A 55699-nucleotide genomic window follows, 5' to 3' on the forward strand; every position below is an offset into this window, starting at 1 on the left:
ATGGGTAAAAAAATATTTTTAGATTATATAGGTCAACATGGAAGTAATTATCCAGTAAAATTTTTTGATAAAAACATTATAACTACTCAAAATCACAACTATTACATAAAAAATAAAAGCAAATATATTTATAATTTAAAAGATAATAAAAATCAAGGATTTTTTAAAAAAAATATAATAACATTTCAAGGACATCCTGAATCTTGTCCAGGAACAAAGGATTCAGAATTTATTTTTGATTATTTTATAAAAATGCTATGAAAAAATTATTAGTTATAGGATCTGGTCCAATTATTATTGGACAAGCTTGTGAATTTGATTATTCTGGAGTTCAGGTTTGCAAAATATTTAAAAGAAATAATATAAAAGTTATACTTTTAAATAACAATCCAGCAACTATTATGACAGATAAAAATATTTGTCATAAAATTTATATGGAAGATATAAATTTAGAAAATTTAAAAAAAATAATATTAAAAGAAAATATAAAATACTTGTATCCATGCTCCGGTGGTCAAACAGCTTTAAATTTAGCAATAAATATATCTAAAGAAAATAAAATAAATTTGATGGGAACAAGTATTAAATCTATATTAAATGCGGAAAGCAGGAGTATTTTTAGAAGATTAATGAAAAAAAATAAAATAAGAGTTTCTTTATCTTATATAGCAAAAAATATTAACTACGCTTTAAAAATAAGAAAAAAAATAATAAGAAATACAAATAAAAAAGAAATTTCAATAAGACCTTCATATACATTGGGTGGTTTAGGTGGTTCTTTAGTTAATAATTTAAAATCTTTTATAAATAATTATAATAAATGTTTGTTAATTTCAGGTAATAACGAAGTAATAATAGAAGAATCTCTTTATGGTTATAAAGAAATAGAATTAGAAATATTAAAAGACAAATATAAAAATTTCATAGTTGTTTGTTGTATTGAAAATATAGATCCTGTTGGCATTCATACAGGAGATTCCGTCTGTGTCTCTCCATTACAAACTTTAACTGATAAAGAGTATCAATATATAAGATCAATTTCTAAAAAAATAATAAAAATATTAAAAATAAAAAAAACAGGAGCAAATTTACAATTTGCTATAAATCCTAATAACGGAAAATATTTTCTTATAGAAGTTAATCCAAGATTATCTAGATCAAGCGCTTTAGCTTCTAAAGCAACAAGTTATCCAATAGCTGCAGTGTCAGCAGAAATAAGTTTAGGTAAAAAAATTTCAAATTTAAAAAATTTTACTATTAAAGATTTTGTTTCTTATTTTGAACCAAATATAGATTATAACATAATAAAATATCCAATTTTTTCTCATGAAAAATTCTTTAAAAATAACGAAATATTAAATAATCAAATGAAATCTGTAGGTGAAATAATGTCTATATCTAAGAATTTAGAAAGATCAATACAACTAAGTATTAATAATGATAACCACTACGGATTTGATAATGAAGTTTATGATAAAATAAATTTATTTAAAAAAATATATTATGCAAATAATAAGAGATTAATAAATATATTTGAATTAATAAAACAAGGTTTTTCTATAAAAAAAATAAGCATTATTACTAAAATAGACTTATTTTTTATAAAAAAAATATATAATATAGTAAAAATAGAAAATAAAGCTAAAAAAAGTAAAAATTTAGTAATAAATAAAAATCTGTTAAAAGATTTAAAGATAAATGGATTTAGTGATATTAGAATATCAAAAATTATTTCTTTAAGATGTAAAAAATTAATTCATTTAAGGAAAAAATTATCAATAATTCCTTCTTTTATAAAAGCAGATGGTTGTTCAAATGAATACGAAAATAAAAATAACTATTATTATTCCGAGTATTTTTGTAAAAATGAAATAAAAAATTACAAAACAATATTAATAATAGGTTCAGGTCCAAATAAAATTGGACAAGGTATAGAATTTGACTACTGTTGCGTTCATGCGCTTAATTTTTTAAAAAAAAATAAAATAGGTTCTTCTGTTTTGAATAACAATCCTGAAACTGTTTCGACTGATTTTAATTCTTCTGATATTCTTTATTTTTTACCTGTATATTTTGAAAGTATATTTGATATTTATTTAAAATCAAACATAAAAGGATTAATATTGCAATTTTGTGGACAAGTAAGTAATTACTTACTAAAAAAATTAATTACTTTTAAAATTAATGTTCTTGGAACAAATTTAAAAAATATTGTTGAAGCAGAAGATAGAAAAATATTTTTTAACAAAATATATGGACTAGATATTATTAAACCAGAAAACCAAATAGTTAAAAAATCTTTAGATTTTGTTAAGCTATTTAATAACAAGTTCCCTTTTCTTATACGTCCTTCTTTTGTTTTAGGTGGTAAAGACATGAAAATAATAAATAGCGAATCCCAATTAAGATTTTACTATAAAAAATTTATAGTAAAAAGGTCTATAAACTATCCTATTACAGTAGATAAATATCTAAAAAATAGTATAGAAATAGATGTTGATGGGATAAGTAACAAAAAAAAAACCTTTATATTTCCTTTATTACAACAAATAGAAAAAACAGGTATTCATTCAGGAGATTCTTGTTCTTTTTTCCCTACTTTATTAGGAAAAAAATTAGAAAAAAAAATAATTATTATATCTAAAAAAATTTCAAGTTTGTTTAAAATAATAGGTTCATTTAATATACAATATTCGTTTAATACTTTAAATAAAAGTTTATATTTATTAGAACTTAACCCTAGAGCTTCTAGAAGTGTACCTTTTTTGTCTAAGTCTACTAATATAGATATAACATATTATTCTATGAAGTCAATAATTTTCAATAATTTTAAAAATTTTAATATTAAAAATAGTAAATTTTTTTATGCTAAAGAACCAATATTTTGTTTTGAAAAATACAAGAATAGTTTTTTAAATTTGGGGCCTGAAATGAAATCTACAGGAGAAATAATTGTATATTCAAAGAATATAAAGGAATTTATTTTTAAAATATTTAAAAATAATTACAAAATTAATATTAATTTTGATAAAATATTTATAATAGGTAATATAGATTTATATTTTTTAAAGAAAATTAGAAAAAATAATATAAAATTTTTTTTAATTAAAAATTTTAAACAAAAATACTTTATATTTAAAAATTTTTTAAGAACATTAGTTTTTATGAACAAAAAAAATAAAAAAATAAATAATATTTTTTTACAAAAAATAAAATATTATAAAATACCTTTTTTAACTGACATAAACAGGATATATTTTTTTTTATTGTCTAATAAAAATAAATATTATAATATTAATAGTATAAATGTTATAAATGAAAATAACAAATTCATATTTTAAATTAAAAAAAATTAATGAAAAATATAATTTATTAAATAAAAATTTAAGAATATTAGAACTTGGAAGCTATCCTGGCGGTTGGGATTCTTATTTAAAGGAAAAAAATATTTTTAATTTTATATCTATTGATATAAAAGATTTTAAAAACAAAAATTTTTTAAAAGGTTCTTTTAATAATAATTTTATAAAAAAAAAACTAAAAATATATTTAATAAAAAAAGTCGATCTTATATTGTCAGATTCTTGTCCTAAATTAACTGATAGCAAAAATTTAAATAAAATTTATTTAGAAAGACATTTAAAAAAAATAATTTTATTTTCTTTTGAATTTTTAAAAAGTAAAGGATCTATATTATTTAAAACTATGAACTATCTTGATAATGAAATAATATTTTTTTCTTCTAAATTTAAATATTTTAAAAGAATAAATTTTGTTAAAAAAAAAAGATCTTCTGAAGTTTTTATTTTGTTAAAAAATTTTTTAAAATGATAAAAAACTATATTCCTTATGTTTCTTATAAAGGAAATTTTACAGACATATACACTAGATTATTAGAAGAAAGAATAATATTTATAACAGGAGTAGTAGACGATTACCTAGCTAATTCTGTTGTTTGTCAAATAATATATCTAAATAATTTAAATAGTAAGGATATACAGATATATATTAATAGTCCTGGCGGTTCAATTTATTCTGGTTTTGCAATTTATGATGTAATAAAAAATTCTAAATCAAAAATTTCAACTATATGTTATGGATTAGCTGCTAGTATGGGTGCTTTTTTATTATCATGTGGTAATAAAGGAAAAAGATTTTGCACAAAAAATTCAAGAATAATGATACACCAACCTATAGGTGGAGTAAAAGGTCAAGCTACTGAAATAAAAATACATTATAAAGAAATATATTATTTAAAAAAAAAAATAATAAAAATTTTTTCAAAAAATACAGGAAGAAAAATAAAAAAAATAAAAAAAGACATAGACAGGGATAATTATATGTCATCTATAGATGCTAAAAAATACGGTTTGATTGATAAGATTATATGAATATGATTTGTTCTTATTGTGGTAGAGAATTAAATTTTACAAACAAGTTTATAAGAGGATATAATATAATAATATGTGAATATTGTTTAATAATATGTAATAAAATTATTAATGTTGACTTAGAAAAAAATCAAGTAAATATTAAAAGCTTTAATAATTTAAAACCAAAAAAAATAAAAAAAGAACTTGATAAATATGTTGTAAGTCAAGAAAAAGTAAAAAAATCAATATCTGTTTCAATTTATAATCATTACAAGAGAATTAATTATAAAAATTTGAATATTGAAAAAGATTTAATATATAAAAGTAACATAATTATGATAGGAAATACAGGATCGGGAAAAACTTTAGTAGCAAAAACAGTTTCTAAAATTATAAGTGTTCCTTTTGTAATTTCTGATGCAACTTCATTAACAGAAGCTGGATATGTTGGAGATGATGTCGAAACAATACTTCAAAAATTGCTTATTTCTTGTGATTATAATTTAGAAAAAGCAGAAAAAGGTATAATATATATAGATGAAATTGATAAAATTTCTAAAAGAAACCCTGGTAATCTTAGCAGAGATGTTTCTGGAGAAGGAGTTCAGCAATCCTTACTTAAAATAGTAGAAGGATCTATAATTAACATTAATTTAAAAAATTATAAAAAATTTTCTTTTAATGAATCAATACAAATTGATACTACAAATATACTTTTTATATGCGGTGGTGCTTTTAATGGAATAAAAAAAAAAAACAATTTTAAATCATTAATAAAAAATAAAATAAAAAATAAAAAAAAATATATTGGTTACCAAGATCTAGTAAATTATGGAATGATACCTGAATTTGTAGGTAGATTTCCAATAATAGTTTGCTTTAAAGACTTAATAAAAAAAGATTATAGAAGAATGTTAACAGATACTAAAGATTCTATAATAAAGCAATATAAAATAATGTTTTTATTAGATGGAGTAGAATTATATTTTAGTAAAAGAGCTATAGATGTTATTTCTGAAAAATCCTATAAATTATCAATAGGAGCTAGAGGTATAAGGCATATAATGGAAAAATATTTATTAAATATAATGTATTATATTCCAAGTATAAAAAAAGTTAAAAAAATATTAATAAAAAAAAATTTTTTTAAAACAAAAAAACCTTTAATTTATATAGGCGCTTAACTCATTTGGCAGAGTTTTGCTTTTACACAGCAAATGAAGGGAGTTCAAATCTCTCAGTGCCTAATGAATAAATTCTATTATTTTTTTTATAATAAATATATAAAAAAAATAATCAATAAAGGTAAAAAAATTTTAATATATGGAAAAAGAGATTTTTTAAAAATAAAATTTTGTTATTATATTTCAAAATATATTTATAAAAAAAAATTTCTTAAAATTTTTGTTAGTAAAAAAAACTATAATTATAGTATAAAATTTTTTAAAAGTATAGATTCAAAATTTATATATATAATTAATAAAGAATCAATTAAAATAATATTAGATGATTATAAAAGTTCTGTTTATAAAAGAAAATCATATTTTAATATAATTTATTGTATTGAAGATTTTAAAAAAAATAAAAATATTTTTATAAATATTATTGATAAAAATATTTTAGATTACTATATTTTTATATCTTTTTCTCCATTTTCTAAAAATTGTTTAATATCAAGTAGGGTTTATAGGATTAACTTAAGTGGTTTATACGAAATAAAACAAAATAAAATTTCAATATATAAAGAATATAAAAAACAATCTATTTTATTTTTAAAAAAAAAAATAGATAAAAATTTTTTAATTAATATAAAAAAAAATATAAAAAGTTTTTTATATTTTTTTTTATATTATTTGACTTCTCGTAAAAATATAAAAACTTTTTATTTGTTTCAAATTAAGAGAATAATAAAAAGTAAAAATGTTTATAAAACATTTTTACTTTTTATTAAAATATATTTTAATAAAAATGGATTTTTACAATAAATATGAACCTAAAAAAATTAAAAATTTTTTTGGTCATAAATATATAATAAGAATTATTAGGCATTTCAAAAGAAAAAAATTTTTTCCAAATGGATTTATATTTTATGGAAAAAAAGGAACAGGAAAAACTTCTTTTTCCAAAATATTATTTAGATATATAAACTGTTCAAAAAGTTATGACTTGTGCGGGAAATGTAAATCATGTAAAATAGATATTAATAGAAATTATGACTTTTTTGAAGTTGATTCTTCTTCTAACAGAAAAGTAGAGGAAGTAAAAAAAATTGTAGAAAATTTTAAATGTTTTCCTTTAAATGGCGTTTATAAAATAATAGTATTTGATGAAGCGCAAATGTTAAGTATTTATTCTTTTAATTATTTATTAAAAATAATTGAAAATATTAAAAAAAAATTTATTTTTGTTTTTATAACTACTAAAAAAAAAAAAATACCAGATACAATAAAATCTAGATGTTTTTTTTTGAAATTTAGAAGTTTTTCTAATTTAGAAATAATTAATTACTTAAAATTAATTTCGAAAAAAGAAAAAATAAAAATTTCAAAAAAATCTTTAAATATAATATCAGAAAATTCTTCAGGAAGCTTGAGGGATTCTTTAGTTTTACTTCAACATTCACATATAATTTCTAAAAATAAAAAGATTAAAAGTAAAGTTTTTGAAGGTATTTTAAATATACCTAACATATATTTATTAAAAAATTATTTAAAAAAAATTATTAAAAAAGATAATAAATCTTTGAATAATTTAAATAAAGAAATACTAAAAAAAAAATTTAATTTAAAAAATTTTTTTTTAAAAATATTTGAAATTTCATTCTTTTATTTAATTAAATATGATAAAAATAAAAAATTTAAATATAAAAAATTTTTTAAAATCATATGTGAAACTATAAAAGATGAAATGTACTTTATTAAAAATTTTGATAATGATTATTTTTTAATAAAGTACATTAATTATTCTATAATTTCAAAATTTCCCAAAACCGGATTTGAACCGGTAAGCTTTAGCGGAAAATTTTGAATTTTCTGTGTTTACCAATTTCACCATTTGGGAAGAAGATAATAGGATTCGAACCTATGGTGGTAATACCACTTCTGATTTCAAGTCAGATACATTAAACCACTCTGTCATATCTTCACAGCTATAACTTAAAGGAAAAAGTATTTGAGTACGAATCAAAAAATATAGGTTCGAATCCTATTAGCTGTTTTATAAAAAATGTTAATAGGCATATCGAAAGGAAGAATTTTTAATATTTTAAAAAAAATTTTTAAAAAAAATAAACTAAATATAGAATCATTAAATACAAGAAAACTAATATTAAAAACTAATAATAAAAAAATAAATATAATTCCAATAAAATCTGAAGATTCTAAAATGTTAATGAAAAAATATATAAACGCATGTATAATAGGAAGTGATATGAAAAATGAAATTATTAAAAATAATTATAAATATAAAAGACTTAATTTTTTTAAATGTAAATTATCATTAATATGTAAAAAGGATTTTTTTTCAATAAAAAAAATATATACAAATAAAGATGTAATAGTTTGTACAAAATATATTAATATATCTAAAAAATTTTTAGGAAAAAAATATATTTTAAAAAAAATGTTAGGTTCTGTTGAATCTTCTTTATTAATAGGCATATCAGATTGTATAGTTGATATAATACAAACAGGAGAAACAATATGTGTAAATAATATGTTTGAAGTTGAAGAGATAATGGATATATATCCATTAATAATATATAAAAAAAAAAAAAAAGAATTAAAATATATATGTAAAAAATGTTTAATATAAGTATAAATAAAATAAAAAATATTATTTTAAAAAAAAAAAATATTATCAAAAAAAAAGTACTAAAAATTTATTCAAATATAAAAAAAAAAGGTGAAAAATATTTAAAGTATTGTATAGAAAAATATGATGGTATAAAATATAAATATTTTTTAAATAATATTAAAGGTAAAATAAACAATAATGAAAAAAAAATAATAAAAAAACTTTATAAAAGGGTTTATAAATTTCATAAAATACAATATAATAAAAATAGAATAAAAAATTGGAGTTTTAAGGATAAAAACTTCAAAGTTATATGTCAAAGAATCAATAGTTTAAAAAATATAATGATTTATGTTCCTGGAGGAAAATATTGTTATTTATCTACTCTTATTATGAATATAGTTCCTGCAATAATATCTGGTGTAAAAAACATTTACCTTGCAACTCCTTCTAAAGGTAAATGTTTTGAAAAAATTTGTTATATAAGTAAAAAGTTAAAAATAAAAAAATTATACAGAATGGGAGGTGCGCATGCTATTTTTTCTTCTGCTTTAGGAATAGGAAAAGTTAAAAAAGTTGATAAAATAATAGGTCCAGGTAATGATTATGTTAATGAATCAAAAAAAATAGTTTATGGTATAACAGGTATAGACACGTTAGCTGGACCAACTGAATTATTAATAATTTTTGGAAAAAAAAAAATAAGAAATAGAGAAATTTTTAATATATATTCACAATTAGAACACGGAAAAAATTCAAAAGTTTTTATATTATTAAATCTTAATAGACAAAAGAAAAAATTAAACAAAATATTAAATTTAAATAAAAAATTGGTTAATTTTAAAAACATATTTATAATATTATGTAATGGTTTAAAAGAATCTATTAAATTATCCAATTTAATAGCTCCAGAACATTTAATGGTTTATTTAAAAAAAATAAAAAAATTAATAAAAAAAATAAATAATTTTGGAACTATTTTTATAGGTAAAAAATCTATAGAAACAACAGGTGATTATTTTGCAGGTTCAAACCATGTTTTACCAACTTCTCAAAATTCTAAATTCTCTTCTCCTTTATCTATAAATGATTTTTTAAAATCTCAAAATATAATAAAAGTTAATAAAAAAAAAATAAACAATATATCTTTTTTTTCTTACAATTTTTCAAAAATTGAGGGTTTAAAATATCACAGTTTAAGTGCTATAAATATGATAAATAAATGATAAAACTAGACAAAATGGAATTCCCTTATAATTTTAATAAATATTTATTAAAATATTTTTTAAGATATTTAAAAAATATAAACATAAATAGATATCCTAATGTAGTTGATATTAAAATTATAAAAAAAAAGATATTAAAATTTTATAAAACAAAAAAAAAAATTATAATAGGAAATGGTTCTGATGATTTGATATCTTTTATTATTAAAAATTTTAAATATAAAAATTTTAAATTTATTTCTTCATTTTATCCAAGTTTTTCTATGTATGAAAAATATTGTAATTATTATAATGTACCTTATTTAAGGATAAATTTATATAAAAATAAATATTTTAATTTGTTTAAAATATTAAAAATATTAAAAATATATAAATGTGGTATATTTTTTATTTGCTATCCTAATAATCCTACTGGTTTTTTTTTTAATAAAAAAAAAATTTCATACATTATAAAAAATAATAAGAATATTTTATTTGTTGTAGATGAAGCTTATTTTAATTATTCTAAAAGCACTTTTATTAAAAAAAAATATAGAAATATAATTATATTAAGAACTTTTTCAAAAATTGGTTTTGCTGCATTAAGAATTGGTTTAATGTTTTGTAATAAAAATATTTATAATAGATTCTATTACAAATTACAACCTTATAATTTGAATTTTTTTCAAATATTATTTTTAAAATTTATTTTAAAATATAATGTTATTAAAAAAATTAATTTATTAACTAAAAAAATTATTAAACAAAGAAAAAAAATTTATTTAATAATTAAAAAAATAGTTTATAAAAGTAACTGTAATTTTTTTTTTATAAAAATAAAAAATTATAATGTTTTTAAAATTCTTTATAAAAAAAATTTATTTTTAAGACAACTTTTTTTTTTTAAAAAAAAGTTTTTAAGATTTTCTATATTAAAGAAAAGTTCAAATGAATACTTTTTAAGTAATATTAAAAATGAAAGAAATTTTTAAAATAAAAAGATTTACAAGTGAAACTAAAATAAAAATAAAAATAGATTTTTCAAAAAAAGTTAATTTAAATAAAATAAGTACAGGAATTTGTTTTTTTGATCACTTAATTAAACAATTAAGTTTTCATGGAAATTTTTATATTAAAATTAAAGCAAAAGGTGATTTAGATGTAGATAATCATCACTTAGTTGAAGATGTTGGAATTTGTTTAGGAAAAATATTTAAAAAAATATTTAAAAAAAGAATTATAAATAGGTATTCATTTAATTACGTACCTATGGATGAATCACTTACCAGAATAGTAATAGATGTTTGTAATAGACCAAATTTTATATTTAAATGTAGTATGAAAGGAAGTTTAAATAATGGTTTTAGTATGTTAAATGTATATGAATTCTTTAAATCTTTTTCTAATAATTCTTTAATTACTATTCATTTAAAAAATTATGGAAAAGATACACACCATAGAATAGAAAGTATTTTTAAGTGTTTAGGTTTATCTTTAGGAAATATATTAAAATTAAAAAGAAATTTTAAAATTTCAACAAAATGAAAACTAGTATAATAGATTTTGGTGCTGGTAATATTAAATCAATATTAAATTCATTAAAAAGAATTTCAAAAGATATAAAAATTTCAAAAGATATAAAAATTTCAAAAGATATAAAAAATATCATAATACCTGGTCAAGGTAATTTTAATGTTTTATACAGAAATATAAATAATATATTAAGTATTTTTAATTTAAAAAAAATTATTAGAAAAGGATATAATATATTAGGTATTTGTTTAGGTTTTCATTTATTTTTTGGAAAGAATAATGAATCTAACATAAAAGGACTAAGTGTAATAAGAAGTAAAGTTAAAAAATTTAAATTTAAATATCTAAGAAAACCTCTTATAGGTTGGTTAATGAACTACGGTTCTACAAAAAATAGTTATATTTTTTATCATAATCACAATTATTATGTAGAAAAAAATAAAAAATATAACTATTTTGGATTTTATGGAAAATACTTTATAAGTTTTATTAAATTAAATAATATATCAATTTGCCAATTTCATCCTGAAAAAAGTTCCAAATTTGGTAATTATTTTTTAAAAAAATTTATATATGAAAATAATACCTTCAATTGATATATATAAAAATAATATAGTAAGATTATTAAGAGGAGATTTTAAAAAGTTAACCGTTTATAATATTAAATTAAAAAAGTTGTTAAAATATTTCATAAAAAAAAAAATAAGATTAATAAATTTGATAGATCTTGAAGGTGCTAAAAAAAAAAAAATTATAAACAAAAAAAAAATTTGTAAAATAATAAATATTATGAAATATTATAATATAAAATGTAACGTTGGAGGAGGAATTAGAAAATATAAACATATAAAATATTATATAAAAAAAGGTGCTAAAAAAATAATTTTAGGAAGTAATGCTTTGAAAAAAGATTTTATTTTAAAGTTAATTAAAAATTATAAAAAAAAAATAATAATTTCTGTTGATATATTTAATAATAATGTAATGTTAGAATCTTGGAAAAAAAAAAGTTTATATTATAAAGAATTCTTTAATAAAGTTTTGAAATATTACAAAGGTACATTTATTGTAACAAACATAAAATTAGATGGAACAAAAAAAGGAATTAATATTAATTTTTTAAAAAAAATTATTAAAATAGTTAAAAATTATAAAATAATTTTTGCAGGTGGATTTTCAGGAAAAAAAGACATAAAAAAATTAAAAAAAAACAAAATTTATAAAAATATAAAAGGATATATTGTAGGTAAATATATATATGAAAAACTAAAATGATAAAAAGATTAATAGCTTGTTTAGATGTTATTGGTAATAACGTAGTTAAAGGTAAAAAATTTTTAATATTCAAAAAATTTAAAAATCCATTAAGTTTATCAAAAAAATATTCTTATAATTTTATTGATGAAATAATTTATTTAAATATAAATAAAGAAAAAATAATAAATTTTTGTAATAAAATAAATAATATTTCAAAATCTATAAATGTACCTTTAGTTGTTGGTGGAAATATAAAAAATTTTAAAGATGTTAAGTTTTTATTTAATAATGGAGTTGATAGAATATCTTTAAATACAACTTTATTTAAAAATTTTAAGATAACAAAAAAAATATCAAAACATTACGGTAAACAATGTATAGTTGCTTCTATAGATGTAAAAAAAATAAGCAATAAATGGAAAGTTTTTATAAATGGAGGAAAAACAAATACAAATATAAACTTAGAAGATTGGTGTAAATACAACGAAAAAAAAGGAATAGGAGAATTTTTAATAACAAGTATAGAAAATGATGGTATGAAAAAAGGTTATGATTTAGAGATGATTAAAAAAATATCTAAAATCACTAAGGTATCTATAATACCTTCTGGAGGTGGAGGTTCAATTAAAGACTTTAAAAAAGTATTAAAAATAAAAGGTATTAATTCATTACTTTTAGCTAGCGTTTTACACACTAATAAATATAGTATAAATTACATAAAAAAAAAATTATGTAATTTTTTTTTTATAAGATGATACCTGTTATAGTACAAGATTTTTATAATAAAAAAATATTGATGCAATCCTGGGTTAATATAAATTCATTAAGAAAAACTTTTAAAAACGGTTATTCTTATTATTATTCAAGAAAAAGAAAAAAAATTTGGTTAAAAGGAATAGAAAGTTGCAATTATCAAATAATTAAAAAAATATTAATAGATTGTGATTTTGATAGCGTAATTTTTATAGTTATTCAAATAAATAAAATTTGTTGTCATTTTAAAAAAAAAAATTGTTTTTTTAATAATTATGATTAAAAAAATTATAAAAAAAATATTTTTTTCAATAAAAAAAAGAAATAGCTACTCAAAATATTTAATAAAAAATAAAGAAATACTTATTAGAAAATTAAATGAAGAGTGTATGGAATTAATAACAGAAATTTATAAAAACAAAAAAAAAAAAATAATAAATGAATTATGTGATTTACTATATCATTTAATTATAGTAATAATAAAATATAAGATAAAATATAAAGAAATAAAAAAAAAAATTAATAAGCCAAATTAACTTAATGGTAAAGTTTCTGTTTTGTAAACAGATAAAACAGGTTCGATTCCTGTATTTGGCAAATTATGTATCAATAATTTAAAGGTAGAATATTGATTTGTGGCATCAATAGTAAGGGTTCAATTCCCTTTTGATACTTTAATTAATGAATTATATAAGCTTTAAAGACTTAAAATATATAAATTATTTATATATATTTAAATTAGCTTTAATATTAAAAAAAAAAAAATTTAATGTAAACAAAAATATACTTTTTATTTTTGATTTACCTTCTACAAGAACAAAATTATCATTTGAATTAGCTTGTAAAAACTTAAATTGTAAAGTTTGTTTTTTTGAAAAACAAAATTCCCAAATTTCAAGGGGGGAAAAAAAAAAGGACACCTACAAAGTTTTTGAAGGATATTTTGATTTAATTATACATAGAGGAAAATATAGTAATCTAAAATATATAAAAAATTATTACAAAAAAAACATAATAAATGCATTAAATGAATTAGAACATCCAACTCAAATTATAAATGATATTTTTACAATATTTGAAATAAAAAAAAATTTTTTATTTAAAATATTATGGGTAGGTGAATATAATAATGTATCAAGATCCTTATTATATGCTTCTAAAATTTTTGGTTTTAAATTACTTTTTTTAACAGATAAAAAAAGTAAGTTAAAATTAAAAAATAAAACTATAAAAAGAATAGAAGATGCAAAAAAAATAGATGTTTTAATGACAGATACTTGGTATAGTATGAATCAAAAAAAAATTAAAAAAAAATTAATAAAAGTAAAATATAAATACTTTAAAAAAAATAAAAAAACATATTTTATGCATTGTTTACCTCTTTATAGAGGTAAAGAGGTTGAGAAAAAAGTATTAAATATAAAAAAAAATTTAGTATGGAAGCAATCCAAAAATAAATTGATAACTTCTATGGCTTTAATAAAATTTATTTTTAAATAGGTTGTGCGTGATTCGAACACGCGACAAACGGATTAAAAGTCCGCTGCTCTACCAACTGAGCTAACAACCCAAATTAATTAATTTTTTTTTTATTCCATTATATTTATTATTTAATATAAATAAATATAACATTTTTCTATTTATAATAACTTTTTTTATTTTTAAATTAAAAATAAAAAAATTATATTTAATGTTATATTTATTTAAATATATATTTATAAACTTTATAAATTTTTTTCTAAAAAAAGATTTTTTTTTTTTTCTATCTCTATAAGAATATATCAAAGATTTTAAAACCGATTGTTTTGATATTTTGTAAACATTTTTTCTTCTACCTTTAAAACCTTTAGATAATAAAAGAACTTTTTTTCTTCTATTTTTTCTAACAACACTATATTTAACTCGTGTCATTTTTTAATAAATATACTCTTTTAATTCTTTTTTTTTTAGATTTTTTTTTAGTCAAAAAATGATTTAAACCTATTTTTTTAAATTTTATAAATCTTTTTTGAAGTTTTATCCTTTTAATATAACTTTTATTACTTTTTTTTTGCATTGCAAATATTTATTACGCAATTTTTAATGTTACTTTTATAAAATAATGAAAAATTAAAATTTCTTTTTATATCAATTTTAATTTTATTTATGAATTCATCTATTATATTTTTTTTGCTTCTAAATCTTTTTAAAATTACAATTTTTATAGAAGAAAATTTGATTAATATACTATAAATTTTTTTCATTTTTATTGAATAATCATTTTCTGAAATTTCTAAGTTAATTCTTATTTCTTTAATTAAATTATTTTTTATTTTTTTTCTTTTTTTTTTTAAATTATAAATGTATTTTTTTATGTTTCCTATTTTATATATATTAGGTGTTAATTTGTCATTTATACAAATTAAGTCATTTTTTTCTTTAAAAGCTATATCTCTGGCTGATGATTTTTCCAATATACCTAAATATTTACCTTTTGAATCAATTAGTTTTATTAACATTTTTTGCATAAGCTTGATTGGATTTGAACCAATGTAATTTACTTTGTTATAGTAAAACTTTACCACTAAGATACAAGCTTAGAAAAATAAAAAAGATTTATAATTTAAAATTGAATCTATTATAGTTATAGATACTATAGACTCTATTATTGGTACTGCTCTTATACCAACGCAAGGATCATGTCTTCCATATATATTTATCTTTTCTTCTTCAAAATTATTATTAACTGTTTTTTGTTCTTTAAATAAAGAAGATGTGGGTTTAAAATAAACATTTATTTTAATGTCGTTTCCATTAGATATACCTCCAAGAAAACCACCTGAATCATTTTTTAAAATTCCTTCTTTATAATATGAGTCATTATTTAAAGAACCTCTAATTTTTGAAGATTTGAAACCTTTTCCTACTTCTATTGCTTTTACAGCATTTAAATCCATTAAATTTTTTGATAAATTTGAATCAAGTTTATCAAATAGAGGATCACCTATTCCTGGCATTATTCCGGTTACGTTAACTGTTAATTTACATCCTATTGAATCACATTCCTTCATTGTGTTTATTATTATGTTTTTTATTTTTTTTGTATGAATTTTATTGGGGCAGTAAAAATTTTTTATATTATTTTTTTTGAAAACTTTAAAATTAATATAATAATTGTTTATATTACTTAGGTAACAAAATATTTTAATATTGTAAAAATCTTTTAATATTTTTTTAGCTATAGAACCAGCTATAACAATAGCTAAAGTAGTTCTAGCTGATGATCTACCTCCACCTCTATAATCTCTTATTTTATATTTAAAAAAATAAGTTATATCGGCATGTCCTGGACGAAAACAATTTTTGATGTTAAAATAGTCTTTACTCAATGCATTATTATTGTATACAATAATACCTATAGGTGTTCCGGTTGTTCTTTTTTTGTAAACTCCTGATAAAATTTTTATTTTATCTTTTTCTTTCCTTTGTGTTACAAATTTTGAACTTCCTGTACTTCTTCTATCTATTTGTTTTTTTATATATTTTTTGTCTATATAAAAACCGCTAGGGCAGCCATCTATCACTAACCCAATAGCTCTTCCGTGGGACTCTCCAAAAGTAGTTACTTTATAAAACTTTCCTAATGTATTATTCAAAAAAAATAAATCTCCTCACGAGGATTTGAACCTCGATAATAGGTTTAGAAGACCTATATTCTTTCCATTAAACTATAAGGAGAAAATGATGATATTTATAAAGAAAAAAAACGAAAATTCAGAACAGTTTTTTAGAAGATATAAAAAAAAACTAAGAGATTCAAAAATAATAGAAAATATTAAATCTAAAAGATTTAAAAAAAAATAAATTGCAAAGGTAGGATTCGAACCTACATTCTTCGGGTTATGAGCCCGATGAGCTTCCATTGCTCTACTTTACAATTAATAATTGTATAACATTTATAAAAAAAAATCAACGGAAAATAACACAAAGGAAGTGTATCTGATTTGGGTTCAGAAGGTTGCAGGTTCGAATCCTGTTTTTCCGCAATTATTATTTTGTATTTTAAAGCAGGTTTAATAATAAAAAAAAATCAAATTAAAGAAATAAAAAGCAATATTAATGATATAAAAGATTATTTATTTTTTTTTAAAAATTCAAATAATTTATATTTAAAAAAAAATAAAAATATATTAAAGGTTTTATTAAAAAAAAAAGAATTATTTTATTTATATAGTTATTTTAAAAAAAAATATAAAATTTATGTTAAAAAAATAATATATGAAAAAAATATGATTAAATGCATTATAAAAGTTAAAAAAAATATATTAATAAAAAAAAATAATGATTTAAAAAGAAGAAAATTTTTTAGTGAAAATTTTTAATTTTTCATTAAGTTTTTTTTTTATATTTTCAATTTCGTTTTTACTAATTTTATTTTTGTTAAAAATTTTTTTAATTCTATTTTTAAAATTTTTACAAAATATTCTTAATTTAATAAAAAATTTTTCCTTTTCTTCCTTTATAAAATTTTTTATAACATTTTGGCTAATGTTTTTTTTTAATTTTACAATTATTTTTTTATTTAAAAATGATAACTCGAACAAATTTTTTTTATTTATTATTTTAGAAAAACTTTTTAAATATTTTTTATTGTGAAAATCTAAAGCTATGTTTTTTTTTTCAATGTATATATCACAACAATCTTTTAAGTATATTTTTTTATTTTTTTCTTTTATAAAAAATTCATAAAAATAACAGTTATCGAAATAACAATTTTTTATTTTTTTTATATTTTTATATAAATTAATTTCTGAATTTTTAAAAAAATCATTTAATTCTTTTATAATTTCATTCATATTAAAAATATTTTATTAATTTTTATTTTTTTTTTTTTAATATAATTAACTATATTTGAATAATTGTAGTTAATTGTGTTTAAAAAAAAATTCCTGCAAAATAAATTTTTTATATTAAATACTATGTGATATAGTAAATTTGAAGATTTATTTTTATTGAATTTAATTAAAATAACATAATTATTATTATGATTATAATAATAAGTTTTTTTAATTAATAATTTTTTAAAACCTATTATATAAAACTTTTCATTATAATAATTTGATAATTTATTTATAATATTTTTTAAATCTTTAATTTTTTTATTATAGTAATTAATCAAAATTTTATCAATGCAGTGTTTAAAATATTTTTTATTAATGTAATAATCACTATATTTCTTTAATTTCAAAAGTAAAATGTATTTTTTAAATTTTTTTTCAAAAATAAAAATATTATTCTTATTTATTCTTTTATAAACATCAACTTTTTTTAAAATGTAAAAAAGTTGATTTAAAAAAAATATTATAGATGTTTCAGAATCATCATTAATTGGTATAAAAAAATTAGTTTTTTTTACATAATTACTATCTGTTATTGAAACATTAAATATTTTTTTTTTTATACACTCATTTAAAGCTACTTTATTTTTTGAAGTGTCAATTATAAAAACTATATCAGGAATTTTAAGTAATTTTTTTTTTTCTCCTATTTTATTTTTTCTAAAATTTGTTATGTAACCAGGTTTCCATTTTTTAGTATAATATATATCATAATTAATAGACATTGATTCATATATATGAGAATGATTTTTTTTTGTATCTACAAAAAGAATAGTTCTTTTTTTTTTTAAAAATATTCTTAAAAAACTAAATAATTTTTTTAAATTTAATTTAGTTATTTTTTTGTTTATATAAAATGAATCTAATTTTTTATACTCTATTTTGTTGTTGTAAAATCTTATATTTTCCTTTATTTTATGCCCTAAATTAGCTTTACTATTGTTTATTAATATATTAAAATAATTTTTCATGTTTAATTTTAAAGTAAAAATAAAAAATATATATAAAATATACAAAAAAAAAAAAAATATTATTGATTTAAGCATTGGGGAAGTAAAAAATTTTTCAAACAATATAATAAAAAACAATTTAAAAAAAGTTAAATTGTTTAGTATTTATAATAAAATATCTAGCAAAAATAAAACTTTAAAAGTAATAAAAAATTATTTAAAAAAAAATTTTAATACAAATATAAAAAAAAAATATATAACAACCACAATGGGAAATAGGAATGCAATTTACAATTTTTTTTTATTATTAAAAAAAAATTGTAAATATATTGCAATAAAAAAACCGTTTTATCCTTATTATAAATATTTATCTATTTTTTTTAAAAAAAAATTTTTTTTTTTTAAAAAATTTAGTGATATTATTAAAAAAAAAAATAAAATAAATTTAGTAATAATATGTAATCCAGAAAATCCTACTGGATTATTTTATAATAAAGATATAATAAAAATTATAAAAAAAACTTCAAAATATAATATAAATTTTTTAATAGATGAATGTTATATAAATATATGTAAGAAAAATAAAGAAAGTATTTGTAAAATTTTTAAAAAATACAAAAAAAATTTAACAATAATAAATAGTTTATCTAAAAGATCAAGAGTACCTGGTTTAAAATCAGGATATATAATAACAAGTAAAAAAAATATTAAAAAAATAAATATTTTAAAAAATCTAAGTAATACTGAAATTAGCGAATATAACCAAATGCTAAGTAGAAAATTATGGAAAGACAATAAACAATCTGAAAATATAAGAAAAAATTATTTGAAAAAAATAAAAGAATGTACTTATATATTAAAAAAAAATAAAATAAAATTTATTAAAAATAAAGGCACATTTTATATATTTATAAATATAAAAAAAACAAAACTAAAAAGTGTAAAGTTTTGTAAATTATTTTATAAAAATTACGGTGTAAAACTATTACCTGGAAAAATTTTTGGTAATGATAATTACGTAAGAATAGCTTTGGTAGAAAATAAAAATATTTGTAAAAAATCAATTAAAAAAATTTGTTTTTTTATAAAAAATTACAAAATAAATAAAATAAATAAAAAAATGGATCTTTTGGAAAAAGGAAAATTAAGAATATGTAAAAAAATAAATAATAAATGGATAATTAATAAAAATTTAAAAAAAATAATAATAAATTATATTAAATTAAATAAAAAAAAAATTATTAAAAATAACAACAATTTAAACTATGATGTTTTTAAAAACAAATTTTTAATTAAATTTAAAGAACTTAAAAAAAAAAATATAAGAATAACATATTTGTCATATGTTAGAAATGGAGCTTATGTAGGCAAAAATGTAATAATGATGCCTTGTTTTGTTAACTCTGGAGCTTTCATAGGTGATAATTCTCTTCTTGATAGTTGGTGCACTGTAGGAAGTTGTGCAAGAATTGGTAAAAAAGTTCACATATCGGGAGGTGTTGGTATAGGTGGTGTATTAGAGCCTATAAATGAAAAACCAGTAATAATAGAAGATGGAGTATTTATAGGTGCAAGATCAGAAATAGTAGAGGGCGTTTTAATAAAAAAAAATAGTGTTATTTCAATGGGTGTTTTCATAGGTAAAAGTACTAAAATATATGATAGAAATAAAAAAATATTTTATAAATCTTATATTCCTAAAGAATCCGTTGTGGTTCCTGGATGTATAAATTACGGTTTTTACTCACTATACGCAGCTATAATAGTTAAAAAAAAAGATATATTAACAAAAAAAAAAATAAATTTAAATAAAAAATTAAGGATAAAAAAATGATAAAAATACTTTACAAAATTATTAAATCTAAATCTTTAACACCTTTTGATGACGGTTGTCAAAAAAAAATAAAAAAAATTCTAAAAAAAATTGGTTTTGAATGTTTTACAAAAAAATTTAAAAAAATTACTAATTCAATATTTTTTTTAAAAAAAAGAATTAATAAAAAAATAGATTTACTATTTTCTTGCCATAGTGATGTTGTTAGTATTAAAAATATAAAAAAATGGAAAAATAACCCTTTTATACTAACTTTTAAAAAAGGTTATTTTTACGCAAGAGGTGTTGTTGATATGAAAGGATCAATATCTTGTTTTATAAAAACTATAAAATGGTATTTAAAATATAATAATAATAAAAACATAATGATTATAATAACAAGTGATGAAGAAGGAGACGCTAAAAACGGAACTAAAAGAATAGTAAAAATTTTAAATAAAAAAAAAATTAAAATATTAAGGTCACTTGTAGGAGAACCTACAAGTGAAAAAATAATAGGTGATGTTATCAAAATAGGAAGAAGAGGATCATTAAATTTAAATTTAAAAATTATAGGAATACAAGGTCACAGCGCTTATCCTGATAAATCAATAAATCCTATATCAGTTTTTTTAAGAATATTTAATAATTTTTATAAGTTAAAAATTAAAAAAAACAATTTTCAAATTATATCAGTGATGTCTAATAATACTACAAGTAATATTATTCCAAACGCTATCCATTTATCAGTTAACATTAGATATACAAGTAAATTTGTTTTAAATTTATTTTTTTTAAATTTAAAACAATTTTTTAAAAAAGAAATTTGTAGATATATTATGAAAATAAAAAATAACTCATTTCCATTTATATCTAATAATATAAGCAACATAAATTGGATATATAAAACATTTAAATATAACTTCAGTAAAATAAAAATATCAAAAATAAGAGGAGGAACATCAGATGGAAGATTTTTAAAAAAAATATGTAAAAACTGTTTTGAATTAGGTCTTAAAAATAAATACGCTCACAAATATAACGAAAAAGTAAAAATAAAAGAAATTTATTTATTATTAATGATATACTTAAAGATTTTAACAAATATTTAAAATATTTACCAAATAAAATTTTTTTTTATAAAAAATTACTTTCAAATTTATATAAGATACTATACTATTATATCTATGATCTAAATTTTTGTAAAATAAAAAAATTTTTTTACAATAGATAATTTTTTTTTTAATTATATTAAGTAAATTTTTTATTTTTTTTAACTTGTAATATTTTTTATTTTTGTAAAATATTAATTCTCTTTTTATAAAAATAAATAAGTATTTCATTTATTTATTTTTATAAAATTATATATTTTTTTTTTATCTTTACTTTCAAAATAAAAAAATTTTTTTCTTACTCTTATTATTTTATCGTAATGTTTTATTTTAATTTTTTTATTTATAAATTCTTCAATAATATTTTTAAATTTTATATAATTAGCAGTATTTAATATTACATATATTTCATTTTTTATTTTATTTTTTTTGTAACTCAAAAAAGCATTAGATGTATGAGTGTCTAAAATATTTTTATTATTTTTATAGAATTTTTTTATTATTTTTTTTCTTTCTTTTTTTTTACTATAAAAGAAAGAAAAAAAATTATTTTTTTTAATTATGTCTATTAAATAATTTTTTTTTTTTAAATAATATTTATATTTATTATAACCTATTAACATATAAATATATCTTTCCAAATTAGAAGGTATATTTATATCTATACTAGGACAATCTGTTTTAATAATTTTTTTTTTTTTTATAATGTTTTTAAAAAACATATAAGTATAATTATTTTCATTGTTTGAAACAAAAGATCCTTTTATTTTATTGTTTAATATTTTTGCTATATAACAAGATAATGCGTTTCCAAAATTTCCTGTTGGTATGCAAAAAAAAGGTTTTTTTTTATATTTTTTATATATTATATTACTATATTTTATATAATAAGAAGATTGTAATATTATTCTTATAAAATTTATTGAATTTATTGTGAATAATTTTTCTTTTGTTATCATATTTTTTACAATTTTTTGGCAATCATCAAAATTACCTTTTATTGAAATATTAAATATATTTTTACTTAATATACCATACATCTGTGATTCTTGAAAATTACTTACTCCTTTATATGGTGATAATATTATATTTTTTAGTCTTTTTTTTAAGCTTATATAATAAGAACTACTTGCTCCAGTATCACCAGAAGTAGCTGTAATAATTGTTTTATTTTTTTTATCAATATTTGATAGAAGTTCAACTATAAATGAAATAGAAAAATCTTTAAAGGAAAATGTTTTTCCTTTATTTAAATCTATAAAAAATGTTTTTTTGTTTTTTATTTTTTTAATTTCTGTTTTTTTTTTTTTTAAATATATTTTTCTTATTATTTTCTCAATTTTTATTTTATTATAAAGTTTTTTACCAATAAAAAATTTAAATAATTTCTTTAATATATAGAAATAGTTATTTTTTTTAAATTTTATTTTTTTTATTTCTTTTGGTATCAAAAGACTTCCTTTTTTTGGTATATTATTATAAATTAAATCAATAAAAGAATATTTTTTATTTTTACTTATTGTCGATAAATAAATCATAATTTGTTTTAAAAATAAAATAAACAGATATATATCTGAATAATTTTTTTTTTATATTAATTATTCTATTATTGCTTAAAAAACTTCTTATTAAAATAAAATTCTTATTAAAATAAAATTTTATTTTAAACAAATCAAGTAAATTAAATATTTTTTTATTTAATATATATTTATAAATTATTAATATTTTATTTCTTATTATATCTAAATTATAAATTATATTTTTTTTTTTTTTTATATTTATATTTTTTTTATTTAAAAATTCTTTTAGTAAAGAATAACTCGTAATTTTTCCACCTGCCCCTTTTCCTTTAAACAAAAAATAATCTTTTTTAGTAAATATTTTTATATAGTTATATTGTTCTTTTATATATTTTTTTTCTAAATAAGGAAAAATCTCTATTGAAAAAAAATTTTTTAAAAATATTACTTTTCCTTTTAAAGAAAAAAACTTATTAATTCTTTTAAGTTTTTTTATATGGAACAACTTAATATTACCTATACCATTTATAAATTTTTTATTTACATAAAAATTCTTACCTAATAAACCAATAGCTATATAAATTTTGTAGTAACTATCAGCTCCGCATATATCTAAGTAAGGTTTTTTTTCCGAATATCCTCTATTTATTGCTATATTTAAAGACTTTTTGTAAGAGATGTTATCTTTTATCATTTTATATATAATAAAATTTGTAGTTCCATTAAAAATTCCTTCTATTTTTTTTATATTAAAATTACAAAAATGATTACTTAAACTATCTACTATTGGTATTCCTCCTAATATAGAAGGCTCTATAAATACATATTTATTTAAACTTGATTTAATACTTTTAAAATTTATACATATAAATTTTTTATTGGCTGTAATAATTTTTTTTTTTTTTAGACATATTTTAAATATTTTGTTAGTTAATTTTATATCACCTGTAACTTCAATAATTAATTTTGTAAATTTATTTTTCAAAAAATAAAAATAATTTTTCAAAAAATAAATTTTGAATTTTCTTTTTTCTAAAATTTTTTTTTTATAATATAAATTTTTTCTAACAAAAATTATAAAAATATGGGAATTTTTATAATTATTACTAATTACTTTAAAAAAATTTAAACCTACGTTACCTATACCAAAAAAACATATAAATTTTTTATTCATAAAATTTAGTATTTTTACCTTTGAAAAAAAGTTTAAAAAAACCTGTTTCTCCGTTTCTATTTTTAGAAACGTAAAAATCTATTTCTTTTTTATTATTGTAATAATTTTTATTTATAAAAATTATTATATCAGAGTCTTGTTCTATAGATCCTGAATCTTTTAAATCAGACATTAAAGGTCTTTTATCTAACCTACTTTCTAAACTTCTGTTAAGTTGTGAAATTAAAATAATAGGAACTTTATATATAATTGAAATTCTTTTAAAATACATAGAGATTTTTGAAATTTCATTATTTCTATTTTCTTTATTTTTTTTTATTTGTATTAGCTGTAAGTAATCTATTACTATTAAAGAAATTTTTTTATGTTTTAAAATCAATTCTTTTATATTTTTCTTTATAAAAGAAAAATTATAATTTCCACATTCACTGATATAAATCTTTGATTTTTTTATGATATTAATAGACCTTAATATTTTTTTTTTTTCAATTTTGTTGTAATCTTTTTTTTTTATTTTTTTTGTTTCCACACCACTTATAGAACTTATAATTTTTATTAATATTTGCTCTTTAGGCATTTCAAGAGAACAAAAAAGAACTGGTTTTTTATATCTAAAATATATATTTTCAAAAATATTTAAACTAAATGATGTTTTTCCAGAAGATGGTCTTCCTGCAATTATAATTAATTCACCTTTATTTATTCCTTCTATTATACTGTCTAACTTTTTAAATCCTGTTTTTAAATAAATAGTTATTTTTTTTTTTTTGTTTTTTATTTTTTTTTTTAAATTATTTAAGCTTTTTTTTATACTTATATTTTTTTTATTATTTTTTTTAAATATCCTATAAAAAATAATTTGAATTTTTCTAAAAATTGAACTTATTTTTTTATTTTTATTTCTTATTTCTTTTATTATTTTTAATAAATTTTTAATTAATTTTATTTTTTTGTATTTTGTTATAAAAAGTTTTATTAATTTTTTTGTTTTTATTTTAATTCTTAAATTTAAATTTTTTATTAAATTAAATTTAAAGTTTTTATTTTTTATAAGTCTATTAAAAATTTTTATTTCAAAATTTTTATTATTCTTATAATATAGATAAAATAATTTTAATATTTTATCTATATTTTTAAAATTATTTGTTTTTTTAAATAGAGCTTTAAATATTTTCTTAAATAATTTTTTTTTTTTTATTATTTTTAAAATTATTATTTTTATTAAAAATTTTATTTTAAAATTCATAAAATTAAATTAGAATACATAAAAATCTTAAGACTTTTATACTTTTTACTATTTTTTTATATTCTTTTACAGAGTATTTTTTATTTCTTTTTTTTATATTATTAAATTCATCAATATTTTCTTTTAAAAGTTTTATATTTTTAAAATTTATCATGTTATAAAATTTTTTAAACAATCTTCTTTTTTTACTAACAATATTATGCTTCTTAATACCAATTTATTATATAATAAATTTTTTTTAATTATTTCTAAATTATTTAAATTTTTTTTTATATATATTGATATAAATAAGGCTTCTTTATTTTTTTTTATTTTTTTTTTTAGTTTTATTAAACCATGCTTTACAAATTCTATTTTTATTTTTTTTTTTAAAAATTCTATTTTTATTTTTTTAATAAATTCTTCAAATTTATCTCTATAATTTTTAAAAACTACAACAATCTCGTATATTTTCATATGAAAAATTCACTTGAATATTTAGATAAAATAAAAATAATTCATTTTCATACAAAATGGAGTTTATCTAGTAAAAATTTAGTAAATGTTACTAAAATTTTATCTATTTTTTATAAAAAAAAAATAATTTTTTTAAGAGTAGATATAGAAAAAAATAAGGATTTAATATATAAATTTAATATTAAATATATACCAACGTTAATAATTTTTAAAAATGGAATAGAAAAATATAGGATTACAAAAATTTTTTGTTTAAAAATGATATATAAAAAAATTAATGAAATAATATTTAAAATATAAATAATTACGAAATGGACGGGAATTGAACCCGCTACCTCTGGAATGACAATCCAAAATTCTATCCTAATGAACTACCACTTCTATCTCTTAGGAGAATCGAACTCCTATTGCTACCGTGAAAAGGTAGCATCTTAACCTTTAGATGAAAGAGACACTAATAAAATATTATAAAAGAATTAAAAAAAAATCAATTAACAATCCTATAATATGTTTATCTACTTGTAGTAAACATGATTCCGCAATAGCAATTGTAAGAATTTCTTTAGGAAATTATGAATTTATACTAAAAAAAATTATAAAAACTGTTACTAAAAAAAAGTATATATTTCCAAGATTAGCTACTTTTACTAATTTTTTTTGTGAAAATAAAATTATAGATAAAGGAATATTAATTTATTTTCCTTCTCCAAAATCATATAATGGAGAAACTATATTGGAATTTCATATGCATGATAACAAATATATAATAAAAAAATTTATTAAATATATAATAAAAAAATTTAAAAAATATGGAATAAGAATTTCAAAAAGAGGAGAATTTACAAAAAGATCTTTTTTAAATAGAAAAATTGATCTAATAGAACTAAGAAAAATTTATGATATTATAAATTATAAAAAAAAAAATAAAAATTTTTTATTTTATAATTTTAAAAATGATTTGGAAAAAATAACAAATATAATTTATAATATAATTATTAATATAGAAAATAAAATTAATTTCAATTTTAAAATAAAAAATTTTAGAAAAATAATTGAAAAAAAAATATGTTTTTTAATAAGTGAAATAAAAAAAAAAAAAAAAATTTTTAGATATTTTTATTTAGAAAAAAAAAATATAAACGTAACTATAATAGGTAATACAAATACAGGAAAATCAAGTTTATTTAATAAAATACTTAAATATGATAGATCTATAGTAAGTAAAAAACCAGGAACTACTACTGATTACATAAGTGAAAATGTTTATTATAAAGATATAACTTTTAAACTAAATGATGTAGTTGGTAAAAGAAAAAAAATGAAAAAAAAAGAAAAAAAAGGTTTAAAAATTTCAAAAAAAGTTTTAAAAAATTCTGATATATTTATAAGTTTAAGTAAAACTAAAAATAAAAATTCATTACTTGTAAAAAACAAAATAGATAAATGTAGAAAAAAAATTTTTATGAAAAAAAAAATTTTTATTTCTTGCAAAAATAATTTTGGAATTAATATATTGATGAAATCATTATACAAAAAAATAATTAAATTAAAATGTCAAAAAGACAAATCTTATTTTAATATAAATAAAATATATGAAAAAATTAAAAAAATAAAAAAAGATTTTGTTTCCTACAAAATTTTTTATGAGGAAATTAGTTTTTTACTTAATGAAATTTATAAAAAGATTACAAATTATTTTTACTATGATAGAAAGATAATATTAAATGATATATTTAAAAATTTTTGTGTTGGAAAATGAACAATTATGAAATAATAATAATAGGAGCTGGACATGCTGGTGTTGAAGCCGCTAATATATGTGGTAAACTTAAAAAAAAAACTTTATTAATAACTAATAATATTAATGAAATAAGCAAAATAAGTTGTAATCCTTCAATAGGTGGAGTTGGAAAAAGTCAAATAGTAAAAGAAATAGATATTTTAGGCGGAATAATGGGTAAAGCAGCTGATAAAGCTTGCACTCATGTTAATATACTAAATAAATCTAAAGGTTTAGCTGTAAGATCAACAAGAATGCAAATAGATAAATATAAATATTCTAATTATATTAAAGAATATTTAAATAAAAATAATTTTCTTAACATATTACAAGGAAACGTTAGCAACATAGTAATAAAAAAAAACAAAGTTATAGGTGTTTTATTTGAAAAAGATTATTTTATAAAATCAAAATGCGTAATAATTACAACGGGAACTTTTATGGATTGCAAAACATATAAAGGTTCTGATATTTTAAATAATTGTAGAGATTATGAGAAATATGATAAAAATTTATCTTATAGTTTAAAAAAAATATTACCTGGAGTAAAAAAGTTTAAAACAGGAACGCCGCCTAGATTAGATTTAAGAAGTATTAATTATGATATTTTAAATGTTCAAAAAAATGATTATGACTATTGCTGCTTTTCATACTTAAGTAAAAAAAAAAGTAAACTAATTAAAAACTGGGAAACAAAAACAAGTAAAAAAACAAAAAAAATAATATTAAATAATAAATATAAATCTTCATTCATATCAGGAAAAATTAAATCTAGGGGACCTAGATATTGTACTTCTATAGAAGATAAAATAATAAATTTTCCTGATAAAAAATTTCATAACATATTTTTAGAAATAGAAAGTATTTACAGTAATGAAATTTATGTTAGCGGTTTATCAAATAGCTTTGATAATGTTATTCAAAAAAAAATTATTAGGTCAATAAAAGGTCTTGAAAAATCTGTTGTAATAAAATTCGCATATTCAATAGATTATGATTATTTTAACCCTAAATATCTTAAAAAAAACTTAGAAAGTAAAATAGTGAAAAATCTTTTCTTAGCCGGGCAAATAAATGGTACATCAGGTTATGAAGAAGCTGCATGTCAAGGTCTTTATAGTGGTATATTTGCTAGTAAAAAAATTTCAGATAACAAATTTAAAATAAGCGAAAATAACAGCTATATTTACACTTTAATAAAAGATATAGTAAAAGGTATTGATGAACCATACAGAATGTTTACAACTAGATCTAAAAACAGGTTGAAAATAAGAGAAGATAATGTATTAGAAAGACTTTTAAAAAAAAGCTTTAAGTATTCTTTAATAAATAAAAATGAGTATTTAAAGTTAGAAAAAATTATGAAAATAAAAAAAAAAATTCTTATTATTTTTAAAAAAAAAAAAAAAATTTATAAATATATAAAAGACAAAGGTTATTCTTCTAAAATATTTTATAATAAAAAATATTTAAATAAAAAATATTTAAATAAAAATATAGATGAAAGCTACTTTAATTATGTAGACTCTGAAATTAAGTATAAAGATTATATAGAAAAAAGTAAAAATCAAAATATAAAATTAGAAAATTTCTTAGATTTTGTTATACCTATTAATACAGATTTTAATAAATTAAAAAATGTAAAAAAAGAATTTATAACAAAAATTATAAATTTGAGACCTAGATATTTTAGTGAAATAAAAAATATAAAAGGAATAACTCATGATTGCCTTATTAATGTAAGGTATTTTTTATTAAAAAATTTTAAAATTTTTAAATGAAAAAAATAAAAAACTTGAAGGTAAACAAAAAAAATTTAAATCTAATAAAAAAAGGCATGAAAATGTTATATAAAGTTGTTTCCAGTACTTTTGGTCCTTATGGAAAAAATGTTATTTTAGAAAGGAATTACGGAATTCCTATTATTACAAAAGATGGTTATAGAATATGTAGAGAAGTTAATTTTAAAAATAAACTAATGAATATTGGTTCTGATATAATAAAATGTTCATCAAAAAAAATTAATGAAGAAGTAGGGGACGGCACTACTACCTCTATTATATTAACATATAATATAATAAAAAGTTATATAAAATATATAAATAAAAAAAATAATTTTTTAAAAATAAAAAATCAAATAAAAGAAATAGCAGAAATAATAATTAAAAAAATTAACAAAATCAGTTTAAAAATAAAAAAAAATTCTTATATTAAAAAAGTAGCTTTTACTTCTTCTAATAATGATAAAACTATATCATCAATTATTTATAAAACAATTAAAAATATAGGTAATAATAATGTAAATATTGAAGAAAGTAATTTTAACAAAGATAAAGTAATAATCGAAAAAGGATTAATTTTTGAAGAAGGTTTTATAGATAAGTATTTTAAAAATGAATATTTAAACAAAGATATATTAATGATAAAACCTATTTTATTAATTTATTTAGGAAAAATAAAAAAGACAAAAAAAATATTAAATATTATGGAATATATTTATAAAAATAATAAATCTTTATTAATATTAACTGATGGAATTAGCAAAGAAGTATCAAATAATATAATAATTAATAATATAAGAAATTCAATAAACATTATTGTTGTAAAAATACCTTATAAAGGTATTAGAAAGATTGAATTTTTAAATGACATTTGTATTTATTCTAATTCAAAAATTTTTACAAAAAAAAAATTTTTTAGTTTTAATGACTTAAAAAAAATGGGTGTTATAAAAAAAGCTTTAATTAGTTATAACAAAACAATAATAAATTCATTAAAAAAAAATAAAAATTTTATAAAAAAAAGAGCAAAAAATATTTTTAAAGAAATAAAAAGTTTAGATAATGATTATGATATAGTTAATATTAAAGAAAGAGTATCAAGATTATTAGGTGGTGTTGCTACCATAAATGTTGGTGGAAAAACAGAAACTGAAATGATAGAAAGAAAGTATAGATTTGAAGATTCTCTTAACTCTACAAAAGCATCCATTGAAGAAGGAATAGTACCAGGAGGTGGTTTGTGTTTTTTAAAAATTTTTAATTGGTTAAAAAGAAATATAAAAAAAAAAAATATAGGTTACAAAATATTATCTTATAGTTTAAAAAAACCTTTTGAAAAAATATATAAAAAAAATTTACTAAAATTTAGCTACAAAAATATTAAAAAAAAAATATTAAAAAATGAATCTATAGACTATGGTTATGATCCTATAAATAATATTTTTTGTAGATTTTATGAAAAAGGTATAGTTGATTCTGCTAAATTAGTAAAATGTGCTTTAAAAACATCAATATCTGTTGCAAATATATTTATTTCTTCAAAATTTTTATTGTTGACTTCTAATGATATTAAAAGTAAAATCTTTTAAAAGAAAGATATCTTTCTTTTATAATATTTAAATTTGAACATTTTAAAATGCATTTTTAAAAATAAAAAAAAAAAAATTTTTGGCTCTAAATCAATTACTAATAGAATATTATTTTTTTCTTTCTTTTTCAAAAAAATTTTTTTGAAAAATTTATTAATTTCTAACGACACAAAACAAATGTTAAAAGTTTTAATTTTTTATGGTTATAAAAAAAATTTTTTAAAAAATAAATTAAGAATAAAATTTTTTAAAAAATTGAAAGGAAAATACATAAATATTGAAAATGCAGGAACTGTTTTAAGACCTATAATATCTTTATTTATTTATAAATGTTATAAGGATGTTATAATTGATGGTAATAAAAATATGAAAAAAAGACCTTTAAAAGGATTAATAAAATCATTATATTTTTTTATTAAAGTTTTTAAGAGAATAAATTTCTTAAAAAAAAATTTTTATTTGCCAATAAGAATAAAAAAAGGTTATTCTGAATTTAAAAGACATTATTTATTTATAAAAGAAAAAAAATCAAGCCAATATATAACATCTATTTTACTCACTTCATGTTTTTACAAAAAAAAATTTTTTTTAATTATAAAAAAATCAATTTCTTTTAACTATATAATATTAACTTTAGAATTGTTAAAAGAAATAAATTTGAAATTTTTAATAATAAAAAAAAATATAATTAAATTTAACAATTACAAAAATTTTAAAAAAAATGAATTTTTAATATATAATGATATTATATCATCATCATATTATTTTTTGGATTGTTATTTTTTAAAAAAAAAAATAACAATAAGAAATTTTTTATACAAAAAAATTATAAATGAATCTTGTTTAATAAATGTTTTAAAAAAAATAGGTATTTATATTTATAAAAATAATTTTATTAAATCTGTTTGTTATGAAAAAATTTATAAGTTTATTAAGATAAACTGTATAAAAATTATAGATTTTTCTATTTGTTTACCTATTCTTTGTTCTTGTAAATTAAATAAAATTTTTATATATAATATTTATAATTGGAAATTTAAAGAATGTAACAGAATAAAAGCAATATCTAAAGAAATAAAAAAAAAAGGAAATAATGTTTATTATGGTAAAAACTGGATTTATACAATTTTTAAAAAAAATAGAAAAAAAATAATATTTGATAGTTATAATGATCATAGAATCTCTATGTCTTTAAACTCTTATTCAATAAAAAAAAATTGTTATATTCAAAAACCTAATTCTGTAAAAAAAACTTTTCCTATTTTTTATGATCAATAAAATTATAAAAGGTAAAATAAAAGGCTATAATAATAATTTAATTAGAATAAAAACAATTCTAAGAGAGTATTTATATTTAAAAAAGAAATTATTTTTAGAATCGTTCATAAAAGTAAAAAAAAATAGAAAAATTTATTTGAAAATAATTGGTTTAAATAAAAAAGGAATATACAAATTTTCTATAAGAGAAGCTATTTTGGAAAGAATTTATTTAAAATTGTTAAATTATTATAAAAAAAAAAAAATTATAATTGCTAAATTATATAATAAAATAAGAAATGGTTTTATAGTTATATACAAAAAATTAAAATTTTTTTTACCTAAGAATGAATTATTAGGTAAATATAAATTGGGAGATAATATGTTATTTAAAATAAAAAGAATTAATGTAAAAAAAAGAAATGTAGTCCTTAAAGTTTTTAAAAGTATTATAAATAAAAAAACGTTTATATTTAAAAAAAATAAAGTATTAAAAGGAGAAATAAAGTTATATAAAGATACAATAATAGTTATGATAGAAGGTGTAAAATGTAAAATATATGAAAAATTTTTTAGAAAAAAAAACAAAATTGTTATAAATATATTTTTAAATAAAAATTTAAAATTTGTTTTTAAAAAATTTAAAAATAATAATATTTATTTATACCCATTGGTAGAAGAAACAAATATTTTTTACAAGTTTAAATATTTTAATGAAGATCTTAAAAATTTTTATTATATGATAAAGGGTAAAAATTTAACTTTTATAAAGAAAAAAGAAATTTCTTGGTTAAATAATTTCAAAAAAAAAAACTATTATTATATAAAAAAATATAATAATAGTTTAAAAAAAATAGAACTTTGTTTTAAAAAAAAAATATATAATCCATGGTTAATTTTTTCAAAAAATTATATATTAGGAAGCAAAGTATTTAATTTAAAAATAATAAAAAAAAAAGGTAATTTATTTACATATAAATTACCTTTAGGTATATTTGCTTATAGTATTAATTCCTTGAATTACGGTTTTGTAAAATATATTGATATTAAAAAAAAAATAGTTATAATTAATATTGTATAGGCATTATGAGTTTTTTGTAATTAATTTTTTTAAAACAAAAAAAAATTTTATAATTTTTTTTTTTGTAATAAAAATAAAAGTACTTTTTTTTAACACCTAAATTTAAAAATTCCATTATATATTTAATATTTAATCTAATTTTTATTTTTTTTTTTACATTTTTAACTTTTAATTTATTTTTTATATTATCATTTATATTATTTATTGATTCAAAAAATATATATTTATCTTTTATTAATATATCTATGTTTTTATTTTCTGAAATACAATTAAAAATTTTGATTATATTTTTAAAATCATTTAATAATATTTTAACTTTGTAAAATTTTGAATAATCAAATATTTTTTTATTTATATTAATTTTTTTATTTTCTTTTGATTTAATTACAAAATTATCAACAACAAAACATATATATTTATTAATAAATTTTACTTTAAAATTATCATTTTTTGAATATTTTAATAAATTTATTAGTGTTTTAACTATTTTTTTTGATATATTAAATTCAATTTCATAGATATTATTTGATTTGTAATTGTACAAAGACATAGTAAAACCATCAGTCGAAAATAAACTTATTTTTTTTCTACTTATTATAATGTTCAGCCCTGTTTCCTCGTTATTAAATTTTTTAATGTTGTGTAAGTTATATTTTAGAGCGCTTAAAAAAAAACATTTTTTTAAAATTATAGAATCTTTAATATCATTAGGGAAATACATTTTTTTATGTTTATAGTTTTCATTATATTTTTTAATTGAAATATAATGAAAACTATTGCATTTAATATGTATTTTATTATTAATTTCAAAAATATCTAATAAATCATCTTTTTTAAAGTTTTTTGATAAATTAAAAATTTTTTTATAATCTAAAAGAAATTCATTATTATAAATTTCTTTTACTTTATTAATACTAACTATACTAGTAATATTACTAGTATAGTTAATAAACAAATTTTTATCTTTGAAACATATTGATATTAAAGGATTATTTTTTTCATATATTTCTTTTATTTTAATCAAAAATATAATTAGGTATTTATTTTTTAACTTCATATGAAGAGATCTTTTCAACCTTCAAAAATAAAAAAAAATAGAAAACAAGGTTTTAGAAAAAGAATGAAAACTAAATGGGGGAGAAAAATAATTAATAAATCAAGAAAAAAATGACTAAAAAAATATATGTATTTGATTTAGATAAAACTATAACTTCAATTGATACTGAGTACAATTGGGTTAGATATCTAAAAAAAAATAAAATGATATGTAAAAAAAAATATAAAGAAGCTAAAAAATTTTATTGTAATTATGAAGAATCTTCTTTAAATTTTAAAAAATATATAATTTTTTTTAACAAATTGAATAATAATATAAAAAATATAAAAAAACATGTTAAAAAATACGTTAACTCTTTTATAAAAAAAAGAATTTATAAAAGAGTATTCAAAATAATAAAAAGTAAAGATAATCCTATAATATCAACAGCAAGTAATTATTTGATTTCTAATGAAATAAGAAAGATACTTAAAGTTAAAAAAATGTTTTGCACTAAGTTTAAAAAAAAAAAAATAATAAAAAATTATAAAATACATAAAGTAATAAATTTGTCAAAATGGATAGCAAAAAAGAATTATAAAGACTATATGATACATTTTTATACAGATTCAATAAATGATTTACCTATGATAAATTTTTCAGAAAAAGTAACATTAATTAATCCTAAAAAAAATTTATTGAAAAGAATATATAAAAAAATTTCAATATTTTTTATTAAAAAGCATATTCAAATCACTTAATAATTTTTTTTGTTTTTTTTCTAATTTGTCAGGGTAAACTATATTAATTTTTACAATTAAATCTGAATTTTTTCTTGATATTTTATTGTATATTCCCTTTCCTTTAAAGATTTTAACATCTCCTTCTTTAGTACAAGATTTTATTTTAACATTTAAAAAAGTATTATCAAAATTTTCCACTATTTTTTCACAACCCAGTAAAGCATCACAAAAAAAAATATTTAAATTAAAATATATGTTGTTATTTGAATCTATTGAAAATTTTTTATTTTTTTTAAATAATAATTTTATATAAATAATACTAAAAATATTTTTATCTACATTTTCTAAACATTTAAAATCTTTTATTGGTATTTCATAACCGTTAACAACACCTTTAGGTATTTTAATTAAAACTTTTTTATTTTTTTTTATTTTTCCTGTTCCTTTACAAACATTACATAATGTTAAATAACCCATTCCCGATCCATTGCAATAGTTACATGATTGTTTTATTGTAATAAATATATCATTATTTATTACATATCCTTTTCCATTACAAAATAAACAACTTGAATATTTACCATTTATATATTTTTTCCCTTTACATTTATTACAAAAATCGTAATAATAAAAATTTTTTATTATTTTCTTTCCTTTAGCAGAATCCATTAAATCTATTCTTAATTCTATAGTTTTTTTTTTTTCATAATAACTTTCATCTTCACTCTCAAAAAAATCACCAAAAATATCACCAAAGTTTTCATCTTTTTCATAAGATTCTTCTTCAAAATTATTATCTGAGAAATTATTGTTTTTATTGCTTAAAATTTCATAAGCTTCTTTTATTTCTTTAAATTTTTCTTCACTTTTTTTATCACCCGGATTTTTATCCGGGTGATATTTCATTGCTAACCTTCTGTATGCTTTTTTAATTTCTTCTTGAGTTGAATTTTTATCAACACCAAGAATTTTATAGTAATCTTTCATTATTTTTTATAATTAGAAATAAACAAATTTAAATCTTTTATATTTTCTTTTATTTCTTCCAAATTGTTTTTTAAAATAACTTCTTCTAAGTTTTTTATTTTAGATTCTAAAATTTCTTTTTCTTCATTTTTATCTATTTTTTCTAATATTTTTTTAGAATCGGATATTAGGTTTTCAGCAATATTTTTTTGCTCTATTATTTCTAAATTTTTTTTATCTTTTTCTTCATTTATTTTAGCCTCATTTATCATATCTTCTATTTCTTCTTTAGTTAAGCCAGAATTAGATTTTATAGTAACTTTATTTTCAATTCCAGTTTTTTTATCTTTAGCACTAACTTTCAATATACCATTAGCGTCTATATCAAAAGTTACTTCTATTTGAGGTTCTCCTTTTGGAGCTGGAGAAATACCTTCTAAATTAAATTCTCCTAATAATTTATTATACATAGCTAGTTCTCTTTCACCTTGATATACCTTTATAGTTACGGCATTTTGATTATCTTCTGCAGTAGAAAAAACTTGAGAATACTTTGTAGGTATAGTAGTATTTTTATTAATCATTTTAGACATAATTCCTCCCAAAGTTTCGATGCCTAAAGATAAAGGTGTTACATCCAATAATAATAAATCTTTTCTAGATCCTGATAATATTTGACCTTGTATTGATGCTCCTATTGCAACAGCTTCATCAGGGTTTAAGCTTTTTTTAGGTTTTTTATTGAAAAAATTTTCTACTTCTTTTTGTACTAAAGGCATTCTTGTCATTCCTCCTACTAAGATAACTTCATCTATATCGTTTATGCTAAGTTTTGCATCTAAAAGAGCTTGTTTACAAGGATTTATAGTTTCTTTAATTAATTCTATAACTAAATTATTAAGTTTAGCTTGAGTAATTTTAAGATTTAAATGCTTAGGTAATGGTTCTGTTACTATAAATGGTAGATTAATTTCTGTTTCTTTTAAACTGCTCAATTCTATTTTTGCTTTTTCTGAAGCTTCTTTTAATCTTTGTATAGATAAAGGGTCTTTAGATAAATCTATTGATGATATTTTTTTGTATTCATCAATTATATAATTAACAATTTTATTATCAAAATCTTCACCTCCTAAAAATGTATTTCCGTTTGTAGATAATACTTCAAATTGTTTTTCACCATCAACATTTGCTATTTCTATTATAGAAACATCAAATGTACCCCCACCTAAATCATATACAACAATTTTTTTATCATCAGAATAATTTTTATCTATACCATAAGCTAAAGCAGCAGCTGTTGGTTCATTTATAATTCTACATACATTTAAACCAGCTATAGTTCCTGCATCTTTTGTTGCTTGTCTTTGAGAATCATTAAAATAGGCAGGTACTGTTATTACAGCATCATTTACTTTTTCACCCAAATAATCTTCAGCAGTCTTTTTCATTTTTATTAATATTTCTGCTGAAATTTGTTGAGGTGATAAATATTTTTTTAAAACTTTTATTAATATTTCATCATTTTTTCCTTTTTTTATTTTAAAGGGATATTTTTCTTTTTTAAAATTTATCTCTGAATACTTTCTTCCAATAAATCTTTTTATAGAATAAAAAGTATTTTTTGGATTATTTATTATTTGTCTTTTAGCAGGAACACCTACAGTTATTCCTTCTTCATTAGAATAAGAAACAATTGAAGGTGTTGTTCTATAACCTTCTTGGTTTTCTATAACTTTTGGATTGTTTTCTTCCATTATTGCTACACAAGAATTAGTTGTACCTAAATCTATTCCTATTATTTTTTTCATTTTAAAAAGTAATACATACTATTGTAGGTCTTAAAACCTTATTTAAGTAAATGTAACCTTTTTGAAGGATATTATATATAGTGTTTTTTTTACCGTAACTTTTAACTCTAACAATTGCTTCGTGGTAATGAGGATTATATAAAGAATTCTTAACAGTATTTATATTAACTATATTATTTTTTCTTAGTATACCAATTAAAATATTTAAAGTTATTTGTAATCCTTCTTTTAAAGATTTATCATTACACTTTAATATAGAAATTTCTAAACTATCTAACACAGGTATAATTGATTTAAAAATTTTAAATTTTTCATCATCATTATTTTTTAAAATCATATATTTATTTCTTTCTATTTCCAAATTTTTTTTCTCAATTTTTTCTAATATACCAATTTTTAATAAAATGTTTTCTTTTACTTTCTCAATATATTTTTTTTTAGAAATCATTATGATGTTATATGATAACAAATTATTTTATAAGTTACAAGTATGATAAATAATATTATAAGAGGAAAATCATATAAAAAAATAATAATTTCAGGACCTTGTTCAATACATAGTTATAGATCATACAAATTATATTCAAAAAAAATAATAAATATTAAAAAAAAATTGAGAAATATAAAAATATTTATGAGAATATATATAGAAAAACCTAGAACAATAATAGGATGGAAAGGAATAATATACGATCCTGATATAAATAATAGTTTTAAAATAAAAAAAGGAATAAAAAAATGTTTAAAAATTTTTAAAAATGCAAAAAAAAAAAAAATTAAAACCGTATGTGAAATATTAAATACAAATTTATTTGGATATACAAAAAAATATATAGATATAGTTACAATAGGAGCAAGAAATAATGAGTGCCAAATTTATAGAGAAATATCTTCTTCTTTGAAAAATCCAGTTGGTTTTAAAAATAGTACAAATGGAGATGTTGAAAGCGCTATAAATTCAATAATTTCTTCTAAATATCCTAGTATATATAGTATAAATAATAAAAAAAAAATATTATGGAAAATATCAAAAGGAAATAAAAATTGTTTTTTAATAATTAGAGGAGGTAAAAAACCTAACTACAAAGAAAATTATATAAAAAAATATATAAGAAAATTAATATATAAAAAAATTAAAACAGGAATTATAATAGATTTGAATCATGGTAATAGTAATAAAAAATTTAATAAACAAATATATAATTCTAATTATATATTAAAAAATATTATTCCTTATTATAAAAGAGTAGTAGGAATAATGATAGAATCACATGTATTAAAAGGTTTTCAAAAAATAAATAAAAATATAAGTGACGAGATAAGCATAACTGATCCTTGTATAGATTGGAAAACAACTGAAAAAATTATTAAAAATTATGAAAAAAAAACTTACAAAATTTTTATCTAAATTATTTCACCACCACCTATACAAATTTTTTTTTTATAAAAAACTAAATGTTGACCTCTAATTATTTTATTAATTGGATATAAAAATATTACATTTAGATATGTTTTTTTTTTTATTAAATAACATAATTTAAATTTTGAACATGAATTAATTTTGCAAAAAACTTTTATATATTTTTTTTTTAAAAAAAATTTTTTTAATCTATAAATTCTATTTTTTAATAATAAATTATTTTTAGTAGTTATATATATATTTTTGTTTTTTTTTTTATAAACATAATATTTTTTATTTAATGAATTTTTTTTTAATCTTTGACATAAAGATAAATAATATATATTTTTATAAATAATATTTGTAGGTTTTTCATTTATAAAAATTATTCCTTTTGATTTAATAAAATTTTTTATAAAATTTCCAAAATTTTTATTATTTATAAAACAAATTCCTTTCGAGCTTTTTCTGTTTATATTTGGAAATAATAAAAAATTAGAAACATATTTAACAAATTTCTTTTTCCATTTTCCCAATGGAAAAAGAAATTTGTTAAATGTTTCTAATTTTAATATTTTATATAAAAAATAAGTTTGATCTTTATTTTCATCATTTGATAATGACAAATTTTTTCCATCACTTATTGCATAATGACCAAATGCTAATTTATAAAATTTTAATTTTATTTTTTTAATTAAATAATCAAATTTTATAAAATAATTACAATTAATGTCTGGATTATAAGAATATCCTTTTTTATACATTTTTATTAAATTTAAAAAAACTTTTTTATAAAATATATTACTTGAGTTTATTACTTTTAGTTTAGATCTTAACATTGTTGTTATTTTATAACAATAAAATATATCTTCTTCTGATTGACAATTATTTTCTTCATTTTTTATATTATTTTCTAAATAAAAACAATATATATTATATTTTAGTTTTTTTAATATAAAAGCAGTGAAACTAGAATCAATACCACCCGAAAGGGAAATGACAATTTTTTTCATTTTTTATTAAGTAATTAATTAATATGTATGAAATACTTTTATTTTTTAATAAAAGTATTTCATACATATTAATTAATATATTTTTATTATAGTAATAACTATTTTTAATATTTAATTTTAAATAATAATATAAATTTTTAATATCCATTAAATATATAATGTCGCTAAATAAAAATTTATTTTTTTTTATTTTTTTTAAACTATATTTAATATTATTAAAATAAGCATTATATAAAAAAACAAATTTTAATATTTTTTTCTTTGTTTTTTTATTTTTTAATAATATATTATATTTATTTTTACAATTTAATTTTTTTTTTGTTACAAATATAATTTTTTTTTTATTTAAAAAATTATATTTTAAAAATTTTTTTTTTAAATAATAAAAAAAAAAATTTTTTAATTTTTTATTAAATTTATAAATTATATTTTTAACTCCATATAAAAAATATAATTTATAAGGTAATTCTAAAAATTTTTTTTTAAATATAAAATAATTTATTACCTTTTTATATTTTTTGTTAAAATGTTGCATATATTTTTATTAATTATTATTTTAAAAATTTTTAAATTAAAGTTTTTTTCAATGAATTTTTTTATTTTTTTATTTTTAATATGAATTTTTTTAAAATATTTGTTATTTATATATATAATAATATTTTCTTTTAATTTTATTTTGTATTTTATAAAACTATTAAAATCATATATTTCTCCTTTTAATTCTTTAATACCAGTAGACATCCATAAAAAATAACTTAATAAAGGGCATATTGGGTGTAGAAAAGAAATAAATTTAGATAACAAATCAAGCATAAAAAAATCTATTTTTTTTTTAATTTTTAGAATTTTTTTTAAATTTTTTAAAAAAATCATTAAATTAGATATTACTACATTAATTTTAATTTTTTTATAATTAATTATTATATTATTTATTATTTTTTTAAATTTGTATTTTTCTTCATTATCTAAATAGTTTTTAAAATTTTTATTATATCTTTTAAAATTTAGTTTTATATAGAATAACCAAATCTTTTTTATAAATCTTTTAATTCCTAAAATATTTTTTTCATTAAAATTTATTTTATCTTTTATGTCGCAAGCGAAAAAAATGTACATTCTTAAACAATCAATACCATACTTTTTAATTAATATATTAGGATTTATTCCATTTTTTTTAGATTTGGACATTTTTTCTAGTTTTATTATTAATTTACCATTGAAATTGTTTATTTTTTCGTAAGAAATGTATTTTTTTTTTATTATTGAATAATAAGAATAATTCAATAAAATACCATGATTTGTAATAGTTTTAAAAGGATTTTCCAAATTGCAAATATTTATTTTTTTTAAAAATATGAATATGAATATTACATATAGCAAATGAAGTATTGAATGCTCTTCACCTCCTATGTAATTTTTTATTTCTTTTAAAAAAAATTTTTTTTTAAAAGGTTTTTTTACAAAGTATTTTATAAAATACCAAGAAGAATCAAAAAAAGTATCTAATGTTTCTTTTTCAAAAATTGATTTTTTATTACATATATAACATAAATTAATTTTATTTAATTTTTCTATTTTTATTGGTATAAATTTAATTATATAACCACAACTTTTACATTTATTTATAGGAATAGGTGTTCCCCAGTATCTTTGTCTTGATAATGACCAATCTTTTAATTTAAAAATATATTTTTTTTTAAAAAATATATTTTTATTAATATAATATAAAAACTTTTTAAAATATTTAAATTTTAAAAAAATTCTGAAGTATACTTTCAACAAATAATTTTTAATCTTAAATTTGTAAAGATTTTTTAGAATTATATATCTAGAATAATATTCTTTAGTTAATATTATTTTATATTTTATTTTTTTTATAAAAAAAAAATAACCATATAAACCTGTATCATAATATATTTTTTTTGAATTAACAAATTTTTTAATTTTCTTATATATATCAATATCTTTTTCTATTATGTTTTTTAAAAATTTTAAATTTTCATAAGAAACCAATAGAGCATTTCCAAAAAATAAATTTTTTATATATTTTGTATAAAAAATAAAATTTTTATTATTAAAAACAAATTTGAATAAATAAAATTTGTTTTTTCCTATCCAATTTTTTTGCAATTTAATAATTTTTTTTGGCCAATTTTTGTAATCATAATTTAATAATCTTTTAAATATCTTTTTTGTTGAAAAATAATAGCAATACATAAGTTTTTTTGAAATTTTTGAACCTGACCTCCAACCTTTACCATCTATTACTTGTTCATCTGCTAGTATTGTTTTGTCTATTTTATCCCAGTTAACCCAACTTTTTCTTCTATATATATATTTTTTTTTAAAAAGGTTTTTAAATAAAAGTTGATTGTACTTATAATAATTTACATCTGAAGTTTTAAACTCATATTTCCAATTTATTATTAATAGCATATCTTTTATTTGTTCTTTCATTTCTATTATATTACTTTCTACCCAATTTTTTGGTTTTATTTTTTTTTCTATTGATTTATTTTCAGCAGGTAATCCAAATGAATCCCAAGCAAAGTACATGAAAGATTTATAACCTTTTATTAAATTATATCTACATAACATATCGTTTATTATATAATTTCTAAAATGACCCAAATGAAGTAAACCTGATGGGTAAGGAAACATAGATATAAAATAAATTTTTTTTCTATTTTTTTTAAAATATAATTTTTGTGTTCTAATAAGTAATTTATAAACTTTTTTTTTTAAAAGAAAAAAATTATATTTATTTATCATATATTATCCATATTGTATAAACCTATTTTTTTATAAAATAAGAATGTTATTATATATTCTAATTTTAACAATATAGAATTTCTAGAAAAAATTTTATGTTTTATACTTATCAAATTATATTTATCATAAAAAAGTAATTCATGAGTACCTTTTTCATCTCCTATTCTTTTTGAAATAAAAGGAAATTTTAAATTAAGAAATTTGCATATTTTATAATATGATCCTGAAGGTTTATCTTTTTTTTTATAATTATGAGTTTCTATTAATAAAGAATTTTTTTTTTTAAAAAAAAAACTTGAAAATTTTAATATTAATAAATAAATGTGAAAATTTTTGTTAAAGTTATAGTCAAAGAATATAGGAATATATTTAGAAGAATTTTTTAATAATTTTTTTTCTTTTTTATTAAAACCAGTTGTTCCTATTATTATTTTTTTTTTAAATTTTAAACAATAATACAAAATTTTTAATGTGTTTAATGGAACGCTAAAATCTATTACAATTTCACAATTTTTTATTTTTTTACAAAAATTTTTTGAATTTTTTCTTATAAAATATTTTATAAGAAATTTTTTGCTTTTTATTTTTTTAATTTTTTTTCCAATTTTTCCTGTATAACCAGATAAAAGAGTTTTAATCATTTTTATAAATTTTTTAAAAATGATTTGTATTTTTTTATATCAATACCTAAAGAACGTTTTTTATTAAAATATTTTACAATTTTATAAGGAACATATTTAATTAATCTTTTATCAAAAATACTAGGTATTATTTTATTTTTATTTAAGCCATCTTTTCTAGCTAATTTAGAAATATATTTTGATGCTATTATTTTCATTTTACTATTTATTTTTATTTTTAAATCTAAAGCAGCTCTAAAAATGTATGGAAAACATATTAAATTATTTACTTGATTTTTATAATCAGATCTACCTGTAGCTATTATACAATCTTTCCTTACATTAATTATTTTTTCAGGCATAATTTCAGGTATTGGATTTGCTAAAGCAAATATTATAGGATTTTTTTTCATATAAGAAATTAGACGACTTCTTATTATATTTCCTGAAGAAAGACCAAGTAAAAAATCACATTTTTTAAAAATTTTTTTTTTACAAATAAATTTTTTTCTTGCATATATTTTATTATAATTATTTAAATTTTTTCTGTTTTTATATATTAGTCCATATATATCAAAAACATATATATTTTTTTTTTTTAATCCTTTTTTTATTAGTAATTTTATACAAGATAAAGCCGCAGCTCCAGCACCCATAACAACAACTTTTATTTTTTCTATTTTTTTTTTTACTATTTTTAAGGAATTATTTAAAGCAGCCAAAACAACTATAGCAGTACCGTGTTGATCATCGTGAAATACTGGTATTTTCATATTTTTTTTACATTCCTTCTCAATATAAAAACATTCAGGGGATTTTATATCTTCTAAATTTATTCCTCCAAAAGTTGTTTCTAATGATTTAATAATCTTTACTAATTTTTTAGGATTTTTTTCATTAATTTCTAAATCAATTGAATTTATACCTGCAAATCTTTTAAATAATACACTTTTTCCCTCCATTACTGGTTTTGAAGCTTCAACACCTATATCTCCTAAACCTAAAACTGCTGTTCCGTTAGTTATTACAGCAACTAAATTACCTTTTGAAGTGTAATCATAAATTTTTTTTTTTTTTTTGAATATTTCTTTACAAACATAAGCTACTCCTGGTGAATAAGCGTAAGATAATTCTTTTTTGTTTTTCAATTTTTTTGTACATTTTATTGATAATTTTCCAGGTAATGGAAATTTATGATATTTTAATGAATTTTTTTTCAATTTTTTTTCTTTCATTTTCATTTTTAAATATTTTAATATTTTCTATAGCTTGTTCAAAAAGCATATTTGAACCATCAAATAGAATATTTTTAATTCTATAATTTATTAAATAAAAAAAATTTTTTTTATTTAATAAATTGTAATAATTAAACAAAAAAGGATAGTATGGTATTGTGTTGATAATCAAAAAATTTTTAAAATTTTTTAAATTTTCGTAACTTATTTTTTTAAATTTTTTTAAAAACAACCTGTTAAATATATTTATATTTTTATATCCTCTATTAAAAATATAAATATATTTATATTTATTTTTAATATAATCCATTATGCTTTTACAAGAACCTCCAGCTCCTAAAATTAATATATTTTTCTTTTTTAATAATATGTTTTTTTTTAGACTTAAGAAAAAACCTAAACCATCAGTTGTATAAGAAAAAATAGTATTTTTATACTTTACAAAAATATTATTTGCATTAATTTTTAAAACTCTATTTGAACAAAAGTTTGAAAATTTACTAGTTATTTCTTTATAAGGTATGGTTAAATTAAAAAAAAGTTTTTTTTTATAACTAAAAAAATTTATTAAACCATTAAAAATAAATTTTTTTTTTATTGATAATTTAAAGTATTTTATATTACATTTTTTATAAAAATTGTTATAAATTATAGGTGAAAATGATTTTTTAACGTTATTTCCTATTATTAAAATATACATGAAAATAAAAATTATAAACGGACCAAATATAAATCTTATAGGTACAAGAGAAAAAAAAATATATGGCAATAAAAGTATAAATGTAATAAAAAAAACAATAAATAATAAATATAAAAATGTTTATTATTTTCAAAGTAATTCAGAAAGTAAAATAATAAAAGAAATTCAAAAATCTAAAAATAACATTGATTATTTTATAATAAATTTAGGAGGTTTTTCATATACAAGTGTTGCTATATTAGATTCATTACTCGCTGTTAAAATACCTTACATAGAATTACATATTTCTAATATATTTAAAAGAGAAAAGTTTAGAAAAAATTCGATAATAAGCAGTAATTCTACTTGTTTTATAAGTGGATTTGGTTTGTATTCGTATATAATATCTATAAATTATATAATAGAAATTTTTAAAAAACATTAATAGTTTTTTTTTTTTTATTAAAAAAAACTATTCCTTCAATTTTCGAATATATAGTATGATCTTTTCCCATTGATGTATTGCAACCTGAAAAAAATTTAGTTCCTCTTTGTCTAATTATTATTTGACCTGATTTAACATAATTACCTCCGTATTTTTTAATACCTAATCTTTTTGAAGTAGAATCCCTACCATTTTTTAAAGATCCTACTGCTTTTTTTTTAGCCATTTTATTTTATTTAATAAAAAAATATAATTGAATTTTTTATGAGACTTTATTAATTTATATCTTTTTCTTCTTTTGAATTTTATTATTTTATTTTTTATTATTTTATTTTTTAAAAAATAAAAATCAAACAATAAATTTTTTATAAATGGTTTTGCAATATAAATTTTATTATTTATTTTTATTAACAATATTTTATTAACTATTATTTTTTTTTTTTTTATTAATTCACTTTTTATATTTACTTTTCTATTTTTCATTATATATTGTTTATTATTAAACAATATAATAGCAAAAATATTATTTTTTTCTTTCATATATTCTAATTACTTTATTTATTTTTTTATTTTTTTTAATCAACGAAAAAAAATTTTTTTTATTAAAAAAATTTTTTATTATTCTTGATTCAAATGAATTGAATGATATTATTATTATTTTTCCTTTTTTTTTTATTATATTTATTATATAATTTAATAATTTTTTTATTTTTTTTTCTGTTTCAAAACAATAATTTATAATTGCGTTATAATATTTTGAAAAAATATTTTTTCTGCTTTTTTTGTATTTTTTTTTATATACTTTTAATACTATATTTTTTATTTGACTGTAGTATAATATTATTTTTTTTTTTCTTTCTTTTAAAATTTCTTTACAAATTTTTTTACAAAAAAATATTTTATCAAATTTTATAAATATTTCTAATAAATTTTTATAATTATAAAAATTTATTACGTCCAACGGGTTTTTTTTTAAACCTATTTTTTTTGAATAAAAAATTACTTTTTCATTTTTAAAACTATTAAAGTTTAATATTTGATTTTCTGTAAAACCTATATCTATTAAAGCAATATTAACTTTTTTAATTTTTAAATATCTTATATTAGTAAAACATTTGTTAAATATAAAAAAGTTAATATTTTTTATATTGCTTTTTTTATAATTTTCTTTATTTATTTCAAAAGAGTTTAAATAACCTTTTTTTATTTCTTTTATTATTATTTTACTGTGACAACCATTACCAAAAGTAAAATCAATAAAATTTCCTATTTTATTTTTAAAGTTTTTTTTTATTATTTTTTTAAATATTACTTTATTTTTTTTATATATCATTTTGGAGAAAATCGGAATTGAACCGACGATTTTTGGGTGCAAACCAAACGCATTACCACTATACTATTTCCCCTATATAATGATAAAAAATATATCAAATAAAAAAATAGCTTTAGCATATTCGGGAGGTTTAGATACCAGTACTTCTATAAAATGGTTAAAGAATAAAAATTGTTTAATTTATTCTTTATTTGTTGATTTAGGTGATAAAACAAAAAAAGAAATAAAAAAAATAAATAGAAAATCTTTATTACTTGGATCTAAAAAATTCATATTATTAAATTGTAAAGAGGAAATGGCAAAAGAATCACTAATAGCATTAAGAACTAGATCTTTTAACATATATAGTGGCGCAGGAATTTATTTTAATATAACACCAATAGGAAGATCAATAATAGGAACTGTTATTGCGAAAACTATGAAGAAAAAAAAATTAAATATATGGTGTGATGGTAGTACTTATAAAGGGAATGATATACAAAGATTTTTTATATATAGCTACAGGATAAATAAAAGAATAAGGTTTTATAAACCTTGGTTAGATGAAGAATTTATTAATAAAATAGGAGGAAGGGAAGAAATGAATAAATATATGAAAGTAAAAAAAAAAAAATATTCAGTAGATTCAAATTTAATAGGAAATACATATGAAGGAATGGAATTAGAAAATTTAAATTATAATTATACAAAAAATAATTTTATACTAAGTAAAAAGTTAAACAATGTAAAAAAAAAAACTGTTTTAAAAATAACTTTTAAAAAAGGAAAAATAATTAAATTAAATAATAAAAAAATAAAAAAATATTATATTTTTTTCAAAAAATTAAACAATATATGTTCTAAACACAAATTAGGTATATCTGATCAAATAGAAGAAAGAATAATAGGAATAAAAAGCAGGGGGATTTATGAATCTCCTTCTATGTTTTTTTTACATTGTTTATATGAGAGAATGGTATCTTGTTCCTTAGATTATAAAGTTATTAAAATGTATAGAGAAAACGGTAATTACTTAGGTGAAAACCTATATTCAGGATTATGGTATAATCATGAATCAAAAATAAGGAAAAAATTAGGAATAGAAATAACAAAAAATATTACTGGATATGTAAAAGTTGCAATAATATATAATAACATTTTTTTTATAGATACAAAAATAAAAAAAAGTTTATACAATAAAGAAATTTGTTCTATGGAAAAAAAAAATAAATTGCTTTTTAACAGTAAAGATAGACTTGGTCAGTTAAATATGTTAAAAGTAAAAATAATTTAAATGACAGCTTCCTATTTTAGCTTTATCAACTATTTTCGGCGCCTTGTATTTTAACTTTATTGTTCGGAATGTTAAATAGTGTTTTCTACACGCATTGCTGTCAAATATTATAATTTTTTTAATGGTTTTCAATAAGGTTATTAGTATTGGTAAGCTAAAATATTACTATTTTTACACATCCAACCTATCAAAGTTCTATTCTCGAACCTCCTTTTAATAAGGGAAAAATTATCTTGAAGTAAGCTTCCCACTTATATGCTTTCAGTGGTTATCTTTAAGTACTTAGCTACCCAGCTATGCAATTTTTTTTACAACCGGTACACCATAGGTACACCTATTTTGGTCCTTTCGTACTAAAAACAGATCTTCTCATTTTTCCTACGCTCACGGCAGATAGGGACCAAACTGTCTCACGACGTTTTAAACCCAGCTCACGTACCTCTTTAAATGGCGAACAGCCATACCCTTGGGACCTTCTTCAGCCCCAGGATGAGATGAGCCGACATCGAGGTGCCAAACACCGCCGTCGATATGAACTCTTGGGCGGTATTAGCCTGTTATCCCCAGAGTACCTTTTATTCGTTAAGCGATGGCCTTTCCACAAAGTACCACCGGATCACTATGACCTGCTTTCGCACCTGTTCGACTTGTTAGTCTTACAGTCAAGCATGCTTATGCCATTGCGCTATATATACGATTTCTGTTCGTATTTAGCATACCTTTGTGCTCCTCCGTTACTCTTTAGGAGGAGACCGCCCCAGTCAAACTGCCGGATATACATTTTTTTTATGTTTGATTCAAAACATTAAATAAGCTTAATTATAAAAAAAGGATAGTATTTCAATTTTTGAGATAAATCTCTACTACCTAGTCTACACATTTTTTAAAATTAAACAATATATATTTACAGTAAAGGTTCATGGGGTCTTTCCGTCTTGCCGCAAGTAGTTCGCATCTTCACGAACATTTCAATTTCACTGAGTCCCAGGAGGAGACAGTACAGCCATCGTTACGCCATTCGTGCGGGTCGGAACTTACCCGACAAGGAATTTCGCTACCTTAGGACCGTTATAGTTACGGCCGCCGTTTACTGGGACTTTTTAAGTAAGCATTCACAAACTTAAAGTAATCTTCCAGCACCGGGCAGGCGTCACACCCTATACTTCCACTTGCGTGTTTGCAGAGTGCTGTGTTTTTAATAAACAGTCGCAGCTGTCTTTTATCTAGGCCTAATTTTTTTTTAAAAATTAGGCATACCTTATCCCGAAGTTACAGTATCATTTTGCCGAGTTCCTTCTCCTGAGTTTTCTCAACGCCTTAGAATATTCTTCCCACTCACCAGTGTCGGTTTACGGTACGGCCTAAAAATAAAATTAGATTAGTAAATTTTCTTGTGACAACTTTTATTTAAAATGAATAATAAAACATTTTCATTATAATTGATTTTAATTACGTGGTTTTTCCTGCGTAAAATCTATATAACAATATGCAACTAAAATACATGCATAAAAACTATAGCTATCAGTCTTTACATATCTTTTATTTCAGATACAAGAATATTAACTTGTTTTCCATCGATTACGCATTTCTGCCTCACCTTAGGAACCGATTAACCCTACGCCGTTTAACGTTCCGTAGGAAACCTTGAGTTTACGGCGAGAAATTTTTTAATTTCTTTACGTTACTTATGTCAGCATTCTCACTTCTGAATACTCCAAAGATTCTTACGATATCTTATTCATTGTCAATCAGAACGCTCTTCTACCAATCAATTATGATTCCACAGCATCGGTAAATAGCTTAGCCCCGTAAATCTTCCGCGCATTAAAACTAGATAAGTGAGCTTTTACGCTTTCTTTAAAGGGTGGCTGCTTCTAATCCTACCTCCTTACTGTTTTTGTTTTAAAACATCGTTTACCACTTAGCTATTATTTAAGGACCTTATCTTGTGGTCTGGGTTGTTTCCCTCTCGACACTTGATGTTATCACCCAATGTCTGTCTCTTAATATTAATAATTTTGGTATTCGTAGTTTACGATAAATAGTATCTATCATCATAGTGCTCTACCCCCAAATTAATTTTATTAAGGCACTACCTAAATAGTTTTCGAAGAGAACCAGCTATCTCCAAACTTGATTAGCCTTTCACTCCTATCCACAATTCATCCCCTAACTTTGCAACGTTAGTGGGTTCGGGCCTCCGTTGTGTTTTACCAAAACTTCACCCTGATCATGGATAGATCGTCTGGTTTCGGGTCTATAATAAAAAACTTTTCGCCCTTTTAAGACTCGATTTCTCTGCGCCTACCTTTAGTTAAGCTTGCTGTTTATTATAAGTCGCTGACCCATTATACAAAAGGTACGCCGTCATTGTTTATTAAACAACTTCGACTGATTGTGCACTTTCAGTTTCAGGATCTATTTCACTCCCCATAAGGGGTTCTTTTTCACCTTTCCCTCACGGTACTTGTTCACTATCGGTCAATTATTAGTATTTAGCCTTAGGAAGTGGTCTTCCTTTATTCAAACAGAATTTCACGTGTTCCGTTCTAATCTAATTGTGTAAAATTTATTAAAAAATCTTAAAAAACAGGACTTTTACCTTCTTAGGTTCATTATTCAAAATGATTTTTATGAATTTATTAAAAAATTTTACACGGGCTTCTTCCATTTCGCTCGCCACTACTTTGGAAATAAAATTATTTTTTCTTTTCCTGCAGTTACTAAGATGTTTCAGTTCTCTGCGTTAGCTTCTTATTAAAGATACAAGTGGTTTCCCAATTCGGACAAATACGGATCATAGCTTTTGACTACCCGTATATTTCGTTTTTAAAACGTCCTTCATCGCCTATAATTGCCAAGGCATCCACTAAAAGTGCTTAAAAAAAAACCAATTAATTTTTAAATTTTTTTTAGGTCTAATTGGAGTTGAACCAATAATTTTTGCCTTATCAAAGCAACGCTTTACCTTTAAGCCATAGACCTAATTTATAAATGTTTTATATATAAATCCAGCCGCACCTTCCGGTACAGCTACCTTGTTACGACTTCACCCCAGTTATGAACTTTGTATTGATAATATATTTAAAATTATTTCCAACAAAGCACACTTCCATGGTGTGACGGGCGGTGTGTACAAGACCCGAGAACGTATTCACCGTAACATTCTGATTTACGATTACTAGCGATTCCAGCTTCATGCACTTGAGTTTCAAAGTGCAATCCGAACTAAGGTTAGTTTTATAGATTTGCTATACTTCACAGTTTTGCATCTTTTTGTACTAACCATTGTATGACGTGTGAAGCCCTACTCATAAGGGCCATGAGGACTTGACGTCATCCTTTCCTTCCTCCAATTTCCATTGGCAGTATTTTTTGAGTGCTCAAAGTTGCAACAAAAAAAAAGGGTTGCGCTCGTTATAGGACTTAACCAAACATCTCACGACACGAGCTGACGACAGCCATGCAGCACCTGTGTTATAGTTCCTTTCGGCACTTCTTTTTTTCAAAAGAATTCTATACATGTCAAGAGTAGGTAAGGTTCTTCGTGTTACATCGAATTAATCCACATCATCCACCGCTTGTGCGGGTCCCCGTCAATTCCTTTGAGTTTTAATCTTGCGACCGTACTCCCCAGGCGGTCTACTTAACGCGTTAGCTTTATTACCAAAAAAAAAATCTGACAATTAGTAGACATCGTTTAGGGCGTGGACTACCAGGGTATCTAATCCTGTTTGCTCCCCACGCTTTAGTACATCAGTGTCAGTTATAACCAAGAGAGTTGCTTTCGCCTTTGGTATTCCTCTATATATTTACGCATTTCACCGCTACACATAGAATTCTACTCTCCTCTTTTACACTCTAGATTACCAGTAAAAAATGCTAAATAAAGTTAAGCTTTATTATTTTACAATTTTCTTAGTAAACAACCTACGTACACTTTACGCCCAATAATTCCGATTAACGCTTGCACCCTACGTATTACCGCGGCTGCTGGCACGTAGTTAGCCGGTGCTTATTCATATAGTACATTCAAGTTTTTTTAAAAACCTTATTCCTATATAAAAGTGTTTTACAGTTATACCTTCTTCACACACGCGGTATTGCTGGATCAAGCTTTCGCTCATTGTCCAATATTCCTCACTGCTGCCTCCCGTAGAAGTCTGGGCCTTGTCTCAGTCCCAGTGTGGTTGTACTTCCTCTCAGAACAACTACAGATAATCGCCTTGTTAGTTTTTTGAAATAACAACTAGCTAATCTGATATTTTATAATCTATATGTGATAAATATTTATATATTTATCTTTTATTAAAATTTATTAATTAATTTTATCAACTATTACAACAATTTTTTTAGTTTTATAGTTAGTCATATAGGTATATAATAATATATTACTCACCCGTTCGCTACTACTTAATATAAGCAGTTTAACTTGCATGTGTTAAGCATACCGCCAGCGTTTAATCTGAGCCAGGATCAAACTCTTAATTATTTAATTAAAATATTATTTATTTTATTTGTATAAAACAATTTATATATATATAATATATTATATTATAATAACTATGTCAAACTTTAAAAAAAAAACAATTTTTATAAAAAAAAAAATGTCTAACATTTTTTATAAAGGAAAATTTATACCTATCACTATACTAGAACATAAAAATATTTCATTTAATTTAATAAATTTAAATAAAAATTATAGTTTTCATTTTAAATCTAAAGGAAAAGGTTTTAGCGGAACAATTAAAAGATATGGTTTTTCTTCTAATTATGCAACTCACGGAAATTCAAAAGCTCATAGAAAACAAGGTTCAATAGGTATGTGCCAAGATCCAGGTAGAGTAATAAAGGGAAAAAAAATGCCAGGAAGATTGGGTGGTAATAATATAAAAATAAATAATATAAAAATTATTTATTTTGATAGCAATAAAATTTTCTTAAAAGGATCATTTCCTGGAAGTTATAATCAAAGAATTTTTTCTTATGATATATTTTAGAATAATAAAAAATTTAGATTTGAAAAATATTAAAAATTATACAAATATGTATTTAAGTAACTTAAGATTAAATATAAGTTCTCAAAAAAATAGGTCTAAAGTTAGTTATTCTGGTAAAAAACCATGGAATCAAAAAGGAACAGGAAAAGCAAGATCAGGAAGTAAATCTTCTCCTATTTGGAGAGGTGGAGGTAGGGCTTTTCCTAATACAAATAAGGATAATTATAAAAAAAAAATTAATAAAAAATTTTTTAAATATTGTTATAAAAATTCGTTTTTATTTTTTTTAAAAAAAAAAATATTTTTTTTTAAAAAAAATATATTTGAATTTTCTACAAAAAAATTTATAAAATTTATAAAGGAATTAAATATATTAGATAAAAAAATATTGTTTATAGGAAGTTTTAATAAAAGTTTTTTATTTTCTGGAAGGAACATAAAAAACTTTTTGTTTTTAGAATTAAATTATTTAAATCCTTATTATATAATTAATTACGATAAAATTCTTATAGATTATAAGAATTTTATATATTTGTATAGTTATTTTAATGATATATAAAACTATAAAAAGAACTATAGATAACTATAAATTTGGTAAAATAAATATTATTTTACCAAATTCTTATAATAAAAAAAAATTAAGAAAAATTTTTTTTAATAAAATTTATAAAATAAATTTATTAAAAATAAAAAAAAAAAATAAAAAATTATTTATAATTTCTAAGTTATAAAATGATAATAAAAAAGCCAATTACTCCTGGTTTAAGAGGAATGGTTTGTATAGAGAAAAAATCAATTTATCATAGAAATATAAAAAAATTAAAACTAATAATAAAAAAATCTCCTGGAAGAAATAACCAAGGAAAAATAACCGTTAGACACAGAGCTAAAGGAGAAAAAAAAAAATATAGAGTTATAGATTTTTTAAGAAATAAAAAATTTATAAAAGGAATAATAAAAAGTATAGAATACGACCCTTATAGAAATTGTAATATATCTTTAGTATCTTATTCTGATGGTGATTACAAATATATAATACATTTGGAAGGTTTAAAAATAGGAGAAAAAATAATAAATGCTGATTTTTGTAAGCCAAAAATAGGTAATTGTATGATTATAAAAAATATACCAATAGGTTTTAAAATATGTTGTATAGAAAATATACCAGATAAAGGTGCAAAAATTGTAAGAACAGCTGGTAACTATGCTATTATTTATTCTAAAGACAGAAAATTTACAAAAGTAAAGTTTAGAAATGGAAAATTTAAAAATATAAATAATTTTTGCAAAGCAGTAATAGGTGTAGTAGACAATTGTAATTATTATCAAGTAAAAATAGGAAAAGCTGGAATTAAAATTAGAAAGGGAATTAGACCTACAGTAAGAGGTGTAGCTATGAACCCAGTAGATCATCCTCATGGTGGAGGAGAAGGTAAAACAACATCAAAAAGACATCCTGTGAGTTACAAAGGAAAATTGACTAAAGGATTTAAAACTTCAAAAAAATGATCAAAAAAAAATTATATTATTGTAATTATAAACTTTTAAAAAAAGTTAATAATTTTTATTCAGGAAAAATTAATTTAATAAAAACATGGTCAAGAAGTTCTTATATAATACCTAGATTTGTAGGTTTAACTATATTTGTTCATAATGGAAAAAAACATTTGCCTGTTTTAATTAATAAAGATATGATAGGTCATAAATTAGGAGAATTTTCTTTTACTAGAAATTTTAAAGGTCATCCAAAAAATATTAAATTTAATAAAAATGATAGAAGAAAAAAATAGTATTAATAACATAAACTGTTCTTTTAAAAAATTAA

General features: G+C 18.6%; 62 protein-coding genes, 10 tRNA genes and 3 rRNA genes (2 of these 75 only partly in view). 41 read left to right on the forward strand and 34 right to left on the reverse strand.

Annotated elements, in window-relative coordinates:
- From ACWNYQ_RS00340 to ACWNYQ_RS00375, 8 genes are all read left to right on the forward strand, one after another.
- On the forward strand, positions 1–261 hold the final stretch of the coding sequence (locus ACWNYQ_RS00340) for a carbamoyl phosphate synthase small subunit (protein WP_455290613.1). Its footprint begins 753 nt before the window's first position; the window shows 261 of its 1014 coding nt (coding positions 754–1014); the start codon falls outside the window, past its left edge; the stop codon is at positions 259–261.
- Complete coding sequence (carB, locus tag ACWNYQ_RS00345; protein ID WP_455290614.1) at positions 258–3341, forward strand: carbamoyl-phosphate synthase large subunit; 3084 nt, start codon at positions 258–260, stop codon at positions 3339–3341. Before ACWNYQ_RS00340 ends, carB begins: the two co-directional genes overlap by 4 nt.
- Positions 3316–3831, forward strand: coding sequence for an SAM-dependent methyltransferase (locus ACWNYQ_RS00350; RefSeq protein WP_455290615.1), 516 nt, complete (start codon positions 3316–3318; stop codon positions 3829–3831). The genes carB and ACWNYQ_RS00350 overlap by 26 nt, the downstream gene beginning before the upstream one ends.
- The gene (locus ACWNYQ_RS00355; protein WP_455290616.1) at positions 3828–4391 is read left to right on the forward strand and encodes an ATP-dependent Clp protease proteolytic subunit; all 564 of its coding nucleotides are present in this window, start codon (positions 3828–3830) and stop codon (positions 4389–4391) included. The genes ACWNYQ_RS00350 and ACWNYQ_RS00355 overlap by 4 nt, the downstream gene beginning before the upstream one ends.
- Positions 4388–5557 (forward strand): ATP-dependent Clp protease ATP-binding subunit ClpX, encoded by a 1170-nt coding sequence (clpX, locus tag ACWNYQ_RS00360; RefSeq protein WP_455290475.1) that lies wholly within the window; start codon positions 4388–4390, stop codon positions 5555–5557. The genes ACWNYQ_RS00355 and clpX overlap by 4 nt, the downstream gene beginning before the upstream one ends.
- Positions 5548–5620: transfer RNA gene (locus ACWNYQ_RS00365), tRNA-Val, on the forward strand. Before clpX ends, ACWNYQ_RS00365 begins: the two co-directional genes overlap by 10 nt.
- Entirely contained in the window at positions 5621–6358 is a 738-nt protein-coding gene (locus ACWNYQ_RS00370) for a hypothetical protein (protein ID WP_455290476.1), read from the forward strand.
- On the forward strand, positions 6294–7400 hold the full coding sequence (locus ACWNYQ_RS00375; RefSeq protein ID WP_455290477.1) for an AAA family ATPase: 1107 nt from the start codon (positions 6294–6296) through the stop codon (positions 7398–7400). Before ACWNYQ_RS00370 ends, ACWNYQ_RS00375 begins: the two co-directional genes overlap by 65 nt.
- A gap of 33 nt (positions 7401–7433) precedes the next feature.
- On the opposite strand, the gene ACWNYQ_RS00380 is transcribed toward ACWNYQ_RS00375, so the two are convergent.
- Positions 7434–7517 (reverse strand) — tRNA-Ser (locus ACWNYQ_RS00380).
- Between ACWNYQ_RS00380 and ACWNYQ_RS00385 the strand changes: the two genes are divergently transcribed.
- The 12 genes from ACWNYQ_RS00385 to ACWNYQ_RS00440 all read left to right on the forward strand — a co-directional run bounded on the left by ACWNYQ_RS00385 (position 7518) and on the right by ACWNYQ_RS00440 (position 14416).
- Positions 7518–7589: transfer RNA gene (locus ACWNYQ_RS00385), tRNA-Arg, on the forward strand.
- 9 nt (positions 7590–7598) lie between these two features.
- Complete coding sequence (gene hisG / locus ACWNYQ_RS00390) at positions 7599–8186, forward strand: ATP phosphoribosyltransferase (RefSeq protein ID WP_455290478.1); 588 nt, start codon at positions 7599–7601, stop codon at positions 8184–8186.
- Entirely contained in the window at positions 8174–9394 is a 1221-nt protein-coding gene (gene hisD / locus ACWNYQ_RS00395) for a histidinol dehydrogenase (RefSeq protein WP_455290479.1), read from the forward strand. Before hisG ends, hisD begins: the two co-directional genes overlap by 13 nt.
- Positions 9391–10365, forward strand: coding sequence for an aminotransferase class I/II-fold pyridoxal phosphate-dependent enzyme (locus ACWNYQ_RS00400; RefSeq protein ID WP_455290480.1), 975 nt, complete (start codon positions 9391–9393; stop codon positions 10363–10365). Before hisD ends, ACWNYQ_RS00400 begins: the two co-directional genes overlap by 4 nt.
- The gene (hisB, locus tag ACWNYQ_RS00405) at positions 10349–10918 is read left to right on the forward strand and encodes an imidazoleglycerol-phosphate dehydratase HisB (protein WP_455290481.1); all 570 of its coding nucleotides are present in this window, start codon (positions 10349–10351) and stop codon (positions 10916–10918) included. Before ACWNYQ_RS00400 ends, hisB begins: the two co-directional genes overlap by 17 nt.
- Positions 10915–11502: an imidazole glycerol phosphate synthase subunit HisH gene (hisH, locus tag ACWNYQ_RS00410; RefSeq protein WP_455290482.1), complete on the forward strand. Its 588-nt coding sequence runs from the start codon at positions 10915–10917 to the stop codon at positions 11500–11502. The genes hisB and hisH overlap by 4 nt, the downstream gene beginning before the upstream one ends.
- Complete coding sequence (locus tag ACWNYQ_RS00415) at positions 11480–12181, forward strand: HisA/HisF-related TIM barrel protein (protein WP_455290483.1); 702 nt, start codon at positions 11480–11482, stop codon at positions 12179–12181. The genes hisH and ACWNYQ_RS00415 overlap by 23 nt, the downstream gene beginning before the upstream one ends.
- Positions 12178–12918 (forward strand): HisA/HisF-related TIM barrel protein, encoded by a 741-nt coding sequence (locus tag ACWNYQ_RS00420; RefSeq protein ID WP_455290484.1) that lies wholly within the window; start codon positions 12178–12180, stop codon positions 12916–12918. The genes ACWNYQ_RS00415 and ACWNYQ_RS00420 overlap by 4 nt, the downstream gene beginning before the upstream one ends.
- On the forward strand, positions 12915–13199 hold the full coding sequence (locus tag ACWNYQ_RS00425) for a phosphoribosyl-AMP cyclohydrolase (protein ID WP_455290485.1): 285 nt from the start codon (positions 12915–12917) through the stop codon (positions 13197–13199). The genes ACWNYQ_RS00420 and ACWNYQ_RS00425 overlap by 4 nt, the downstream gene beginning before the upstream one ends.
- Positions 13192–13452, forward strand: coding sequence for a phosphoribosyl-ATP diphosphatase (gene hisE / locus ACWNYQ_RS00430; protein ID WP_455290486.1), 261 nt, complete (start codon positions 13192–13194; stop codon positions 13450–13452). The genes ACWNYQ_RS00425 and hisE overlap by 8 nt, the downstream gene beginning before the upstream one ends.
- Positions 13443–13513, forward strand: a tRNA-Thr gene (locus ACWNYQ_RS00435). Before hisE ends, ACWNYQ_RS00435 begins: the two co-directional genes overlap by 10 nt.
- A gap of 84 nt (positions 13514–13597) precedes the next feature.
- Positions 13598–14416 carry a hypothetical protein gene (locus tag ACWNYQ_RS00440; protein WP_455290487.1) on the forward strand — a complete coding sequence of 273 codons (819 nt, stop codon included), beginning with the start codon at positions 13598–13600 and terminating at the stop codon, positions 14414–14416.
- Here the strand turns inward: ACWNYQ_RS00440 and ACWNYQ_RS00445 are convergent.
- From ACWNYQ_RS00445 to ACWNYQ_RS00470, 6 genes are all read right to left on the reverse strand, one after another.
- A tRNA-Lys gene (locus ACWNYQ_RS00445) sits at positions 14414–14486 on the reverse strand. The genes ACWNYQ_RS00440 and ACWNYQ_RS00445 overlap by 3 nt on opposite strands.
- Positions 14477–14827 carry a 50S ribosomal protein L20 gene (rplT, locus tag ACWNYQ_RS00450; protein ID WP_455290488.1) on the reverse strand — a complete coding sequence of 117 codons (351 nt, stop codon included), beginning with the start codon at positions 14825–14827 and terminating at the stop codon, positions 14477–14479. Before rplT ends, ACWNYQ_RS00445 begins: the two co-directional genes overlap by 10 nt.
- Positions 14814–14972, reverse strand: a complete 159-nt coding sequence (locus ACWNYQ_RS00455; RefSeq protein ID WP_455290489.1) for a hypothetical protein — start codon at positions 14970–14972, stop codon at positions 14814–14816. Before ACWNYQ_RS00455 ends, rplT begins: the two co-directional genes overlap by 14 nt.
- Positions 14956–15414: a hypothetical protein gene (locus tag ACWNYQ_RS00460; protein ID WP_455290490.1), complete on the reverse strand. Its 459-nt coding sequence runs from the start codon at positions 15412–15414 to the stop codon at positions 14956–14958. The genes ACWNYQ_RS00455 and ACWNYQ_RS00460 overlap by 17 nt, the downstream gene beginning before the upstream one ends.
- A 78-nt stretch (positions 15415–15492) precedes the next feature.
- Positions 15493–16551, reverse strand: a complete 1059-nt coding sequence (aroC, locus tag ACWNYQ_RS00465) for a chorismate synthase (protein WP_455290491.1) — start codon at positions 16549–16551, stop codon at positions 15493–15495.
- A 209-nt stretch (positions 16552–16760) separates the two neighbouring features.
- Positions 16761–16832: transfer RNA gene (locus ACWNYQ_RS00470), tRNA-Met, on the reverse strand.
- A gap of 36 nt (positions 16833–16868) precedes the next feature.
- Here ACWNYQ_RS00470 and ACWNYQ_RS00475 point away from each other — a divergent pair.
- Positions 16869–16940 (forward strand) — tRNA-Pro (locus ACWNYQ_RS00475).
- Between the two features lie 10 nt (positions 16941–16950).
- Positions 16951–17277, forward strand: a complete 327-nt coding sequence (locus tag ACWNYQ_RS00480) for a hypothetical protein (protein WP_455290492.1) — start codon at positions 16951–16953, stop codon at positions 17275–17277.
- Here ACWNYQ_RS00480 and ACWNYQ_RS00485 read toward each other — a convergent pair.
- On the reverse strand, positions 17242–17751 hold the full coding sequence (locus ACWNYQ_RS00485) for a hypothetical protein (protein WP_455290493.1): 510 nt from the start codon (positions 17749–17751) through the stop codon (positions 17242–17244). The genes ACWNYQ_RS00480 and ACWNYQ_RS00485 overlap by 36 nt on opposite strands.
- Complete coding sequence (locus ACWNYQ_RS00490) at positions 17748–18764, reverse strand: 30S ribosomal protein S2 (RefSeq protein ID WP_455290494.1); 1017 nt, start codon at positions 18762–18764, stop codon at positions 17748–17750. Before ACWNYQ_RS00490 ends, ACWNYQ_RS00485 begins: the two co-directional genes overlap by 4 nt.
- On the opposite strand from ACWNYQ_RS00490, the gene ACWNYQ_RS00495 reads away from it, so the two are divergent.
- Positions 18763–20577, forward strand: a complete 1815-nt coding sequence (locus ACWNYQ_RS00495; protein ID WP_455290495.1) for a 2,3,4,5-tetrahydropyridine-2,6-dicarboxylate N-succinyltransferase — start codon at positions 18763–18765, stop codon at positions 20575–20577. The two genes, ACWNYQ_RS00490 and ACWNYQ_RS00495, sit on opposite strands and share 2 nt — an antisense overlap.
- Positions 20574–21668 (forward strand): succinyl-diaminopimelate desuccinylase, encoded by a 1095-nt coding sequence (gene dapE, locus ACWNYQ_RS00500; RefSeq protein WP_455290496.1) that lies wholly within the window; start codon positions 20574–20576, stop codon positions 21666–21668. The genes ACWNYQ_RS00495 and dapE overlap by 4 nt, the downstream gene beginning before the upstream one ends.
- On the opposite strand, the gene ACWNYQ_RS00505 is transcribed toward dapE, so the two are convergent.
- From ACWNYQ_RS00505 to ACWNYQ_RS00530, 6 genes are read right to left on the reverse strand one after another with little or no spacing between them, the layout of a single operon-like run.
- On the reverse strand, positions 21654–21899 hold the full coding sequence (locus ACWNYQ_RS00505; protein ID WP_455290497.1) for a hypothetical protein: 246 nt from the start codon (positions 21897–21899) through the stop codon (positions 21654–21656). The genes dapE and ACWNYQ_RS00505 overlap by 15 nt on opposite strands.
- Positions 21896–23206 (reverse strand): pyridoxal-phosphate dependent enzyme, encoded by a 1311-nt coding sequence (locus tag ACWNYQ_RS00510; RefSeq protein WP_455290498.1) that lies wholly within the window; start codon positions 23204–23206, stop codon positions 21896–21898. The genes ACWNYQ_RS00505 and ACWNYQ_RS00510 overlap by 4 nt, the downstream gene beginning before the upstream one ends.
- Positions 23181–24362: a hypothetical protein gene (locus ACWNYQ_RS00515; protein WP_455290499.1), complete on the reverse strand. Its 1182-nt coding sequence runs from the start codon at positions 24360–24362 to the stop codon at positions 23181–23183. The genes ACWNYQ_RS00510 and ACWNYQ_RS00515 overlap by 26 nt, the downstream gene beginning before the upstream one ends.
- Positions 24355–25608 carry a DnaB-like helicase C-terminal domain-containing protein gene (locus ACWNYQ_RS00520; protein ID WP_455290500.1) on the reverse strand — a complete coding sequence of 418 codons (1254 nt, stop codon included), beginning with the start codon at positions 25606–25608 and terminating at the stop codon, positions 24355–24357. Before ACWNYQ_RS00520 ends, ACWNYQ_RS00515 begins: the two co-directional genes overlap by 8 nt.
- Positions 25609–25612: 4 nt before the next feature.
- Positions 25613–25762 carry a hypothetical protein gene (locus tag ACWNYQ_RS00525; protein WP_455290501.1) on the reverse strand — a complete coding sequence of 50 codons (150 nt, stop codon included), beginning with the start codon at positions 25760–25762 and terminating at the stop codon, positions 25613–25615.
- Entirely contained in the window at positions 25759–26064 is a 306-nt protein-coding gene (locus ACWNYQ_RS00530) for a hypothetical protein (RefSeq protein ID WP_455290502.1), read from the reverse strand. The genes ACWNYQ_RS00525 and ACWNYQ_RS00530 overlap by 4 nt, the downstream gene beginning before the upstream one ends.
- On the opposite strand from ACWNYQ_RS00530, the gene ACWNYQ_RS00535 reads away from it, so the two are divergent.
- Positions 26065–26364, forward strand: a complete 300-nt coding sequence (locus ACWNYQ_RS00535) for a thioredoxin family protein (RefSeq protein WP_455290503.1) — start codon at positions 26065–26067, stop codon at positions 26362–26364.
- 7 nt (positions 26365–26371) lie between these two features.
- Here the strand turns inward: ACWNYQ_RS00535 and ACWNYQ_RS00540 are convergent.
- Positions 26372–26445 (reverse strand) — tRNA-Asp (locus tag ACWNYQ_RS00540).
- A gap of 61 nt (positions 26446–26506) precedes the next feature.
- On the opposite strand from ACWNYQ_RS00540, the gene ACWNYQ_RS00545 reads away from it, so the two are divergent.
- From ACWNYQ_RS00545 to ACWNYQ_RS00565, 5 genes are read left to right on the forward strand one after another with little or no spacing between them, the layout of a single operon-like run.
- On the forward strand, positions 26507–27823 hold the full coding sequence (locus ACWNYQ_RS00545; RefSeq protein ID WP_455290504.1) for a GTPase: 1317 nt from the start codon (positions 26507–26509) through the stop codon (positions 27821–27823).
- Entirely contained in the window at positions 27820–29625 is a 1806-nt protein-coding gene (gene mnmG, locus ACWNYQ_RS00550) for a tRNA uridine-5-carboxymethylaminomethyl(34) synthesis enzyme MnmG (RefSeq protein ID WP_455290505.1), read from the forward strand. Before ACWNYQ_RS00545 ends, mnmG begins: the two co-directional genes overlap by 4 nt.
- Complete coding sequence (gene groEL, locus ACWNYQ_RS00555; protein WP_455290506.1) at positions 29622–31214, forward strand: chaperonin GroEL; 1593 nt, start codon at positions 29622–29624, stop codon at positions 31212–31214. Before mnmG ends, groEL begins: the two co-directional genes overlap by 4 nt.
- 33 nt (positions 31215–31247) lie before the next feature.
- Entirely contained in the window at positions 31248–32492 is a 1245-nt protein-coding gene (locus ACWNYQ_RS00560) for a hypothetical protein (RefSeq protein ID WP_455290507.1), read from the forward strand.
- Positions 32482–33552 (forward strand): hypothetical protein, encoded by a 1071-nt coding sequence (locus ACWNYQ_RS00565; protein WP_455290508.1) that lies wholly within the window; start codon positions 32482–32484, stop codon positions 33550–33552. Before ACWNYQ_RS00560 ends, ACWNYQ_RS00565 begins: the two co-directional genes overlap by 11 nt.
- On the opposite strand, the gene ACWNYQ_RS00570 is transcribed toward ACWNYQ_RS00565, so the two are convergent.
- Positions 33539–34609 (reverse strand): hypothetical protein, encoded by a 1071-nt coding sequence (locus ACWNYQ_RS00570; RefSeq protein WP_455290509.1) that lies wholly within the window; start codon positions 34607–34609, stop codon positions 33539–33541. The two genes, ACWNYQ_RS00565 and ACWNYQ_RS00570, sit on opposite strands and share 14 nt — an antisense overlap.
- Between ACWNYQ_RS00570 and rpmH the strand changes: the two genes are divergently transcribed.
- Positions 34610–34723 (forward strand): 50S ribosomal protein L34, encoded by a 114-nt coding sequence (gene rpmH, locus ACWNYQ_RS00575; RefSeq protein WP_455290510.1) that lies wholly within the window; start codon positions 34610–34612, stop codon positions 34721–34723.
- Entirely contained in the window at positions 34720–35349 is a 630-nt protein-coding gene (locus ACWNYQ_RS00580; RefSeq protein WP_455290511.1) for a haloacid dehalogenase-like hydrolase, read from the forward strand. Before rpmH ends, ACWNYQ_RS00580 begins: the two co-directional genes overlap by 4 nt.
- Here ACWNYQ_RS00580 and ACWNYQ_RS00585 read toward each other — a convergent pair.
- Genes ACWNYQ_RS00585 through grpE form a run of 3 tightly spaced genes read right to left on the reverse strand, consistent with a single transcriptional unit; the run spans position 35311 to position 38553 of the window.
- The gene (locus ACWNYQ_RS00585) at positions 35311–36318 is read right to left on the reverse strand and encodes a DnaJ domain-containing protein (protein WP_455290512.1); all 1008 of its coding nucleotides are present in this window, start codon (positions 36316–36318) and stop codon (positions 35311–35313) included. The genes ACWNYQ_RS00580 and ACWNYQ_RS00585 overlap by 39 nt on opposite strands.
- Positions 36318–38105, reverse strand: a complete 1788-nt coding sequence (dnaK, locus tag ACWNYQ_RS00590; RefSeq protein ID WP_455290513.1) for a molecular chaperone DnaK — start codon at positions 38103–38105, stop codon at positions 36318–36320. The genes ACWNYQ_RS00585 and dnaK overlap by 1 nt, the downstream gene beginning before the upstream one ends.
- 1 nt (position 38106) lies before the next feature.
- Positions 38107–38553 carry a nucleotide exchange factor GrpE gene (gene grpE, locus ACWNYQ_RS00595; protein WP_455290514.1) on the reverse strand — a complete coding sequence of 149 codons (447 nt, stop codon included), beginning with the start codon at positions 38551–38553 and terminating at the stop codon, positions 38107–38109.
- A 42-nt stretch (positions 38554–38595) separates the two neighbouring features.
- On the opposite strand from grpE, the gene ACWNYQ_RS00600 reads away from it, so the two are divergent.
- Positions 38596–39513 carry a 3-deoxy-7-phosphoheptulonate synthase gene (locus ACWNYQ_RS00600; RefSeq protein WP_455290515.1) on the forward strand — a complete coding sequence of 306 codons (918 nt, stop codon included), beginning with the start codon at positions 38596–38598 and terminating at the stop codon, positions 39511–39513.
- Here ACWNYQ_RS00600 and ACWNYQ_RS00605 read toward each other — a convergent pair.
- Genes ACWNYQ_RS00605 through ACWNYQ_RS00630 form a run of 6 tightly spaced genes read right to left on the reverse strand, consistent with a single transcriptional unit; the run spans position 39510 to position 45844 of the window.
- Positions 39510–40517 carry an aminomethyltransferase beta-barrel domain-containing protein gene (locus ACWNYQ_RS00605; protein ID WP_455290516.1) on the reverse strand — a complete coding sequence of 336 codons (1008 nt, stop codon included), beginning with the start codon at positions 40515–40517 and terminating at the stop codon, positions 39510–39512. The genes ACWNYQ_RS00600 and ACWNYQ_RS00605 overlap by 4 nt on opposite strands.
- Positions 40480–41052: a hypothetical protein gene (locus tag ACWNYQ_RS00610; RefSeq protein ID WP_455290517.1), complete on the reverse strand. Its 573-nt coding sequence runs from the start codon at positions 41050–41052 to the stop codon at positions 40480–40482. Before ACWNYQ_RS00610 ends, ACWNYQ_RS00605 begins: the two co-directional genes overlap by 38 nt.
- On the reverse strand, positions 41019–43289 hold the full coding sequence (locus tag ACWNYQ_RS00615; RefSeq protein ID WP_455290518.1) for a class I tRNA ligase family protein: 2271 nt from the start codon (positions 43287–43289) through the stop codon (positions 41019–41021). The genes ACWNYQ_RS00610 and ACWNYQ_RS00615 overlap by 34 nt, the downstream gene beginning before the upstream one ends.
- A complete protein-coding gene (locus tag ACWNYQ_RS00620; RefSeq protein WP_455290519.1) occupies positions 43286–43930 on the reverse strand; it encodes a dihydrodipicolinate reductase C-terminal domain-containing protein in 645 nt (214 codons plus the stop codon). The genes ACWNYQ_RS00615 and ACWNYQ_RS00620 overlap by 4 nt, the downstream gene beginning before the upstream one ends.
- Before the next feature lie 2 nt (positions 43931–43932).
- Positions 43933–45144, reverse strand: a complete 1212-nt coding sequence (locus tag ACWNYQ_RS00625; protein ID WP_455290520.1) for a malic enzyme-like NAD(P)-binding protein — start codon at positions 45142–45144, stop codon at positions 43933–43935.
- Positions 45101–45844: a hypothetical protein gene (locus tag ACWNYQ_RS00630; protein WP_455290521.1), complete on the reverse strand. Its 744-nt coding sequence runs from the start codon at positions 45842–45844 to the stop codon at positions 45101–45103. Before ACWNYQ_RS00630 ends, ACWNYQ_RS00625 begins: the two co-directional genes overlap by 44 nt.
- Here ACWNYQ_RS00630 and ACWNYQ_RS00635 point away from each other — a divergent pair.
- The gene (locus ACWNYQ_RS00635; RefSeq protein ID WP_455290522.1) at positions 45843–46268 is read left to right on the forward strand and encodes a type II 3-dehydroquinate dehydratase; all 426 of its coding nucleotides are present in this window, start codon (positions 45843–45845) and stop codon (positions 46266–46268) included. The genes ACWNYQ_RS00630 and ACWNYQ_RS00635 overlap by 2 nt on opposite strands.
- Here the strand turns inward: ACWNYQ_RS00635 and rpmA are convergent.
- From rpmA to ACWNYQ_RS00655, 4 genes are all read right to left on the reverse strand, one after another.
- A complete protein-coding gene (gene rpmA / locus ACWNYQ_RS00640) occupies positions 46255–46494 on the reverse strand; it encodes a 50S ribosomal protein L27 (protein ID WP_455290523.1) in 240 nt (79 codons plus the stop codon). The genes ACWNYQ_RS00635 and rpmA overlap by 14 nt on opposite strands.
- A complete protein-coding gene (locus ACWNYQ_RS00645) occupies positions 46473–46808 on the reverse strand; it encodes a hypothetical protein (protein WP_455290524.1) in 336 nt (111 codons plus the stop codon). Before ACWNYQ_RS00645 ends, rpmA begins: the two co-directional genes overlap by 22 nt.
- Positions 46792–47601 (reverse strand): 16S rRNA (cytosine(1402)-N(4))-methyltransferase, encoded by an 810-nt coding sequence (mraW, locus tag ACWNYQ_RS00650; RefSeq protein WP_455290525.1) that lies wholly within the window; start codon positions 47599–47601, stop codon positions 46792–46794. Before mraW ends, ACWNYQ_RS00645 begins: the two co-directional genes overlap by 17 nt.
- A gap of 2 nt (positions 47602–47603) precedes the next feature.
- Positions 47604–47674 (reverse strand) — tRNA-Ala (locus tag ACWNYQ_RS00655).
- 6 nt (positions 47675–47680) lie between these two features.
- On the opposite strand from ACWNYQ_RS00655, the gene argG reads away from it, so the two are divergent.
- Positions 47681–48874: an argininosuccinate synthase gene (gene argG, locus ACWNYQ_RS00660; RefSeq protein WP_455290526.1), complete on the forward strand. Its 1194-nt coding sequence runs from the start codon at positions 47681–47683 to the stop codon at positions 48872–48874.
- Here argG and rrf read toward each other — a convergent pair.
- From rrf to ACWNYQ_RS00680, 4 genes are all read right to left on the reverse strand, one after another.
- Positions 48873–48979: ribosomal RNA gene (rrf, locus tag ACWNYQ_RS00665) — 5S ribosomal RNA — on the reverse strand. The two genes, argG and rrf, sit on opposite strands and share 2 nt — an antisense overlap.
- A gap of 15 nt (positions 48980–48994) precedes the next feature.
- Positions 48995–51767, reverse strand: a 23S ribosomal RNA gene (locus ACWNYQ_RS00670).
- Between the two features lie 20 nt (positions 51768–51787).
- A tRNA-Ile gene (locus tag ACWNYQ_RS00675) sits at positions 51788–51859 on the reverse strand.
- Between the two features lie 14 nt (positions 51860–51873).
- Positions 51874–53366: ribosomal RNA gene (locus ACWNYQ_RS00680) — 16S ribosomal RNA — on the reverse strand.
- The 16S, 23S and 5S rRNA genes sit together here with 1 tRNA gene alongside, the layout of an rRNA operon.
- A gap of 25 nt (positions 53367–53391) precedes the next feature.
- On the opposite strand from ACWNYQ_RS00680, the gene rplC reads away from it, so the two are divergent.
- The 6 genes in view from rplC to ACWNYQ_RS00710 are tightly spaced (at most 1 nt apart) and all read left to right on the forward strand, a layout consistent with a single transcriptional unit that may run on beyond the window.
- Positions 53392–53874, forward strand: coding sequence for a 50S ribosomal protein L3 (gene rplC / locus ACWNYQ_RS00685; RefSeq protein WP_455290527.1), 483 nt, complete (start codon positions 53392–53394; stop codon positions 53872–53874).
- Positions 53861–54433, forward strand: coding sequence for a 50S ribosomal protein L4 (gene rplD, locus ACWNYQ_RS00690; protein WP_455290528.1), 573 nt, complete (start codon positions 53861–53863; stop codon positions 54431–54433). Before rplC ends, rplD begins: the two co-directional genes overlap by 14 nt.
- On the forward strand, positions 54423–54605 hold the full coding sequence (locus ACWNYQ_RS00695; RefSeq protein WP_455290529.1) for a hypothetical protein: 183 nt from the start codon (positions 54423–54425) through the stop codon (positions 54603–54605). The genes rplD and ACWNYQ_RS00695 overlap by 11 nt, the downstream gene beginning before the upstream one ends.
- A 1-nt stretch (position 54606) precedes the next feature.
- Positions 54607–55383: a 50S ribosomal protein L2 gene (rplB, locus tag ACWNYQ_RS00700; protein ID WP_455290530.1), complete on the forward strand. Its 777-nt coding sequence runs from the start codon at positions 54607–54609 to the stop codon at positions 55381–55383.
- On the forward strand, positions 55380–55664 hold the full coding sequence (gene rpsS, locus ACWNYQ_RS00705) for a 30S ribosomal protein S19 (RefSeq protein WP_455290531.1): 285 nt from the start codon (positions 55380–55382) through the stop codon (positions 55662–55664). Before rplB ends, rpsS begins: the two co-directional genes overlap by 4 nt.
- Positions 55645–55699, forward strand: partial view of an uL22 family ribosomal protein gene (locus ACWNYQ_RS00710; RefSeq protein ID WP_455290532.1) — the 5' portion only. The gene runs 290 nt beyond the window's last position; only the first 55 of its 345 coding nucleotides appear in the window; the start codon lies at positions 55645–55647; its stop codon lies off the right edge, out of view. The genes rpsS and ACWNYQ_RS00710 overlap by 20 nt, the downstream gene beginning before the upstream one ends.

The sequence above is a fragment of the Candidatus Vidania fulgoroideorum genome (assembly GCF_053760525.1).

Bases quoted from the DNA above. Each gene is read 5' to 3' on its own strand.
- ACWNYQ_RS00580 (WP_455290511.1), top strand. From the start codon at position 34,720: ATGACTAAAAAAATATATGTATTTGATTTAGATAAAACTATAACTTCA.
- ACWNYQ_RS00400 (WP_455290480.1), top strand. From the start codon at position 9,391: ATGATAAAACTAGACAAAATGGAATTCCCTTATAATTTTAATAAATAT.
- ACWNYQ_RS00490 (WP_455290494.1), bottom strand. From the start codon at position 18,764: ATGAAAAATTATTTTAATATATTAATAAACAATAGTAAAGCTAATTTA.
- ACWNYQ_RS00460 (WP_455290490.1), bottom strand. From the start codon at position 15,414: ATGTTAATAAAACTAATTGATTCAAAAGGTAAATATTTAGGTATATTG.
- hisE (WP_455290486.1), top strand. From the start codon at position 13,192: ATGATTAAAAAAATTATAAAAAAAATATTTTTTTCAATAAAAAAAAGA.
- ACWNYQ_RS00425 (WP_455290485.1), top strand. From the start codon at position 12,915: ATGATACCTGTTATAGTACAAGATTTTTATAATAAAAAAATATTGATG.
- ACWNYQ_RS00440 (WP_455290487.1), top strand. From the start codon at position 13,598: ATGAATTATATAAGCTTTAAAGACTTAAAATATATAAATTATTTATAT.
- rplD (WP_455290528.1), top strand. From the start codon at position 53,861: ATGATATATTTTAGAATAATAAAAAATTTAGATTTGAAAAATATTAAA.
- dapE (WP_455290496.1), top strand. From the start codon at position 20,574: ATGATAAAAATACTTTACAAAATTATTAAATCTAAATCTTTAACACCT.
- ACWNYQ_RS00520 (WP_455290500.1), bottom strand. From the start codon at position 25,608: ATGAATTTTAAAATAAAATTTTTAATAAAAATAATAATTTTAAAAATA.
- groEL (WP_455290506.1), top strand. From the start codon at position 29,622: ATGAAAAAAATAAAAAACTTGAAGGTAAACAAAAAAAATTTAAATCTA.
- ACWNYQ_RS00585 (WP_455290512.1), bottom strand. From the start codon at position 36,318: ATGAAAGATTACTATAAAATTCTTGGTGTTGATAAAAATTCAACTCAA.
- ACWNYQ_RS00370 (WP_455290476.1), top strand. From the start codon at position 5,621: ATGAATAAATTCTATTATTTTTTTTATAATAAATATATAAAAAAAATA.
- ACWNYQ_RS00455 (WP_455290489.1), bottom strand. From the start codon at position 14,972: ATGCAAAAAAAAAGTAATAAAAGTTATATTAAAAGGATAAAACTTCAA.
- ACWNYQ_RS00630 (WP_455290521.1), bottom strand. From the start codon at position 45,844: ATGTATATTTTAATAATAGGAAATAACGTTAAAAAATCATTTTCACCT.
- rplB (WP_455290530.1), top strand. From the start codon at position 54,607: ATGATAATAAAAAAGCCAATTACTCCTGGTTTAAGAGGAATGGTTTGT.
- ACWNYQ_RS00510 (WP_455290498.1), bottom strand. From the start codon at position 23,206: ATGATTTATTTATCGACAATAAGTAAAAATAAAAAATATTCTTTTATT.
- hisH (WP_455290482.1), top strand. From the start codon at position 10,915: ATGAAAACTAGTATAATAGATTTTGGTGCTGGTAATATTAAATCAATA.
- rpmA (WP_455290523.1), bottom strand. From the start codon at position 46,494: ATGGCTAAAAAAAAAGCAGTAGGATCTTTAAAAAATGGTAGGGATTCT.
- ACWNYQ_RS00565 (WP_455290508.1), top strand. From the start codon at position 32,482: ATGATCAATAAAATTATAAAAGGTAAAATAAAAGGCTATAATAATAAT.
- argG (WP_455290526.1), top strand. From the start codon at position 47,681: ATGATAAAAAATATATCAAATAAAAAAATAGCTTTAGCATATTCGGGA.
- ACWNYQ_RS00615 (WP_455290518.1), bottom strand. From the start codon at position 43,289: ATGATAAATAAATATAATTTTTTTCTTTTAAAAAAAAAAGTTTATAAA.
- ACWNYQ_RS00375 (WP_455290477.1), top strand. From the start codon at position 6,294: ATGTTTATAAAACATTTTTACTTTTTATTAAAATATATTTTAATAAAA.
- ACWNYQ_RS00515 (WP_455290499.1), bottom strand. From the start codon at position 24,362: ATGAATAAAAAATTTATATGTTTTTTTGGTATAGGTAACGTAGGTTTA.
- ACWNYQ_RS00620 (WP_455290519.1), bottom strand. From the start codon at position 43,930: ATGATTAAAACTCTTTTATCTGGTTATACAGGAAAAATTGGAAAAAAA.
- rpsS (WP_455290531.1), top strand. From the start codon at position 55,380: ATGATCAAAAAAAAATTATATTATTGTAATTATAAACTTTTAAAAAAA.
- ACWNYQ_RS00355 (WP_455290616.1), top strand. From the start codon at position 3,828: ATGATAAAAAACTATATTCCTTATGTTTCTTATAAAGGAAATTTTACA.
- ACWNYQ_RS00420 (WP_455290484.1), top strand. From the start codon at position 12,178: ATGATAAAAAGATTAATAGCTTGTTTAGATGTTATTGGTAATAACGTA.
- ACWNYQ_RS00625 (WP_455290520.1), bottom strand. From the start codon at position 45,144: ATGAAAGAAAAAAAATTGAAAAAAAATTCATTAAAATATCATAAATTT.
- ACWNYQ_RS00350 (WP_455290615.1), top strand. From the start codon at position 3,316: ATGAAAATAACAAATTCATATTTTAAATTAAAAAAAATTAATGAAAAA.
- hisB (WP_455290481.1), top strand. From the start codon at position 10,349: ATGAAAGAAATTTTTAAAATAAAAAGATTTACAAGTGAAACTAAAATA.
- dnaK (WP_455290513.1), bottom strand. From the start codon at position 38,105: ATGAAAAAAATAATAGGAATAGATTTAGGTACAACTAATTCTTGTGTA.
- ACWNYQ_RS00645 (WP_455290524.1), bottom strand. From the start codon at position 46,808: ATGAAAGAAAAAAATAATATTTTTGCTATTATATTGTTTAATAATAAA.
- ACWNYQ_RS00525 (WP_455290501.1), bottom strand. From the start codon at position 25,762: ATGATAAATTTTAAAAATATAAAACTTTTAAAAGAAAATATTGATGAA.
- rplT (WP_455290488.1), bottom strand. From the start codon at position 14,827: ATGACACGAGTTAAATATAGTGTTGTTAGAAAAAATAGAAGAAAAAAA.
- ACWNYQ_RS00635 (WP_455290522.1), top strand. From the start codon at position 45,843: ATGAAAATAAAAATTATAAACGGACCAAATATAAATCTTATAGGTACA.
- ACWNYQ_RS00505 (WP_455290497.1), bottom strand. From the start codon at position 21,899: ATGAAATACTTATTTATTTTTATAAAAAGAGAATTAATATTTTACAAA.
- ACWNYQ_RS00610 (WP_455290517.1), bottom strand. From the start codon at position 41,052: ATGCAACATTTTAACAAAAAATATAAAAAGGTAATAAATTATTTTATA.
- ACWNYQ_RS00570 (WP_455290509.1), bottom strand. From the start codon at position 34,609: ATGAAGTTAAAAAATAAATACCTAATTATATTTTTGATTAAAATAAAA.
- ACWNYQ_RS00695 (WP_455290529.1), top strand. From the start codon at position 54,423: ATGATATATAAAACTATAAAAAGAACTATAGATAACTATAAATTTGGT.
- mnmG (WP_455290505.1), top strand. From the start codon at position 27,820: ATGAACAATTATGAAATAATAATAATAGGAGCTGGACATGCTGGTGTT.
- ACWNYQ_RS00495 (WP_455290495.1), top strand. From the start codon at position 18,763: ATGTTTAATTTTAAAGTAAAAATAAAAAATATATATAAAATATACAAA.
- clpX (WP_455290475.1), top strand. From the start codon at position 4,388: ATGAATATGATTTGTTCTTATTGTGGTAGAGAATTAAATTTTACAAAC.
- mraW (WP_455290525.1), bottom strand. From the start codon at position 47,601: ATGATATATAAAAAAAATAAAGTAATATTTAAAAAAATAATAAAAAAA.
- ACWNYQ_RS00415 (WP_455290483.1), top strand. From the start codon at position 11,480: ATGAAAATAATACCTTCAATTGATATATATAAAAATAATATAGTAAGA.
- ACWNYQ_RS00605 (WP_455290516.1), bottom strand. From the start codon at position 40,517: ATGAAAAAAATTGTCATTTCCCTTTCGGGTGGTATTGATTCTAGTTTC.
- ACWNYQ_RS00600 (WP_455290515.1), top strand. From the start codon at position 38,596: ATGATAAATAATATTATAAGAGGAAAATCATATAAAAAAATAATAATT.
- grpE (WP_455290514.1), bottom strand. From the start codon at position 38,553: ATGATTTCTAAAAAAAAATATATTGAGAAAGTAAAAGAAAACATTTTA.
- rpmH (WP_455290510.1), top strand. From the start codon at position 34,610: ATGAAGAGATCTTTTCAACCTTCAAAAATAAAAAAAAATAGAAAACAA.
- carB (WP_455290614.1), top strand. From the start codon at position 258: ATGAAAAAATTATTAGTTATAGGATCTGGTCCAATTATTATTGGACAA.
- ACWNYQ_RS00535 (WP_455290503.1), top strand. From the start codon at position 26,065: ATGAAAAATTCACTTGAATATTTAGATAAAATAAAAATAATTCATTTT.
- hisD (WP_455290479.1), top strand. From the start codon at position 8,174: ATGTTTAATATAAGTATAAATAAAATAAAAAATATTATTTTAAAAAAA.
- ACWNYQ_RS00530 (WP_455290502.1), bottom strand. From the start codon at position 26,064: ATGAAAATATACGAGATTGTTGTAGTTTTTAAAAATTATAGAGATAAA.
- ACWNYQ_RS00545 (WP_455290504.1), top strand. From the start codon at position 26,507: ATGAAAGAGACACTAATAAAATATTATAAAAGAATTAAAAAAAAATCA.
- ACWNYQ_RS00485 (WP_455290493.1), bottom strand. From the start codon at position 17,751: ATGAATGAAATTATAAAAGAATTAAATGATTTTTTTAAAAATTCAGAA.
- hisG (WP_455290478.1), top strand. From the start codon at position 7,599: ATGTTAATAGGCATATCGAAAGGAAGAATTTTTAATATTTTAAAAAAA.